This is a genomic window from Ensifer sp. 22521 (assembly GCF_052044795.1).
In the GTDB taxonomy this organism is placed as follows: Bacteria; Pseudomonadota; Alphaproteobacteria; order Rhizobiales; family Rhizobiaceae; genus Ensifer.
In genome coordinates this window covers 1-55,778 of the sequence record NZ_JBQENM010000035.1, presented here as the reverse complement: position 1 = coordinate 55,778, position 55,778 = coordinate 1, and the positions used below count along the sequence as shown (strand labels likewise).

Annotated in this window: 54 protein-coding genes; 36 read left to right on the top strand and 18 right to left on the bottom strand. The window is 62.6% G+C overall.

Features of this window, described 5'->3' with window-relative positions; genetic code table 11:
- Positions 1-71 precede the first annotated feature (71 nt).
- From ACTJKE_RS32690 to ACTJKE_RS32660, 7 genes are all read right to left on the bottom strand, one after another.
- A complete protein-coding gene (locus ACTJKE_RS32690) occupies positions 72-458 on the bottom strand; it encodes a c-type cytochrome (RefSeq protein ID WP_058320726.1) in 387 nt (128 codons plus the stop codon).
- Between the two features lie 204 nt (positions 459-662).
- Positions 663-1,730: an ABC transporter ATP-binding protein gene (locus ACTJKE_RS32685; RefSeq protein ID WP_440693557.1), complete on the bottom strand. Its 1,068-nt coding sequence runs from the start codon at positions 1,728-1,730 to the stop codon at positions 663-665.
- An 11-nt stretch (positions 1,731-1,741) separates the two neighbouring features.
- Positions 1,742-2,575 carry a carbohydrate ABC transporter permease gene (locus ACTJKE_RS32680; RefSeq protein ID WP_058320728.1) on the bottom strand — a complete coding sequence of 278 codons (834 nt, stop codon included), beginning with the start codon at positions 2,573-2,575 and terminating at the stop codon, positions 1,742-1,744.
- Positions 2,576-2,580: 5 nt separating this feature from the next.
- Positions 2,581-3,516, bottom strand: a complete 936-nt coding sequence (locus tag ACTJKE_RS32675) for a carbohydrate ABC transporter permease (protein ID WP_058326489.1) — start codon at positions 3,514-3,516, stop codon at positions 2,581-2,583.
- A 149-nt stretch (positions 3,517-3,665) separates the two neighbouring features.
- The gene (locus ACTJKE_RS32670) at positions 3,666-4,928 is read right to left on the bottom strand and encodes an ABC transporter substrate-binding protein (RefSeq protein ID WP_057248983.1); all 1,263 of its coding nucleotides are present in this window, start codon (positions 4,926-4,928) and stop codon (positions 3,666-3,668) included.
- Positions 4,929-5,011: 83 nt separating this feature from the next.
- Complete coding sequence (locus ACTJKE_RS32665; protein WP_440693555.1) at positions 5,012-6,184, bottom strand: PLP-dependent transferase; 1,173 nt, start codon at positions 6,182-6,184, stop codon at positions 5,012-5,014.
- Positions 6,181-6,897 (bottom strand): FadR/GntR family transcriptional regulator, encoded by a 717-nt coding sequence (locus tag ACTJKE_RS32660; protein ID WP_440693553.1) that lies wholly within the window; start codon positions 6,895-6,897, stop codon positions 6,181-6,183. The genes ACTJKE_RS32665 and ACTJKE_RS32660 overlap by 4 nt, the downstream gene beginning before the upstream one ends.
- Positions 6,898-7,036: 139 nt before the next feature.
- On the opposite strand from ACTJKE_RS32660, the gene ACTJKE_RS32655 reads away from it, so the two are divergent.
- Positions 7,037-7,300: a hypothetical protein gene (locus ACTJKE_RS32655; RefSeq protein ID WP_440693551.1), complete on the top strand. Its 264-nt coding sequence runs from the start codon at positions 7,037-7,039 to the stop codon at positions 7,298-7,300.
- A gap of 75 nt (positions 7,301-7,375) precedes the next feature.
- Here the strand turns inward: ACTJKE_RS32655 and ACTJKE_RS32650 are convergent, their stop codons facing one another.
- Both ACTJKE_RS32650 and ACTJKE_RS32645 read right to left on the bottom strand, forming a co-directional pair.
- Positions 7,376-8,479: a M24 family metallopeptidase gene (locus tag ACTJKE_RS32650; protein WP_093235628.1), complete on the bottom strand. Its 1,104-nt coding sequence runs from the start codon at positions 8,477-8,479 to the stop codon at positions 7,376-7,378.
- Positions 8,480-8,805: 326 nt separating this feature from the next.
- A complete protein-coding gene (locus tag ACTJKE_RS32645; RefSeq protein WP_058326486.1) occupies positions 8,806-9,498 on the bottom strand; it encodes a GntR family transcriptional regulator in 693 nt (230 codons plus the stop codon).
- A 119-nt stretch (positions 9,499-9,617) separates the two neighbouring features.
- On the opposite strand from ACTJKE_RS32645, the gene ACTJKE_RS32640 reads away from it, so the two are divergent.
- The 3 genes from ACTJKE_RS32640 to ACTJKE_RS32630 all read left to right on the top strand — a co-directional run bounded on the left by ACTJKE_RS32640 (position 9,618) and on the right by ACTJKE_RS32630 (position 13,605).
- A complete protein-coding gene (locus ACTJKE_RS32640; protein ID WP_057248989.1) occupies positions 9,618-10,985 on the top strand; it encodes a glutamine synthetase family protein in 1,368 nt (455 codons plus the stop codon).
- Positions 10,982-12,295: an NAD(P)/FAD-dependent oxidoreductase gene (locus ACTJKE_RS32635; RefSeq protein WP_057248990.1), complete on the top strand. Its 1,314-nt coding sequence runs from the start codon at positions 10,982-10,984 to the stop codon at positions 12,293-12,295. Before ACTJKE_RS32640 ends, ACTJKE_RS32635 begins: the two co-directional genes overlap by 4 nt.
- A 395-nt stretch (positions 12,296-12,690) precedes the next feature.
- The gene (locus ACTJKE_RS32630) at positions 12,691-13,605 is read left to right on the top strand and encodes a transglutaminase-like domain-containing protein (protein WP_440693549.1); all 915 of its coding nucleotides are present in this window, start codon (positions 12,691-12,693) and stop codon (positions 13,603-13,605) included.
- Positions 13,606-13,903: 298 nt separating this feature from the next.
- Here ACTJKE_RS32630 and ACTJKE_RS32625 read toward each other — a convergent pair whose 3' ends face one another.
- Entirely contained in the window at positions 13,904-14,296 is a 393-nt protein-coding gene (locus ACTJKE_RS32625) for a YybH family protein (protein ID WP_440693547.1), read from the bottom strand.
- Between the two features lie 54 nt (positions 14,297-14,350).
- Positions 14,351-14,968, bottom strand: a complete 618-nt coding sequence (locus tag ACTJKE_RS32620; protein WP_440693545.1) for a TetR/AcrR family transcriptional regulator — start codon at positions 14,966-14,968, stop codon at positions 14,351-14,353.
- 116 nt (positions 14,969-15,084) lie between these two features.
- On the opposite strand from ACTJKE_RS32620, the gene ACTJKE_RS32615 reads away from it, so the two are divergent.
- The 7 genes from ACTJKE_RS32615 to ACTJKE_RS32585 all read left to right on the top strand — a co-directional run bounded on the left by ACTJKE_RS32615 (position 15,085) and on the right by ACTJKE_RS32585 (position 22,303).
- Positions 15,085-16,182, top strand: coding sequence for an ABC transporter substrate-binding protein (locus ACTJKE_RS32615; protein WP_440693543.1), 1,098 nt, complete (start codon positions 15,085-15,087; stop codon positions 16,180-16,182).
- A gap of 104 nt (positions 16,183-16,286) precedes the next feature.
- Complete coding sequence (locus tag ACTJKE_RS32610) at positions 16,287-17,171, top strand: ABC transporter permease (protein ID WP_112994659.1); 885 nt, start codon at positions 16,287-16,289, stop codon at positions 17,169-17,171.
- 2 nt (positions 17,172-17,173) lie between these two features.
- Positions 17,174-17,965, top strand: coding sequence for an ABC transporter permease (locus ACTJKE_RS32605; RefSeq protein WP_093235635.1), 792 nt, complete (start codon positions 17,174-17,176; stop codon positions 17,963-17,965).
- Complete coding sequence (locus ACTJKE_RS32600; protein ID WP_112994658.1) at positions 17,962-19,062, top strand: ABC transporter ATP-binding protein; 1,101 nt, start codon at positions 17,962-17,964, stop codon at positions 19,060-19,062. Before ACTJKE_RS32605 ends, ACTJKE_RS32600 begins: the two co-directional genes overlap by 4 nt.
- A 4-nt stretch (positions 19,063-19,066) precedes the next feature.
- Complete coding sequence (locus ACTJKE_RS32595; protein WP_057248997.1) at positions 19,067-19,801, top strand: MBL fold metallo-hydrolase; 735 nt, start codon at positions 19,067-19,069, stop codon at positions 19,799-19,801.
- Positions 19,802-19,817: 16 nt separating this feature from the next.
- Entirely contained in the window at positions 19,818-21,251 is a 1,434-nt protein-coding gene (locus ACTJKE_RS32590; RefSeq protein WP_440693539.1) for an aldehyde dehydrogenase family protein, read from the top strand.
- Positions 21,252-21,397: 146 nt separating this feature from the next.
- Positions 21,398-22,303 (top strand): DMT family transporter, encoded by a 906-nt coding sequence (locus tag ACTJKE_RS32585; RefSeq protein ID WP_440693570.1) that lies wholly within the window; start codon positions 21,398-21,400, stop codon positions 22,301-22,303.
- Between the two features lie 24 nt (positions 22,304-22,327).
- On the opposite strand, the gene ACTJKE_RS32580 is transcribed toward ACTJKE_RS32585, so the two are convergent.
- Complete coding sequence (locus tag ACTJKE_RS32580; RefSeq protein WP_057249000.1) at positions 22,328-23,506, bottom strand: aminotransferase; 1,179 nt, start codon at positions 23,504-23,506, stop codon at positions 22,328-22,330.
- A gap of 80 nt (positions 23,507-23,586) precedes the next feature.
- Positions 23,587-24,633, bottom strand: a complete 1,047-nt coding sequence (locus ACTJKE_RS32575; RefSeq protein ID WP_057249123.1) for a LysR substrate-binding domain-containing protein — start codon at positions 24,631-24,633, stop codon at positions 23,587-23,589.
- A 222-nt stretch (positions 24,634-24,855) separates the two neighbouring features.
- Here ACTJKE_RS32575 and speB point away from each other — a divergent pair, with 222 nt between their 5' ends.
- The 11 genes from speB to ACTJKE_RS32520 all read left to right on the top strand — a co-directional run bounded on the left by speB (position 24,856) and on the right by ACTJKE_RS32520 (position 34,864).
- Positions 24,856-25,917 (top strand): agmatinase, encoded by a 1,062-nt coding sequence (gene speB / locus ACTJKE_RS32570; RefSeq protein ID WP_440693537.1) that lies wholly within the window; start codon positions 24,856-24,858, stop codon positions 25,915-25,917.
- Between the two features lie 84 nt (positions 25,918-26,001).
- The gene (locus ACTJKE_RS32565; protein WP_065374415.1) at positions 26,002-26,796 is read left to right on the top strand and encodes a transporter substrate-binding domain-containing protein; all 795 of its coding nucleotides are present in this window, start codon (positions 26,002-26,004) and stop codon (positions 26,794-26,796) included.
- A 61-nt stretch (positions 26,797-26,857) separates the two neighbouring features.
- Positions 26,858-27,526 carry an amino acid ABC transporter permease gene (locus ACTJKE_RS32560; protein WP_057249003.1) on the top strand — a complete coding sequence of 223 codons (669 nt, stop codon included), beginning with the start codon at positions 26,858-26,860 and terminating at the stop codon, positions 27,524-27,526.
- Positions 27,523-28,170, top strand: coding sequence for an amino acid ABC transporter permease (locus ACTJKE_RS32555; protein WP_057249004.1), 648 nt, complete (start codon positions 27,523-27,525; stop codon positions 28,168-28,170). Before ACTJKE_RS32560 ends, ACTJKE_RS32555 begins: the two co-directional genes overlap by 4 nt.
- Before the next feature lie 111 nt (positions 28,171-28,281).
- Positions 28,282-29,361, top strand: a complete 1,080-nt coding sequence (locus tag ACTJKE_RS32550) for an ABC transporter substrate-binding protein (protein ID WP_057249005.1) — start codon at positions 28,282-28,284, stop codon at positions 29,359-29,361.
- Positions 29,362-29,482: 121 nt separating this feature from the next.
- Positions 29,483-30,520 carry an ABC transporter ATP-binding protein gene (locus ACTJKE_RS32545; RefSeq protein ID WP_440693534.1) on the top strand — a complete coding sequence of 346 codons (1,038 nt, stop codon included), beginning with the start codon at positions 29,483-29,485 and terminating at the stop codon, positions 30,518-30,520.
- On the top strand, positions 30,517-31,371 hold the full coding sequence (locus ACTJKE_RS32540; RefSeq protein ID WP_058320742.1) for an ABC transporter permease: 855 nt from the start codon (positions 30,517-30,519) through the stop codon (positions 31,369-31,371). Before ACTJKE_RS32545 ends, ACTJKE_RS32540 begins: the two co-directional genes overlap by 4 nt.
- Positions 31,368-32,168 (top strand): ABC transporter permease, encoded by an 801-nt coding sequence (locus tag ACTJKE_RS32535; RefSeq protein ID WP_057249008.1) that lies wholly within the window; start codon positions 31,368-31,370, stop codon positions 32,166-32,168. The genes ACTJKE_RS32540 and ACTJKE_RS32535 overlap by 4 nt, the downstream gene beginning before the upstream one ends.
- A complete protein-coding gene (locus ACTJKE_RS32530; protein WP_440693532.1) occupies positions 32,165-32,944 on the top strand; it encodes a carbon-nitrogen hydrolase family protein in 780 nt (259 codons plus the stop codon). The genes ACTJKE_RS32535 and ACTJKE_RS32530 overlap by 4 nt, the downstream gene beginning before the upstream one ends.
- Before the next feature lie 180 nt (positions 32,945-33,124).
- Complete coding sequence (locus tag ACTJKE_RS32525; protein WP_440693530.1) at positions 33,125-34,078, top strand: ring-cleaving dioxygenase; 954 nt, start codon at positions 33,125-33,127, stop codon at positions 34,076-34,078.
- Between the two features lie 222 nt (positions 34,079-34,300).
- On the top strand, positions 34,301-34,864 hold the full coding sequence (locus ACTJKE_RS32520) for an NADPH-dependent FMN reductase (RefSeq protein ID WP_057249011.1): 564 nt from the start codon (positions 34,301-34,303) through the stop codon (positions 34,862-34,864).
- 144 nt (positions 34,865-35,008) lie between these two features.
- Here ACTJKE_RS32520 and ACTJKE_RS32515 read toward each other — a convergent pair whose 3' ends face one another.
- Positions 35,009-36,565 (bottom strand): VOC family protein, encoded by a 1,557-nt coding sequence (locus tag ACTJKE_RS32515; protein WP_113132158.1) that lies wholly within the window; start codon positions 36,563-36,565, stop codon positions 35,009-35,011.
- A gap of 92 nt (positions 36,566-36,657) precedes the next feature.
- A complete protein-coding gene (locus ACTJKE_RS32510; RefSeq protein WP_440693527.1) occupies positions 36,658-37,515 on the bottom strand; it encodes an SDR family NAD(P)-dependent oxidoreductase in 858 nt (285 codons plus the stop codon).
- Between the two features lie 189 nt (positions 37,516-37,704).
- Between ACTJKE_RS32510 and ACTJKE_RS32505 the strand changes: the two genes are divergently transcribed.
- The gene (locus ACTJKE_RS32505) at positions 37,705-38,460 is read left to right on the top strand and encodes a Crp/Fnr family transcriptional regulator (RefSeq protein ID WP_057249124.1); all 756 of its coding nucleotides are present in this window, start codon (positions 37,705-37,707) and stop codon (positions 38,458-38,460) included.
- Positions 38,461-38,538: 78 nt separating this feature from the next.
- On the opposite strand, the gene ACTJKE_RS32500 is transcribed toward ACTJKE_RS32505, so the two are convergent.
- Positions 38,539-39,051: a Dps family protein gene (locus ACTJKE_RS32500; RefSeq protein WP_058320748.1), complete on the bottom strand. Its 513-nt coding sequence runs from the start codon at positions 39,049-39,051 to the stop codon at positions 38,539-38,541.
- 223 nt (positions 39,052-39,274) lie between these two features.
- Between ACTJKE_RS32500 and ACTJKE_RS32495 the strand changes: the two genes are divergently transcribed.
- The gene (locus ACTJKE_RS32495; protein WP_440693525.1) at positions 39,275-39,649 is read left to right on the top strand and encodes a response regulator; all 375 of its coding nucleotides are present in this window, start codon (positions 39,275-39,277) and stop codon (positions 39,647-39,649) included.
- Between the two features lie 19 nt (positions 39,650-39,668).
- Here the strand turns inward: ACTJKE_RS32495 and cysQ are convergent, their stop codons facing one another.
- Complete coding sequence (cysQ, locus tag ACTJKE_RS32490) at positions 39,669-40,445, bottom strand: 3'(2'),5'-bisphosphate nucleotidase CysQ (protein WP_440693523.1); 777 nt, start codon at positions 40,443-40,445, stop codon at positions 39,669-39,671.
- Positions 40,446-40,676: 231 nt separating this feature from the next.
- On the opposite strand from cysQ, the gene ACTJKE_RS32485 reads away from it, so the two are divergent.
- The 11 genes from ACTJKE_RS32485 to ACTJKE_RS32435 all read left to right on the top strand — a co-directional run bounded on the left by ACTJKE_RS32485 (position 40,677) and on the right by ACTJKE_RS32435 (position 54,270).
- Positions 40,677-41,927 (top strand): sarcosine oxidase subunit beta family protein, encoded by a 1,251-nt coding sequence (locus ACTJKE_RS32485; protein WP_057249017.1) that lies wholly within the window; start codon positions 40,677-40,679, stop codon positions 41,925-41,927.
- Positions 41,928-41,999: 72 nt separating this feature from the next.
- Complete coding sequence (locus tag ACTJKE_RS32480) at positions 42,000-42,278, top strand: sarcosine oxidase subunit delta (RefSeq protein WP_440693520.1); 279 nt, start codon at positions 42,000-42,002, stop codon at positions 42,276-42,278.
- Positions 42,275-45,232, top strand: a complete 2,958-nt coding sequence (locus ACTJKE_RS32475; RefSeq protein ID WP_440693518.1) for a sarcosine oxidase subunit alpha family protein — start codon at positions 42,275-42,277, stop codon at positions 45,230-45,232. Before ACTJKE_RS32480 ends, ACTJKE_RS32475 begins: the two co-directional genes overlap by 4 nt.
- 10 nt (positions 45,233-45,242) lie before the next feature.
- Positions 45,243-45,797, top strand: coding sequence for a sarcosine oxidase subunit gamma (locus ACTJKE_RS32470; RefSeq protein WP_440693516.1), 555 nt, complete (start codon positions 45,243-45,245; stop codon positions 45,795-45,797).
- Positions 45,798-46,042: 245 nt separating this feature from the next.
- Complete coding sequence (locus tag ACTJKE_RS32465) at positions 46,043-48,469, top strand: FAD-dependent oxidoreductase (RefSeq protein WP_112994641.1); 2,427 nt, start codon at positions 46,043-46,045, stop codon at positions 48,467-48,469.
- A gap of 289 nt (positions 48,470-48,758) precedes the next feature.
- Complete coding sequence (locus tag ACTJKE_RS32460) at positions 48,759-49,661, top strand: branched-chain amino acid ABC transporter permease (protein ID WP_053248038.1); 903 nt, start codon at positions 48,759-48,761, stop codon at positions 49,659-49,661.
- A 4-nt stretch (positions 49,662-49,665) separates the two neighbouring features.
- The gene (livM, locus tag ACTJKE_RS32455) at positions 49,666-51,051 is read left to right on the top strand and encodes a high-affinity branched-chain amino acid ABC transporter permease LivM (protein ID WP_057249022.1); all 1,386 of its coding nucleotides are present in this window, start codon (positions 49,666-49,668) and stop codon (positions 51,049-51,051) included.
- Complete coding sequence (locus ACTJKE_RS32450) at positions 51,051-51,944, top strand: ABC transporter ATP-binding protein (RefSeq protein ID WP_057249023.1); 894 nt, start codon at positions 51,051-51,053, stop codon at positions 51,942-51,944. Before livM ends, ACTJKE_RS32450 begins: the two co-directional genes overlap by 1 nt.
- The gene (locus ACTJKE_RS32445) at positions 51,941-52,666 is read left to right on the top strand and encodes an ABC transporter ATP-binding protein (protein ID WP_057249024.1); all 726 of its coding nucleotides are present in this window, start codon (positions 51,941-51,943) and stop codon (positions 52,664-52,666) included. Before ACTJKE_RS32450 ends, ACTJKE_RS32445 begins: the two co-directional genes overlap by 4 nt.
- Before the next feature lie 24 nt (positions 52,667-52,690).
- Positions 52,691-53,035: a DUF6867 family protein gene (locus tag ACTJKE_RS32440; protein WP_057249025.1), complete on the top strand. Its 345-nt coding sequence runs from the start codon at positions 52,691-52,693 to the stop codon at positions 53,033-53,035.
- 116 nt (positions 53,036-53,151) lie between these two features.
- Entirely contained in the window at positions 53,152-54,270 is a 1,119-nt protein-coding gene (locus ACTJKE_RS32435) for a branched-chain amino acid ABC transporter substrate-binding protein (protein WP_058320754.1), read from the top strand.
- Positions 54,271-54,425: 155 nt separating this feature from the next.
- Here the strand turns inward: ACTJKE_RS32435 and ACTJKE_RS32430 are convergent, their stop codons facing one another.
- On the bottom strand, positions 54,426-54,878 hold the full coding sequence (locus ACTJKE_RS32430) for a MarR family winged helix-turn-helix transcriptional regulator (RefSeq protein WP_110879262.1): 453 nt from the start codon (positions 54,876-54,878) through the stop codon (positions 54,426-54,428).
- A 196-nt stretch (positions 54,879-55,074) separates the two neighbouring features.
- On the opposite strand from ACTJKE_RS32430, the gene ACTJKE_RS32425 reads away from it, so the two are divergent.
- A partial coding sequence (locus tag ACTJKE_RS32425; protein ID WP_440693514.1) for an alpha/beta fold hydrolase occupies positions 55,075-55,778 on the top strand: 704 nt, incomplete at its 3' end.

The following is a 55,778-nucleotide window of genomic DNA, read 5'->3' as shown; positions in this document are numbered from 1 at the left end:
ATTGCACGAACGTTGAATAGTCGCAATTCGCCGTCTCCGTGCGGACGGCGCTTGCCTTTAGTCTTTTCAGCCTACTGCGAATACTGCTTGAGGTAGGCAATGAGGTTGGAGATATCCGTGTCGTCCTTCAGCCCGGCAAAGGCCATTTTCGTGCCTTTCACCTTGGTCTTTGGATTGTGCAGATAGTCGCGCAGATGCGCCTCGTCCCAGACGAGCCCACCCTTGCCGGCATCGATCATCGCCGGCGAGTAGCTGAAGTCGGCGTGGGTGCCGGCCGTTCGCCCGAACAGATGGTTGAGTGATGGTCCAACCTTGTTGGTATCGCTGTCGGCAACATGACAGACAGCGCATTTCTTGAAGACGGTGGCTCCGGCTGCGGCATCGCCCTCTTGCGCGAGGGTTGCGAACGGACAGAGCATCGTTGTCGAAAAGGCAAGGGCAACAACAAGAATTCGCATGACACTTCCTCAAAATCGCCGGGCGCAGGCAAGGAAGGCTATCGTCAATCTGTCGTTTTGGCGGTGCTTGCTTCTCTTAAGTTGGCGCCACGGCGGTTGATACTTGCGACAGGACGACCGTACGCCTCGCCTTGTGGAAGTCAACCGGCGCAGCCGGCAGGTCGCCGGTTGCGCCTAAATTTTCACCAGGGACAGTGCGCGCGATCAGACCCGATTGCCGGCGGCGTCGAAGAAATGCAGCCTGTCGACCGGCAGTCGTACGGCAAGCGAACCCGAAGCGGTGAGGAACCGGCGGTCGTTGGTGAAGGCCTTGAAGCCGGCGCGGCCGAAGGAGAGATGCAGGATGATGCCGAAGCCGGTCGGCTCGACCAGGTCGACATTGGCGCTCAGCACATCCGGTCCTTCGACGCCGATCTCCACATGTTCCGGGCGAATGCCGAGGGTGGCGCGGGCGCCGTCGGCGAGCGCCGGATGCGGTTGTGCCGGGATGACAACGCCGCCTTCCGTCTCGAATCGCGGGGCGGTGCCGTTCAGGTAGGTGCCCTCGAAGAAGTTCATGCCGGGCGAGCCGATGAAGCCGGCGACGAAGAGGTTTGCGGGACGGTCGTAGAGATCGAGCGGGCTGCCGACCTGCTGGACGAAGCCGCCGTTCATGGCGACGATGCGGTCGGCAAGCGTCATCGCCTCGATCTGGTCGTGGGTCACGTAGATCGAGGTGGCGCCGAGGTCCTTGTGCAGCTTCTTGATTTCGGCCCGCATCTGCTCGCGCAGGCGGGCATCGAGGTTCGACAGCGGCTCGTCGAAGAGAAACGCCTTGGGCTCGCGCACGATGGCCCGGCCCATGGCGACGCGCTGGCGCTGGCCGCCGGAGAGTGCACGCGGCCGCCGTTCGAGCAGCGGGTCGAGGCCGAGCTTGGCGGCGGCCCTTGAAACGATGCTCGCGATCTTCTCCTTGGCCGTCTTCCGGAGCCTGAGGCTATAGCTCATGTTCTTGGCGACGGACATATGCGGATAGAGCGCATAGGACTGGAACACCATGGCGATGTCGCGGTCCTTCGGCGCCAGCTCGTTGACGCGTTTTCCCGCGATGCGGATCTCGCCCGAGGTGACGCTTTCAAGCCCGGCGATCATGCGCAGAAGCGTAGACTTGCCGCAGCCGGATGGGCCGACGAGCACCACGAATTCGCCGTCGCCGATCTTGAGATCGACATCGTGCAGGACCGGGTGGATGCCGTAGGATTTCTGGATGTTGGCGATATCGATGGAAGCCATGAGAGCAATCCTCAGCCTTTGACCGCGCCGGCCGTGAGGCCCTGGACGAGATAACGTTGAATGAGCAGGAAGAAGAGGCAGGCGGGGATGAGCGCGAGCACGCCGGCGGCCATCATCTGCCCGAAGTCGACGGAGAACTTCGACACGAAGGACAGCAATCCAACGGGGAAGGTCGCCTGGTCGTTGCCGGAGATCAGCATCAGCGAGAACAGAAGTTCGCTCCAAGCGGCGGTGAAGACGAAGCCAAGCGTTGCGGCAATGCCGGGCAGCGTCAGCGGCAGGATGATCTGGCGGAAGGCGACGAATTGGGTGGCGCCGTCGATCATCGCCGCCTCTTCCAGGTCCTTCGGAATGCCGTCGAAGAAGGACTGCATCAGGAAGGTGGCAAACGGCACGTTGAAGGCGGTGTAGACGATGACGAGCCCGGTCAGGCTGTTGGTGAGGCCAAGCGGCGACAGGATCTTGAAGATCGGCGCCACCAGCATGACGAGCGGGAACATCTGCGTCAAAAGCATCAGCGCCACCAGCCAGTACTTACCGCGGAAGTTGAAGCGCGACAGCGCATAGCCCGAGAGCGAGGCGAGGATGGTGACGATAACGGCGGTGGAGCCGGCGACGATCAGGCTGTTCTTGAAGAACACCGGAAAGGCGCTGTGGCGCAGCACGAAATCGAAATGTTCGAGGCTGGCGCGCGACGGCCACATTCGAATGCCTTCCGAGTAGAGCAGGTCGTTGGGCGTGACTGCAACCTTCAGCAGCCAATAGAGCGGGAAGAGCGCGAAGGCGATGTAGGCAAGGATTGCCGATCGGTGCGCGATCATGAGGAAAAGCGGTTTGGCGCGCATCGGTCTCAATCCTTGCTCAACAGCCATTGCCGCAGGATGACGATCAGCATCGAATAGGCGAGCAGCAGTGCCAGAAGCACCAGCGCGATCGCCGAGGCGTAACCGAAATCCAGCCGCTTGAAGGCCTGGGTGAAGATATAGCTGGCGACGATCTGGGTGCGGTCGGCCGGTCCGCCATTTGTCATGACGATGATCAGGTCGGCGAAGTTCGAGATCCAGACGGTGCGCAGGAGGATGGTGATGGCGATGGTCGGCGCCAGGAACGGCAGCGTGATCGAGAGAAATCGCTGCACCGGGCCGGCGCCGTCGATGCTCGCGGCCTCATAGAGGTCGCGCGGGATCGCCTGCAGGGCTGCAAGCAGGGTAATCGCGAAGAAAGGAATGCCCCACCAGACATTGGCGATGATCGGCCCCCACATGGCAAGCTGCGGGTCCGAGAGGATGTTGTTCGGCTCACTCATGATGCCGAGCGCGTAGAACCAGTGCGGCAGGGGACCGACGACCGGATTGAACAGCCAGGCCCAGTTGAGGCCGGCAAGGAAACTCGGCACCGCCCAGGGCAGGAAGACGAGGGCCTGGGCAAGGCCGCGGCCGTAGAAGGGCTTGTCGAGCAGCAATGCCAGGATCAGGCCAAAGACGAACTGAAAGAAGACCGAAGCACCGGTCCACCACAGCGTATTGCGCAGCGCCCGGTAGAAGGCCTGGTCCTCGGCAAGCGCGCGGAAATGATCAAGGCCGATATAGGCACCGGAGAACGGGTTTAAGAGCTGGATGTCGCGGAAGGCGTAGGAAACGCCAAGCACCAGCGGCACCAGCATGACGGTGACGATCAGGATCAGCGCCGGCGCGCTATAGAGATAGGGCGCGGCGCCGTCGGCGATGCGCTTCTTCAGCGGCGTCCTGCTTGCCGGCAGGCCGCTTTGGCGGGCGACATGGTCCATCGATCGAAATTTCCCCTGTGCGGCCGCCGGTTTTTTCGACGTGCCTCGTTTTCGTTCAGTCGGAGCGGGATGCAGGCGGAGACCGCGCCCACGTCATTCCGCTCAAGGTCACGAGGGCCGGCGGCGGCGAACCGCCGCCGGCCGAAGGCTTACTTCTTGCTGGCGAGGAACTTCTGCTGCGCCTTGGTCAGGTAGTCGGCCCACTGGTTGGCGAGCTCTTCCGGCGTGATGTCGCCGAGCAGGGCTTCCTGAGTCGTCTTGATGGCGAGCGAATCCTTGAAGAAGGCGAATTCCTCGAGGTAGGTCGGCATCACCGTCAATACGACGTCCTTGTCGGCAAGCTCGTCGAACCAGCCCTTGAACTGCGCGCTCGCATAGAAGGGATCCTTCTCGGCCGACTTGTGCACCGGCAGCGCGCCCGTGCGCTTGTTCCACTCGATGTTGCCTTCCGGCCCCTCGAGCGTCTCGATCAGCTTCCAGGAGAGATCCTTGTTCTGACTTGCCGACAGCATCGACCAGCCGGCAAAGCCGATGGTGGTAAACGCCTTGCCGCTCGGACCCTTCGGCATGGTGGTGACGCCGAAATCTTCCGACTTCATGCGCTCGGCAATGGCGATCAGCGCATCCGGATCCTGGTCGAGGAAGGCGCAGGTGCCGCTGTAGAAACCGGCGACGATTTCGTTAAAGCCCCAGTTGACGCTGTCCTTCGGCGCCAGCCCCTTCTTGTAGAGGTCGATCACCCAGGTCAGGCCCTTGACCCAGCCTTCGCTGTTCATGGTCGAGGTGCCATCCTCATTGAAGAATTTGTTGCTGCCGGCCATGGTGGCGCCGAACATCACCCAGCCGTTGAGACCACCCGGTCCCCCGCGCAGGCAGTAGCCGGATTTGCCCGGAAGCTTGGATACGGCTTCCGATGCCTTGACGAAATCGTCCATGGTCTTCGGCGGTTCGCTGACGCCGGCTTCCGAGAGCAGCTTCTTGTTGTAGAACATCGCCCGCAGATAGAAGCCGTAGGGCAGCATGTAGGCGGTGTCGTTGACGTCGCGGCCGAGTTCGAGCGCGCGTTCGGTCAGGCCGCCCGTGTGTTCCCACTTGGCGAGGTAGGGCTCCAGGCTTTCGAGCATGCCGTTGTTGGCATAGAGCGACAGCCAGGTGTCGGGCATTTCCATCACGTCAGGCAGTTCGCCGGCCGAAACCATGGTCGCGAACTTCTGGAAGGCCTCGCCCCAGGGCAGCGAGATGATCTCGACCGTGGTGCCGGGGTTGGCGGCTTCGAACTTGGCAACGATCGATTTCAGCGTCTCGGTGCGCTCGGGGCTGGTGATGACCTCGACCAGTTTCAGCTTGGTATCGGCGAGTGCGCTTCCGGCCATCAGGCTGGCGAGAAGCGTGGCAGTGATCAGTTTCTTCATTCTTGTTCCCTCTTTTCTTCGTTGGTTTGGTTCAAAGTGGGGAGAGCGGGATGCCGGCGGAAAACCGCCTGCAGCCGCTCCTGTCAGCCAGTCGAAGCGACGGCGAGCGCCGCTTCAAGATCGCTCCAGAGGGCCTCCGTTCCCTCCAAGCCGACATGGAGCCGTACCGACCGCGGCGAGATGCCGAAGGCGGCCGCGGAATTGGGCTGGGCTTTCTGCGACAGCACGACTTCGCCCGGCACGATGAGGCTTTCATGTCCGCCCCAGGAAACGCCGAGCTTGAAGAGTTCGAGATGATCCGCAAAGCGCCTGACATCGACGCCCTCGCGGAAGATGAAGGAGAACAGGCCTGAGGTCCCGGAAAGACCCGGCGGCAGGGTGTTGCCGAGGCCGGGGTGGCAGACGGTCTCGACCAGTGGATGGGCCTGCAGCCGCCGCGCGACTTCAAGCGCCGAGCGCTCATGCGATTTCATTCGGATCGGCAAAGTGCGCAGGCCACGGATCAGGAGCCAGGCATCGAAGGGCGAGAGCTTGCCGCCGAGATAAGGGTAGGCTTCGGAGCGGATGCGGCCGATCAGCTCCTTCGAGCCGGCAACCACGCCAGCAACCACATCGCTGTGTCCGCCGAGATACTTCGAAGCGGAATGGATGACGAGGTCGACGCCGAGCGAGATCGGCTGCTGGAAGATCGGGCTTGCCCAGCTGTTGTCGATCGCGGTGATGATGCCCTGGTCCTTGGCAAGGCGGGCGAGGGAGGCCACGTCGTGGGTGTCCATCACCCAGCTTGTCGGGCTTTCCATGTAGAAGAGCTTGGCGCCGGGCAGGGCTTTGGCAACCGCTTCCTCGTCGCGACCGTCGACATAGGTCACTTCGATCTTCATGCGCTTCAGATGCGTGCCGAACAGGCGGAAGGCGTCGGGATAGACATGATTGACGGCGACGATGCGGTCGCCCGGCTCGACGAAGGACAGCACGGTCGAGGAGATCGCCGACATGCCGCTGGCAAAACCGATCGCGTCTTCGCCGCCTTCGAGCTTCGCCAGCATCTCCTCGAACATGCGCACGGTCGGGTTGAGACCGCGGGTATAGATCGGCCGCACGCGCTCGCCCCGGTAGGACGCGACCATGTCGTCATAATCCTTGAAGGTGAAAAGCGAGGTCTGAACGATCGGCGGCACGACGGCATCGAAGGCGTGGCCTTCGTCATGCGCGACGATCAGCGAGGCGTGGTCGAACGGATCGAGGCCGTTGGTCATTTGGACATTTCCTTGATGTCTTCCTCGACGATCGCGAGGATTTTCAGCGTTTCTTCGCGCGCGGTATCAGGGTCTTGAGCGGCGATCGCGTTGAACAGGGTGCGGTGGAACGGGAAGGAGCGGCGGGCGAAATCCGTGCGGTCGAAAGGATGGTCCCAGAAGCGCTCGAAGGCCTCGCGCATCTGTTCGAGCAACTGCCGGAACAAGGGATTATGCGTGGCGTCATAGATCGCGAGGTGAAAGGCGAGGTCTTCCGGCCCTGATGTGCCCTTGGCGATGTGCACGCGCTCCATCTCGTCGAGCTTGATTTCGATAACCTTCAGGTCTTCGTCGGTGCGCCGGCGGGCCGCGACCATGTTCGCCTCGACCTCGATGCCGCGGCGCACTTCGAGCGTCATCAACAACACATCGCGCAGATGCGCCGTGTCGAGGGTGAGCGGCATATGGACGGTGGCGCCAGAGATCGTGCGCAGGAGATAGGTGCCACTGCCCTTTCGCGCCTCGACGACACCGAGCGCCTGGAAGTGGCGGATGACCTCGCGGATGGTGGAACGGCCGACGGCAAGCGCCGTCATCAATTCGCGCTCGGCTGGCAGACGGTCGCCGGGTTTAAGCCCCGATTGTTCGATGTAGTCAGCCAACGCGGCAATGACCTGCTGGGCCCGGTCCGCCGGGGGCAGGGGCATCAGCGCCGCTCTTGCCGGTTCACTCATTCGGCTTGCTCCATGAGGCCAAAATTGGTCTGACATCTGAGCACTATGGATAAGGCGCGAGAGGTCGTCAAGCAGGAACTGATGGAACGCGAAGGTGGTTGACCTCGCACGCTTCCGGCGTAGACAGGAGGCAAGGAGCTTGAAGATGTTGAAATCGGGATCTCTGTTTGCCACCGCCATGGTGGGCGCGCTCTTCGCCGTGACGAGCGTCGCGGGCGATGCGGAAGCGCAGATGCGCACCAGAAAGGGCGAGTATTACGAAGGCGTCCAGCGCAAGCCCTATGGCTATTACTGGATCTGGCCGCCGGTCGAACAGCGGCAGCCAGCCTACAGGCAACGTCCCGGCCAGGATGGTCCAGCCGGCAACACGACGACGAAACCCCGCAAGCGGCCGACCCAATAGGCATTGCTGTGCTGGCAAGCGAACCGGACAAAGAGAAGCGGCGCNGCGCCGCAACTTTGATCAGATCTTGTTTGATCAGGCCTTGGCGACGTGAACGTCGCGGGGAAGGGAAGAGAGAACCTCCGGCCCGTCCTCGCGCAGGATGACGATGTCTTCCAGCCGGATGCCGAAGCGGCCGGGCAGATAAATGCCGGGCTCGATCGAGAAGACCATGCCTTCTTCCAGCACGGTTTCCGACGTGGCGGTGATGTAGGGCGGCTCATGGCCGTCGATGCCCATGCCGTGGCCGGTGCGGTGAACGAAGTATTCGCCGTAGCCGGCATCGCTGATCACCTTGCGGGCGGCCGCGTCGACATCCTTGGCGAGCACGCCGGGACGGGCGGCCTTCAACGCTGCCTGCACGGCCCTTTCCACGATGGTGTGGATCTGGCCGTATCCCTCAGGCGCGCGGCCGACGATTGCCATGCGGGTGATGTCGCTCGGGAAACCCTGCTTGCGGCCGCCGATATCGATGACCACGGCATCGCCTTCCTCGATCACCCGCTCGCTCGCCGAGTGGTGCGGGAAGGCGCCATTGCCGCCGGCGCCGACGATCCAGAAGGCCGGGGCCGCACCTTCCGAGGAGAAGTGTCCGCGGATCTCGGCGGCCAGTTCCTTCTCGGTCATGCCCGGGCGGATCTTGGAAAACGCCGCCTGCATGGCGCGGTCGGCGATGCCGGCGTTCATCTTCAAAAGCGCGTATTCGCTCTTGTCCTTGCGCATGCGCAGGGCGCCGAGCGTTGCCGGGGTGAATTCGCGCGCGGTATCCTCCGGCAGCGCATCGATCAGCAGCAGGGCGAAATCGGCGCGCATGGTCTCGTCGAGCACGACGCAGCCAGGTGCAGCCGCGCCGACATCGGCGAGGGCAGACGTCAGAGCATCGGTTGGGCCCACGTCATCAGCCCAGTTGTGGAAGGCGATGTCGGTGTGTTCGCGCGTGCCCTCGGCGTTGAGCGCCGGCATCAGGAAGGCTTCCTTTTCCGGGCCGATCAGAAGCAGGCAGGGGCGCTCGTCCGGATGCGGATGGTAGCCGATCAGCCAATCCATGTGCGATCCGGGCGCGAGCGCGACGAGGCCGACTTTGCTTTCGGCCATCTTGCGGCGGAGCGCAGCAAAACGGCTCTTGGTGAGTTCGTTCATGGTGTTTCCAGTTCTGGCTTGAGGATGCGCTCGCCATTCACACGGCTGTAGCGCTCATCGACGGGCGGATGGGGTGGCCGGGCGGACCGGCGTGATGTGGCGGTTTTGGGGAATGCTATAGGCCGGCGCAGGTGTTGCCCCAGGCTGAAAATCTTTGGCTCTTCAAGCGGACTCCTCCCCCTCGAATGCGCGGGCATTGGGCCGGAAGGCTCGCGCCTCCCGTCGCTATGCATCTGTATTTTCACGACTTTGGTGCCGTGCCTGAGCGTTGTCAATACGGAATTTTAGTCACACTAAAATTTATGAGGCCGTGGCCTGCCGTCGGCTCAGGCCGCCAGCCGCAGAAGGCGCGCGACCGCCTGCTGGTCGAAGCCGCCGATCCCCTCCCGGATGTCGGCAGCGATCGCATCTGCAACGGCCTCCTCGTCACGCCGCCTAAGGGCATCGATGGCCTCGCGGTGCCGATCCACGACATAGAGTTCGGTGACGTGCTCCATGGCGATGCCGAGGATGGGCCCGAGTTGCAGCCACACGCTTTCGATCAGCGGCATGGCGACCGGATCCGGATTGGCCGTGTAGATCATCCGATGGAACGCCTGGTTGGCGATCAGCGCTGCCACCTTGTTCCCCTTGCGGATCTCCGTCTCGATACTGTCATCGATTGCCGTGATTTTCTCGATCTGGCGCTCGGAGAGATGGGCGACAGCCCGGCGGGCGGCATGGCTTTCGAGCGCGATACGGAGCAAAATCAGCTCCTCGAAACGCGCGGGCGTGATGTGCGGCACGACGATACGGCGGTTCTCAAGGAATTGCAGTGCGCCGATCGACGTCAGCTGACGTAGCGCCTCGCGTACCGGCGTCGGGCTGCTTTCGAGCGCTTCGGCAAGGCCGCGGATGGTGACGGATGTGCCGGGGCGGAAGGCGCCGACCATGATCGCCTGGCGCAGCCGGTTGAAGGCATAGTCATGCGTGGTCATGCCGTCGGGTCGGGCAAGTGGCGGCAAAACAAGGGGTTTCACGATCGCATATCCTTCTGCCTGGCGTCCTTCATGCGCCTGATACCATTGCCGATGCTTGACTCCAATTCCTGAATTATGTCAACTATCACAAAATGTGATCACAAAAAGAGATTTGCGATATGTCGCTCGACGCGGAAGACCCCAGCGCATTCAAGGCATGGCTCGAGCAGAACGGGCCGATCGAAAGCATCCAGGCGGTGGTCTGCGACCTCAACGGCATCATGCGGGGCAAGCGCGTGCCGGTGGAGCAGGCGGCGAAGGTGCTCGGCGGCGGCATCCGCATGCCGCTCTCGATCGTCGGGGTCGATGTCTGGGGCGAGGATATCATCAACAGCGAGCAGGTGTTCGCCAGCGGCGACCGCGACGGTATCTGCGGTGTCACCGGCCGCGGCGCGCTGCCGGTCAACTGGACCTCCCGGCCGAGCGCCTTGGTGCCGCTCTGGCTGCAGCTTGAGGACGGCAAGCCGTTTCTTGCCGATCCGCGCCAGGCGCTGGCGGCGGTCGTGCGCGAATATCAGGAACTCGGTCTTCGCCCCGTCGTTGCGACCGAACTGGAGTTCTACCTGATCGATCCGGAGCCCGACAGCGCGGTGCCGCCGATCTCGCCCTATACCGGCAAGCGCCTCGATTCCGATGCGATCCTGTCGATCGACGAGCTCGACGATTTCGGCGAGTTCTTCTCGGACGTCTACAAGGAATGTGCCCGGCAGAACGTGCCGGCGGATGCGGCGATCGCCGAGAACGGCATCGGCCAGTTCGAGATCAATCTACTCCACACCGACGACCCGCTGAAGGCGGCCGACGACGCCATCTTCTTCAAGCGCATCGTCAAGGGTGTCGCGCGCAAGCATGGCCTCGCCGCCACCTTCATGGCCAAGCCCTACGGCACACGGTCGGGCAACGGCATGCATATCCATTTCAGCCTGCTCGACGAGGAGGGCAACAACGTCTTCAACGACGGCAGCGACGAAGGTTCGCCAATGCTGAAGAACGCCGTTGCCGGCCTCTTGCGCGGCATGGCCGAGACGACGCTGCTGTTTGCGCCGCATTTCAACTCCTACCGGCGGCTCAGGCCGGACACGCACGCGCCGACGGCCGTCTGCTGGGGCTATGAGAACCGCACCTCGGCAATCCGCATTCCAGGCGGCAATCCGGCCGCGCGCCGCATCGAGCATCGCGTCGCCGGAGCCGACGCCAATCCCTATCTCGTCATCGCCGCGATCCTCGGCGCTGCCCTCGTTGGCATCCGCAACAAGTGGAAGCCACCGGCGCCTGTTTCGGGTCGGGCCTATGCAGCGGAGAAACTGCCCAAAATTCCCTCGGAATGGGGGCAAGCGGTCGATAGCTTCGAGGCAGGACCGATTGCCGCCGAAATTTTCGATCCCGTGCTGCGCTCGATGCTGATCGCCTGCAAACGCCAGGAGATTGCAGGCTTTGCCGAGCAGGTCACGGATTACGAATTCAGCGCCTATCTGGAAATTGTCTGATGGTCACGAAACAGAACTCCTATGCCGGCGACGGCAGCTACCCGACCAGCTACTACGCCGCATCCCGCAACATCATCCGCACGCCGGTCCGACTTCAGGGCCGCGTCGAGACCGACGTGTGCGTTGTCGGTGCCGGTTACTCCGGCCTGTCGACGGCGATCCACCTTGCGGAAAAAGGCTACAAGGTCGTCGTCGTCGAGGGCGCCCAGGTCGGTTGGGGTGCTTCCGGCCGCAACGGCGGCCAGGTGGTCAACGGCCTCAACGCCAGCCTATCGACAATCCAGCGCCGCTACGGCGACGACGCCGCGCGCTTCATCGGCGGGCTGGTGCAGGAAGGCGGCAAGATCATCCGTCGTCTCGTCAGCCAGTATCAGATCGACTGCGACCTGAAGCCGGGCAATATCTACGCTGCCTATACGCCGGCGCATATGAAGGAACTCGAAGCCAAGCAGGCGCTCTGGCGCAAATACGGCATGGACGATCACCAGCTTCTCGATCGTGACGCGCTTCGCAAGCTCGTCACGTCGGATGCCTATTGCGGCGGCATGCTCGATACGACCGGCGGTCACATGCATCCGCTCAATCTCGTGCTCGGCGAGGCGCGCGCCCTCGAAAGCATCGGCGGCACGATCTACGAACAGTCGCCCGTGACACGCGTCGACCACGAGGCGGCGCGGCCGACCGTCTATACCGAAGGCGGCGAGGTTTCGGCGCGTATTGTCGTGCTTTGCGGCAATGCCTATCTCGGCGACGCGGTGCCGAAGCTCGTTTCGCGCGTCATGCCTGTTTCCACGCAGATGATCACGACGGCGCCGCTCGGCGAAGAGCTCGCCCATTCGCTGATCCCGAGCGACATGTGCGTCGAGGACGTGCGCTATATTCTCGACTACTTCCGGCTTTCCGCCGACAAGCGGATGATCTTCGGCGGCGGCACCGTCTATGGTGGCACCGATCCGGCCGATGTGGTCGCCAAGCTGAAGCCCAATCTTGAAAAGGTGTTCCCTGAGCTCAAGGGCGTGAAGATCGACTATGCGTGGAGCGGCAATTTCGCGCTCTCCTTCACGCGCGTGCCGCAGATGGGCCGGATCGGCAGCAACACCTATTTCGCCCACGGCTACAGCGGCCATGGGGTCACCGGATCGCATCTCTTCGGCCGCACGCTCGCCGAGGCGATCGATGGCGACACCACGCGCTACGACGTCTTCGAAAAGCTGCCCTGGTATCCCTTCCCGGGCGGGCGCATGTTCCGGGCGCAATATTCGACGATCGGTTCCTGGTGGTACCAGTTCAAGGACGCGGTCGGATTGTAGGGCAAAAGGCCGATGCTCTGTGATGGGGTGGCTTGCCATAAAGCCGGGCACGCCCCTTGCGCGCGAGTCGAATGGCAGATTTCCCGCGGAGTGTAATTCCGCCTTGCCGGCTGATGCGCTAGTATTAATCCCTTACTGCACGGTTCCTCAAATCGTCGCCGATTTGAGGATGCAGAAAATCAAAGTGCTACAGCGACCTTTGCGCGTCCGATAAGACGCGCGGCGCTGTAGCGCATCGGTTCGCCCGTTCGAAGGGCCCGTTGCATCTTTGGCATGCGGCCAATCCGTGGGAGCGGTGCTCGCGTGCAAACGGATACCAAGGAGGGCCCGCATTTCTGCGGGCAAGGCAGGCGGGGAGCATATGACTCCCGATTGATTTCCTGGGAGGCCTCGAGATGTTCGTGCGCTTTGGCTATGAAATCGGCATTCGTTGCCCGCAACCGACCCCGATGATGACCTATCTTTCCGTCGTGCCGGAACGGCGCGCAACTCTTCGGCGCGAACATGGGCCGGTTTCCATGCCAATCGTGAAGATGGAAGAGATCACCGATCCGCATGGCAATACATGTTTCCGGATGACCGTGCCCGAAGGCGACTTCAAGCTTTCCTATGACGCGGTGATCGAGGATGACGGCAGGCTCGACGCCTCCGATCCGCTGGCGGATGCTGTGCCGGTCGAAAACCTGCCGGCCGCTTGGCTACCCTATCTCGCGGCCAGCCGTTACTGCGAAACCGATCGGCTCGGTGCGCTCGCGTGGCGACTGTTCGGAGATGTGCCTGCCGGTTGGCAGCGCGTGCAGGCGATTTGCGACTATGTGCATGAGCGCCTGGTCTTCAGCTACGGCTATGCCCAGGCAATGCGCACCGCGCTCGAAGCCCATGAGGATCGCGTCGGCGTCAGCCGCGACTATGCGCATCTGGCGATCACCTTTTGCCGCTGCATGAACATGCCGGCGCGCTATGTGAACGGCTACATGGCCGACATCCCGAAGAGCGATCATCCGGCGCCGATGGATTTCAACGCGTGGTTCGAAGTCTTTCTTGGAGATCGCTGGCATACGTTCGACGCCAAGAACAATCAGCGACGGGCAGGGCGGATTGCGGTCGCCCGTGGCCGTGACGCGGCCGACATTCCGCTGATCCAGACTTTCGGCAAGCACGAACTGACGGCCTTCATCGTCTGGACCTGTGTCGAGACCGACAGTGCGCTCACGCGTTCGCATCACGGCTCCGATGTTTCGTTGCTGACCCCGTGGTTCAGCGAAACCTGGTCGAAACACCTCCTGGACCGCGACCGCAATCGCCATTAACGACGGCGGTTTCGCCGAACCGATTTTTTACGACATGCGCATTTAGCGGAAAATAATATCTATAAACTCAATCGATAATATAGGAGAACAAGAGAGAAGGCGGACTAAATCCCGCGAGTGAATGACGGAGAGACGCGATGAACGCTTCGAGGCCGATGGTCCAATCCCGATACGCGCCTTATGCATCAGCACCCCAGCGCCGGTCGTTCGTCCATCTGGTCCCGCACGCAATTGCGATCGTGGCCGCATTCTCCTTCGTCAGCGCCGTCGTCGTGGGCGCTTTCTGATCTTTCTTGATTCAGCTTTGGCGAGACAGATGTTCGTGCACGGCGATCCAATCGCCTGACGATGCCCGCCGGAACACGATCGTTTCCCGTTCGTCCGCCGTCGCCGGTTCGCCATTGAATTCCAGTTCCGTCTCGACGCGGTGCGTGAAGACCGCGACATCACCCACCGCCTGCACATGTCGTTCGCTCGAACGGCAGGCGCGCACCCGAAAACCATCCCGTTCCTCCCAGAGGGCCCATTCCGCCTCATAAGCCGCACGGCTCAGAAGCGGCCGGTCCAGCGTGTGGAAGATGAAGGTGGCATCCGGCGCGAAGGCCGAAAAATAGAAAGCGCGGTCGTGCCGCGCGAAGGCGGCAACCAGCCGGTCGGCGGCGGAAAGCACCGACTGTTCGAGATCCTGCATCGTGTTTCCTCTTTTTCCGGGCGCAGATTTGCTCCGGTCGTGTTTTTGTGATGGTCAGCGGGCCGAGATCAGTGTCGCGAGCGGACGGTTCTGGCGGGAAACGCGGGCTTTCAGGTCGTCGAGCGTCATTGGTTCGCGCTTGGCGAACTCGGTGAACATTATATTGAGATTGTTGAAGAACATCTCGCCGACCGCCTCGGCGTCGATATCGAGCGCGACGACACCCTTGGCCTTCAGCTTGAGGATCAGGGTCGAGATCTGATCGCAGAGCCGGCGGTCGAGTTCCGTATAGCGCTTGCTGAACGGGCTATCGGGCTGCTGGATGGCAATTGCCATGGCGGTGCGCCACATCTCCTTGCTGAGATAGAAGAGCGAGTGGTCGTAGTATTCGCCGATCAGCGCGTCCAGGGCACCCATGACGGAGGCGGGCGGGTTGTCGACGATCGAGCGGCCGGCAGTGAGCACTTCCTCGACTTCCATCGACACGGTGGCAAGCAGGATGTCGCCCTTGTTTTCATAGTAATTGTAAAAGGTCCCGACCGAGATCTCGGCGCGCTCGGCGATGTCCTCGATGCGCGCGCTGTCATAGCCGACCTCGCGAAAGAGCGCGGCGGCGGCGTCGAGAATACGCCGGTTCCGATCGGCCTTTTGCCGTGCGCGCAGTCCCGTCATCTGGTGTTTCCCCGAATTATGAATTGGTTCAAAATTGAGATTGACTTAAAAAATGAATTCATTCAATCTTTTTTTGAAGACGCCGAAACGAGCGTCAAAACCATGAGGGCAACAGCATGATGCAGTCAGTTCGTGACGGTGCGCGCCTGCGCCGTTTTTTCTCCTCCACCGCCGCAATCGCGATCACCACGCTGTCGGCGGTTGCAGCCCCTGCACCCGTCTTCGCCCAAGAAGAGCTCAATGCGCTCGTCTGGTGCGACCACACCGATCCGGCGCTGCTCGAGCCGTTCGAGAAGGCCAATGACGTCAAGGTCAACGTCAAGGTCTATGAGGGCACCGGGGCAGGGCTCTCGATCCTCGACCAATCGCAGCCGGGCGATTGGGACGTGCTCGTCATCGACGGCGTCGATGTGCACCGCGCCATCGATCTCGATCTTCTTGCCGAAATGCCGGCCGATGCGCTGCCGACCGCCGACATCTTCCCGGAAGTCCGCATGGAGGCGAACAACACCAAGGACGGCAAGACCTACGCCGTCACCGAAAAGTTCGGCTACAACACGATTTCCTACGACAAGACCAAGGTCGACCCGAAGGACATGCAGGACCTGTCGGTGATCTGGTCGGACAAGTACAAGGGCCGCATCGCGCTCTATGACTACTACCTGCCGATGATCGGTCTCGTCGGTCTCGGTCTCGGCAAGAAGACCTCCGAGCTGACCGAAGCGGACATGCCGGCGATCAAGGAAAAGCTTGCGGCGATGCGCGCCGTGTCGAAACAGGTGAGCGACGTCGTGTCCTCGCAGACGGCGCTTGCGACCGGTGAAGTCGACATTCTCGTCGGCGGCGGCGAGTGGATCACCGCGGTTCTCTCGGCCGACAAGCCGAGCCTCGACTGGACCATTCCGGAGCAGGGTGCGGTGCGCTGGGCGCAATCGATCGGCGTCATGAAGGATTCGACCAAGCAGGATCTGGCGCTGAAATTCGTGCAGTACATCTTGAGTCCGGAAGGCCAGGCGCGGCTTGCGACCTCGTCCTGCTACTGGGCGATGCCGGCCAACGCCAAGGCGGGTGAATTCCTGAACGACCAGCAGAAGACGGCGCTGCGCTTCAGCGAGCAGGCCGAATACCTGAAGAAGACGCAGCTCTATCCGATCCCGTCGGCCGAACTCGACCAGCAGTTCCAGGACGCCTGGACGGAGATGCTGCAGCAGTAACGACAAGGGCGGATGCGATCGGCATCGCGTTCGCCTGATCAACGCCGCCTTGGCGGCGAACGAGGGCAAACCATGCCCCGCAACCCTTGAGCCCCGGGATAGCCATGGCAGACGCCGGAACCCTGACATCAGCGACAGCGCTCGAAGACGCCGACCGGCGCAAGGCCTGGGGCTTCGTTGCCCCGGCGCTGCTCTGGACCGCCGCCTTCTTCGTCGTGCCCTTCGCCTTCATGGCGGCGATGAGCCTCTGGAAGCGGGAAGGGCGGGAGCTCGTCCGCGTCTGGAACTTCGACAACTACGCGCGCTTCTTCTCCGAGAACGCGCTGTTCCAGGGGCTGGTCAATTCGCTGGAAATCACCGTCATCGTGACGGTGATCTCGGTGCTGCTTGCCTATCCGCTCGCCTGGATCATCGCCGAGCGGGTGCCGAAGCGGCTGCAGCGCATGGCGCTGATCCTGGCGATCCTGCCGTTCTGGACCTCCTACGTGGTCCGCTCCTATTCCTGGCTGCTGGTTCTGTCGAAGAACGGCGTGATCAATCAGATGTTCATGAACATCGGGCTGATTTCCGAGCCGCTGGAGCTTGCCAGCACCCGCACGGCGACGGTCATCGGCTTCGTACATTTCTTCGTCATGCTTTTGACGCTGACGATCTATTCCAACCTGATCCAGCTGTCGCCCAACTACCGCCGCGCGGCCGCCGACCTTGGCGCCAATGCCTTCCAGACCTTCTGGCACGTGGTGCTGCCCTTGACCCTGCCCGGCATCATGACCGGCGCGTTTCTCACCTTCGTGCTCTGCATCGGCGACTATGTCACGCCGCAGATCCTCGGCGGCAACAACGAGCTGGTGCTGCCGCAGATCATCATGCTGCAGCTTGGGCGCAGGGCGGATTTCCCGATGGCCGCGGCGCTGTCGATCGTGCTGATGCTCGCCGTCACCGTCGCCTACGTTGCCTGCGCCCGCTGGCTGAAGATCGAGAGGGCCTGACGATGTTGCGCAAGATCTCCGCAAGCGTTCTGTCCTGGACCTATCTCGTCCTCGTCTACGCCTTCATCTTCCTGCCGGTTGCCGTGCTGGTGCTCTTTTCGTTCCAGGACGGCCGGCTGCCGGTGCCGCCCTTCAACGGCTTTTCGCTGCAGTGGTACGAGGCGGTTTTCGCCGACCGCAAGCTGATGGCAGCGCTCGGCAACTCAATGGTCGTGGCGCTTGCCTCCTCGGTCATCTCGGTGCTGCTCGGCTTCCTCGCGGCCTATGCGCTGGCGCGCTACAAGCTGCCGGGCTCGGCCCTGCAGCGCGGCTTGCTGATCGCGCCGATGACGGTCAGCTACCTGATCATCGCGCTTGGGCTGCTGTCAGTGCTCAATGCACTGCACGTTCCCTTGTCGCTGATGACGGTCGGGATCGGCCATGTGGTGATCAACCTGCCGCTCTGCTTTGCCATCATCTACGCCTCGATGGGCGACCATCACATCAACATCGAGCGGGCGGCGCGTGACCTCGGCGCCAACGATTTCAAGGTGATGGCGTTGGTGACGGCGCCGATGCTGATGCCGTCGATCCTCGCCGCCTTCTTCCTCTCCGTCACCTTCAGCTGGGACGAGTTCATCATTGCCTTTCTCTTGTCGCGCTTCGACGTGACGTTGCCTGTCGAGATCTGGAGCATGCTGCGCTCGGGTCTCAACCCCAAGACCAATGCCATCGGTTCGCTGGTGTTCCTGGCCTCTGTCGCCGTGCTCCTCATCCTTGAGCTTTCCCTGTTCGGAAGGACGAAAAAACAATGACCGCTTCCGTCACGATCGAAAACGTCAGCAAGATCTTCGGCGCCTTCACGGCACTGGACAACGTCTCGCTCGATATTCGGGCAGGTGAGTTCATCGTCCTGCTTGGACCGTCGGGCTGCGGCAAGACCACGCTGCTCTCGATCCTCGGCGGGTTCCAGTCGCCAAGCGCTGGCCGTGTGACCATCGCCGGCAAGGACATGACCTATGTGGCGCCGTCTAAGCGCCCGACGACGACGATGTTCCAGGACTATGCGCTGTTTCCGCATATGCGCCTCGTCGACAATGTCGGCTTTGGCCTCAGAATGCGCGGCCTTGCCAAGGCCGAGCGTGACGAAAAGGCACTGGGCTTCCTCGACCTCGTGGGCTTAAAGGCGTCCGCCGGCAAAAGGCCGCATGAACTCTCGGGCGGCCAGCGTCAGCGCGTGGCCCTTGCCCGTGCGCTGGCGGTCGATCCGGACGTGCTTCTGCTCGACGAACCGCTTGGCGCGCTCGATCTCAAACTCCGCCGCCAGATGCAGGACGAACTGAAGGCGATCCAGAAGCGGGTCGGCACGACCTTCGTGCACGTGACCCACGACCAGGAAGAGGCGATGGCGATCGCCGACCGCATCGTCGTGATGAACCAGGGGCGGATCGAGGATTTCGGCCCGCCCTCGGAGGTCTACATGCGGCCGCGTTCGCTGTTTTCCGCGGGCTTCATGGGCGAGGTCAACTTCGTTTCCGGCCGTGTTGCGGCGGCGGATGCGAGCTCCGCCCGGGTTGAGACCGCGCTCGGCAGCCTGGCGCTGCCTGCTCAGAATTTCACGGCATCGTCGCCGAAGGCCGGTGACCGCATCACGCTCACCATCCGGCCGGAGCATTTCCGCGCCGACGACCGGGCGGAAGGACCGACCGTGGCGCTCGGCGAGGCACGGGTCGCCGGCAGCGCCTTTTTCGGCACCCATTATCGCTGCCATCTGCAGCCCTGTGCCACGGATACCAGGGCGCTGGTGGCGCATCTGCCGCAATCGGCAAGCGTGCGCGAAGGCGAGATCGTGCCACTTGCAGTGCGCGCTGCCGACGTCGTAGCCTTGCCCGCCACAGGCGGACATGCGTAGCACCATGCAGAGAATTGCCCCCAAGGACTGGTATCGCGTGCGGCGGCTCGACGACGGCGTCACCGCCATCGACGAGCCCTACATCCAGGAGTTCTATCGCTGCAACATCTGGCACGTGCGCGGCCGCGACCGCGACATGCTTGTTGATAGCGGCATGGGCGTGGTGTCGCTGAGGGAATGGGTGCCGCTCGTCACCGAGCGTCCGCTGACCGCCGTCGCCAGCCACACCCACTTCGACCATATCGGCTGCCATCACGAGTTCGACTGCCGCTGCGTGCACGCGGCGGAAGCGCAGCTTCTCGCCCATCCGACGCGCAAGAACACGCTCGCCGACCCTTACGTCGCCGACGAGATCTTTGACGCGCTGCCGCCCGAACCCTATGCCTCCACCACCTACGCGGTGAAGGCGGCGCCGGCGACGCGGCTTTTGGAAGACGGCGATCATATCGATCTCGGCGACCGGGTCTTCGACGTGATCCATACGCCTGGCCATTCGCCCGGCGGTATCGCGCTCTTCGAGGCGAAGACCGGCATCATGTTCTCCGGCGACATCGTCTACGATGGGCCGCTGATCGAGGACACCTATCATTCCAATGCCGACGACTACCTGGCGTCGATGGAACGGCTGCTGAAGGTACCCGCGCGTATCGTTCACGGCGGACATTTTCCGAGCTTTTCCGGCGAGCGTTACAGAGCGCTTATCCGCGACTGGCTTGCTGAAAAACAAAAGACAAACTGACGGGAAGGAGGAGCGAATGCTCGACAAACGCAAGTTCTACATCAATGGCGCCTGGGTGGATCCCATCGTCGCCAACGACCTCGAGGTCCTGAACCCGGCGACGGAAAAGCCTGTTGCGGTGATCTCGATGGGCACGGCCGAAGACATTGACCGGGCCGTGGCCGCCGCCAAGAAGGCCTTTGTCACCTATAGCCAGACAAGCGTCGAAGAACGGCTGGCGCTGCTCGAAAAACTGCTCGCCGTCTACACGCGCCGTTATGACGAGATGGTCGACACCATCACCATGGAACTCGGCGCGCCGAAGACCATGACCCGCGAGCAGCAGGCCGATGTCGGCGTCGGCCACCTGCAGGGTTTCATCGACGCGCTGAAGCGGCTGAAGAGCCGCGACCGGCTGCCGAACGGCGACGTGATCCTGCGCGAGCCGATCGGCGTCTGCGGCCTGATCACGCCCTGGAACTGGCCGATCAACCAGATCGCGCTGAAGGTGGTGCCGGCGCTTGCGACCGGTTCGACCTGCGTCTTGAAGCCCAGCGAATTCACGCCGCTCAACGCCATGCTTTATGCCGAGATGATCGATGAGGCAGGCTTCCCCGCCGGCGTCTTCAACCTCGTCAACGGCGACGGTATCAATGCCGGTGCTGCCCTTTCCAAGCACCGCGACATCGACATGATGTCGTTCACCGGCTCGACCCGCGCGGGCATCGCCGTCAGCAAGGATGCGGCCGAGACCGTCAAACGCGTGACGCTGGAACTTGGCGGCAAGTCGCCGAACATCGTCTTTGCCGATGCCGATCTCGAAGATCGCGTGACCGGCAGTGTGCTCGAATGCTTCAACAATTCCGGCCAGTCCTGCGATGCGCCGACCCGCATGCTGGTGGAACGCAGCGTCTATGACCAGGTGGTCGAGATCGCCAAGCGCGTCGGCCGGGAGGCAAAGGTAGGTGACCCGACGCAGGAAGGCAGCCATATCGGCCCGCTCGTCAGCCATGTCCAGTTCGGCCGGGTGCAGGCGCTAATCGAGGCGGGCATTGCCGAGGGCGCGCGTCTGCTCGTCGGCGGTGCCGGCAAGCCGGAGGGCTTCGAGACCGGCTACTTCGTCAAGCCGACGATCTTTGCAGACGTCAACAACGACATGCGCATTGCCCGCGAAGAAGTCTTCGGGCCGGTGCTCGCCATCATCCCCTTCGACACCGAGGAGGAAGCGATCGCCGTTGCCAACGACACCAACTACGGTCTTGCGGCCTATGTGCAGACGGGTGACCCGAAGCGGGCCGAGCGCGTCGCTGCCCGCCTTCGCGCCGGCATGGTGCATATCAATGGCGGGCCGCACCGCTATGGCAGCCCGTTCGGCGGCTACAAGCAGTCGGGCAACGGTCGTGAGGGCGGCATCTTCGGTCTTGAGGACTTCCTCGAAGTGAAGACCGTGCACGTTCCGGACGCTGCCTGAGCCGCGACGCAGAGCGCCAAGCATTGAAAATCGGCCGTCGCATCCTGCGGCGGCCGTTTTTCTTTCAGGCTTCGGTGGAGAAGGGCTGTCGCCGGCCGCGCGCATCTGATAGCTGCGAGCACTCGGGCCTCCCGCCTCAGCCCCTCATCTCCCTCCGGACGTCTCCCGTGACCCAAGCATCCCCTTCAGCCCACAACCGTCTTGCCATGGCCGCGCTCCTGATCGGCGGTGCCGCGATCGGTGGCTCGCCGATCTTCGTGCGGTTGTCGGAAGTGGGGCCGATGGCGACCGCTTTCTGGCGGGTGGCGCTGGCGCTGATCCCGCTGCTCGCGTGGTCGTGGTTTCGCGGGGAGAGTGCCAATGACCGGCGCCCGCAAAAGCTCTCGGAATATGCGCTGCTCATTCTGCCCGGCGTGTTTCTCGCGATCGATCTTGCGGCCTGGCACTATGCGCTGACCAAGACGTCGGTCGCCAATGCCACGCTGCTTGCCAACCTCGCGCCCGTCTTCGTGACGCTCGCAAGCTGGCTTCTGTTTCGGGCGCGTATTAGCACCGTCTTCGTCATTGGCCTCGTGACGGCCGTTGCCGGGGTGGTGACCCTCAAGGGTGGCCCGATGGCGCTGGGCGAGGGCAACCTCGTCGGCGACGGCGTCGCCGTCGTCGCGGCGATGTTCTATGCCGGCTATATCCTGGCGATCGGCCGGCTGCGCAGCCTCTTTGGCACCGTGCGCATCATGATCTGGAGCACCGCTTCGGCGGCGATCTGCATGCTGCCGATGGCGGTTGTCTTCGAACAGTCGCTGTTCCCGGTGACGGCCTTCGGCTGGGCGATGCTCTTCGGACTCGCCTTCGTCAGCCATGCCGGCGGGCAGGTGGCGATCACCTATGCGCTCGCGTATCTGCCGCCTGCTTTTTCGTCGCTAACCCTGCTCTTGCAGCCGGTGGTGGCGGCGATCCTCGCCTGGATACTGCTTGCCGAGCCGGTCGGCCTGATGCAGGCGATCGGCGGGGCGATCGTATTGATCGGCATCCTCATTGCGCGGCGCGGATAACGCCGCGCGCTTTCTGCTGACTTCTTAGAGGCCCGGCGGTGTGAAATTTGCCAGCCGCTCTTCGAGCTTGCGGATCGTCTCGGCGTCCGCATTGGCAAAGGCGAAGCGCAGGTAGTTCTCTTGGCCTTCGCCGAAATAATCGCCCGGTAGGCAGACGACGCCGGCGAGCTTTGCGAGCTTCTCGGCAATGAACTGTGAGTCGATATCGGGGAAGGGGTGGCGGACGTAGGCGAAATAGGCGCCGACCGCCTGCAGCTTCCATTTCGGCAACCGGCTCATGACATCGCGCAGCGCATCGGCGCGCGCGGCAATCTCGGCGCGGTTGGCCTGGCGCCAGTCGGCAAGCGCGGGGATGGCCTTGGCGACGGCGGCCTGGGCCGAGCGCGGCGCGCAGATCTGCAGGTTGTCCATGATCTTCGTCACCTGCTCGATGACAGCAGGGCCGGCGGTGATGGCACCGAGGCGATGGCCGGGTATGCAGAAGGACTTGGAGAAGCTGTAGAGGCCGATGAAGCTCTCCTGCCAGCCTTCGCTCGAAAGCAGGCCGTGCGGCGCGACGGACGCGTCGGGCAGGAAGTCGCGATAGGTCTCGTCGAGGATCAGCCAGACACCCTTGGCGCGGCAGGCCTCGTGGATGCGGGCGAGCAGCTCCGGCGGATAGACGGCGCCGGTCGGGTTGTTGGGCGAGACCAGCGCAAGTGCCCGGATGCCGGGGCGAAGCACTGCAGAAATCGCGTCGACCTCGGGCAGGAAGCCGGCACCGGCGTCGCAGGGTACGAGCTCGACATTGATGCCGAGCATCGAAAGCGTGGTTTCCTGGTTGAAGTAGTAGGGGTTGGTCATCAGGATCGTATCGCCCGCGCCGGCAATCGCCATCGCCGTGCAGATGAAGGCCTGGTTGCAGCCCGAGGTGATGTGAATGTTGTCGGCCGTCACCGCCGCGCCATAGAGCCCGGCGACATGAGCCGCATAGGCTTCGCGCAGCACTGCTTCGCCCTCGATCGCGCCATAGCCGGTATAGGCGGTGGAGGCGGCGGTCTCGCCGAGCCATGCCAGCATATCCGGATGCGCAGGATAGCCGGGCACGGCCTGCGACAGGTCGATCAGCGGGCCACGGGAGCCGTCGTAGGACTTCGCCCAGGCCAGCACCGAGGGCACGGGCGGCGGCGAGAGCTTTTCGACGAGCGGGTTGAAATGCGGCATGGCGGGTGTTCCTGCGTTAGATCACGATGGTTTGAAGCAGGATGCGGGCGGAAAACCGCGTACATTTTCCTCATCCTGCCTCAGGCCTTGGCTTTACGTTTCTGCGGGCGATCGGCGCGGCGGGCGCGGCTCGGCGCCGAGACCGGCTGAAAGCTGTCCTTGCCCGATTTACGATCTGTTGGCTCCAATTTCGAGGCCCGGCTGCGAATAATCGTGCGGGCCGAAGTCTGCAGTTCCGGCATAGGGTCGCTTTCGAGCGTCGAAAACATCCAGTCGATGAAGATGCGCACGATCGGGGCGGCCAGCACCTCGTTGCGGCAGGCGACGAAGAAGGCATCGTTGGCAGGCACGGTCAGGTCGAAGGGGGCGATCAATTCGCCGCGCGCGATCAGGCTACCGGCGGTGATGGTATCGCCGAGTGCTACGCCCTGATTGTGCAGCGCGGCTTCGGTCGAGAGCCGCGCGTCGCTCATGAAATGTTGCCGCCCGCGCTGCAGGTCGCTGGCGTCGGCTGCGGCGAGCCAGGTGTTCCATTCGCGTCCATCGTCGCCATGCAGCATGACGTGGTCGCGCAGGTCGCGCACGGAGCGCAGCGGCCGCATGTTGAGCAGTGTCGGGCTCACCACCGGAAAAAGCTCCAGCCGGCTCCAGAGCTTCGCCCAGGCGCCCGACCAGTTGCCATCGCCATAGATCAGGCAGACGTCGACATCGGGCGAATGCAGATAGGCCTCGTCATTGGAAGCGATCAGCGTCAGGCGCACGTCCGGATATTGTTCGGTGAAGAGATGCAGTCGCGGGATCAGCCAGAAGGAGAGAAGTGCGGGAACGCAGGTGATGCGCAGTTCGCCGCTCGTCGTCGGACGCGTCATCGCCGCCGTCGCCGCGGCGATCTCGGCAAAGGCATGGGTGACGGCCGGCAGGAGCAGCGCGCCCTGCGGCGTCAGCTTCAGCCGCTTGCCGCCCCGTTCGAAGAGGGCCGCCTTGACCGAGAGTTCAAGCGCGCGGATCTGGTGGCTGATCGCACCGTGGGTGACGTTCAGCTCACGCGCTGCAGCCGATACGGAGCCCCGTCGCGCCGTCGCTTCGAAGGCGCGCAAAGGGTTCAAGGGCGGCAGGCGGCTGGACAAATCGAGCGGTTCCGGTAATTGCTGTTATGTGAATTTTTCTCACACGAAACGCTATAACAATGTCAATTGATTTTCTAGGGGAATTGCCGCCTAATAATCGTCAACAAAGGCAAAAAGCCTGGGGAACATGATCGCGCCGGACGAGCCGGCCCCATCCGCAGACAAAATTCTGTGGCGCCTCGCGCGCATGCCTCGGGCTATGGATGACGGAGGATTGAACCGATGGCCTGGGACGACAACAAGCTTGCCGAACTGAAGGCGAAATACGGCGAAAGCCATGGCGGCGAGCTGTTCGACCCCACCTTCCGCAAGGTTGCCGACAAGATCTTCAACAAGAGCGGAACGCGGCTTGCGCCTTACTCCGGCATCCCGACCTTCCTGACCGCGCCGCATATGCCGGTCGATGCGGAGAACCCGGATTTCGGCAATCTTCAGGTGGCGATTGTCGGCATTCCCATGGATCTCGGGGTCACCAACCGTCCGGGCTCGCGGTTCGGACCGCGGGCGCTGCGTACGATCGAGCGCATCGGCCCCTATAACCACGTGCTTGGCTGCACCCCGGTGCAGGAACTGCGTGTCGCCGATATCGGTGACGTACCGTTCCAGAGCCGCTACCGGCTGGAGCTCAGCCATGAGGATATCGAAAAGCGCATCAACCAGATCGTTGATGCCGGCGTTCTTCCGCTCTCGGTCGGCGGCGACCATTCGATCACCCATCCGATCCTGAAGGCGGTCGGCAAGAAGCGTCCGGTCGGCATGATCCACATCGACGCCCACTGCGACACCGGCGGCGCCTACGATCTCACCAAGTTCCACCACGGCGGTCCGTTCCGCAACGCCGTGCTTGACGGCGTGCTCGATCCGACCCGCGTCGTGCAGATCGGCATTCGCGGCTCGGCCGAATATCTCTGGGAGTTTTCCTACGAGTCCGGCATGACCGTCATCCACGCCGAAGAAGTGACCGGCCTCGGCATTCCCGCAATCATCGAGAAGGCGAAGAAGATCGTCGGCGACGGCCCGACCTATCTCTCCTTCGACATCGACAGCCTCGATCCGAGCTTTGCGCCGGGCACCGGCACGCCGGAAGTGGGCGGTCTCACGACCCGCGAGGTACTGGAACTGATCCGCGGCCTCAAGGGCATCAACCTCGTCGGCGGCGACGTCGTCGAGGTGGCGCCGCAGTATGACTCGACGACCAACACGGCCCACGCCGGCGCGCAGGTGCTCTTCGAGATCCTGAGCCTGATGGTCTATAGCCCGGCCATTACCGGCAAGTCCGTCTGAGACAAGCGTTTGTCGGCTGCTGGACCGGAAATGGCGGCCGATCACCACTGCACAATCACAAAGCTTCCGGGTAGGGGAATAACCATGACGATCCATTCGAAACTGAAGACAGCATTCGCTGCCGCCCTGATGCTCGGTGCAGCCGCCGGCATCGCCAAGGCTGATGCACTTGCCGATATCAAGTCCGCCGGCCAGATCAATGTCGGCATCTTCTCCGACTTCCCGCCCTTCTCCTCGGCCAGCGCCGACATGAGCATCAAGGGCTATGACGTCGACGTGGCGCAGCAGATCGCCGACGACCTCGGCGTCAAGCTCAACCTCGTCAGCGTCACCGGCCAGAACCGCATTCCCTATCTCAACGACAAGCGCGTCGACATCCTGATGAGCGTCGGCTTCTCCAAGGAACGCGCCGAGGTGATCGACTTCGCCGCCGCCTACGCACCTTACTACATCGCCGTCATCGGTCCGGCCGAGCTCAAGGTCGCCGGTAAGGAAGACCTTGCCGAGAAGACCATTGCCGTCAACCGCGGCACGCTCGAGGACACCTCGCTCACCGAGGCGGCTCCCGCCAACGCCGACATTCAGCGCTTCGACAACTACAATGCCGTGATCCAGGCCTTCATCTCCGGCCAGGCCCAGCTGATGGTCGTCGGCAATGACGTCGGCGCCCAGGTGCTGGCGCGCCAGGAGGCGCTGAAGCCGGAGCAGAAGTTCCAGCTTCTGACTTCGCCGTCGCATATCGGCCTCAACAAGAACGAAGACGGCCTGAAGAAGGCGGTCAACGACGTGGTCGCCAAGATGCTTGCCGATGGCAAGCTGAACGCGAGTTCCGAGTCCTGGCTGAAGACGCCGCTCAACCCCGACAACCTCAAGGACTAATTAGAGCCTGATGGCCGCGAGGAGCCCTGCTTCTCGCGGACCTGTTCGAAAGGTTGCGACGATGGGCTACGGCCTCAGCTTCGGTTGGCTCAAGGACGCCGCGGGCGCAATCGCCCATGGCGCGGCTATGACCGTGTTTCTGATCGCCTGCACGACGGTGCTCGGCATCCTGATCAGCATTCTCTTCGCGGCCGCCCGCCGCAGCCGCTATGCCGTGCTGCGCAAGGCCGTGGCCGTCTATGTCGAAGTCGTCAGGAACACGCCGTTTCTGGTGCAGTTGTTCTTCATCTATTTCGGCCTGCCGAGCCTCGGTATCCGCCTCGACCCGATCGTCGCGGCGATCGTGGCGATGACGCTCAACATGGCCGCCTATACGACCGAGATCGTCGGGGCCGGGCTCGATGCGGTGCCGAAGGGGCAGAGCGAGGCGGCATTTGCGCTCGGGCTGAAACCGCGACAGGTCTTCATCAAGATCATCCTGCCGCAGGCGCTGAAGGTGATCTTCCCGGCGCTCACCAGCCAGGTCATCATCATGATGCTGGAATCGGCGGTCGTCTCGCAGATCGCGGTGCGGGAACTGGCGCACGAAGCGGATCTCCTGCAGGCGCGTACCTTCCGCTCGTTCGAGACCTATTTCGTCGTCACGCTGATTTACCTCGCCCTCTCGATGGCCGTCCGGCGGCTCTTCGTTGCCGGCGGCCGGCGTGTGCTGGGAGCCGGCGTGTCATGATCGAATTCACCTTCTGGGACATCCTGCGCAACCTGATCTTCGCCACCCGCTGGACCGCTCTTCTGTCGGCCGTCGCCTTCGCCGGCGGTGCCGCGGTCGGGCTCGCGATCCTCGCGGCGCGCATCTCGGAACGTCCGTGGCTGCGCCGCTTCGGTTCCGGTTACATCGCGCTCTTCCAGGGCACGCCGCTCTTGATGCAGCTCTTCCTGATGTTCTTCGGACTGCCGATGCTGGGCTTCCGCATCGAACCCTGGACGGCAGCCGCACTCGGGCTCACTTTCTATGCCAGCGCCTATCTCGCCGAGATCTGGCGTGGCGGCGTGGAAGCGCTGCCGCGCGGGCAATGGGATGCCGGTGCAAGCCTCGGGCTGCATCGGCTTCAGGAGTTGCGCCTCGTGATCCTGCCGCAGGCCTTCGCCATTACCCGGCCGGCCGCCGTCGGCTTCCTCGTGCAGTTGATCAAGAGCACCGCGCTCACCTCGATCATCGGCTTCGAGGAGCTTCTCAGAACCGCCAATGCGATCAATAATGCAACCTTCGAACCTTTCACGGTTTATGGGCTGGTTGCGGTGATCTTCTTCGTGCTGTGTTATCCGCTGACGCAATATGCGCGCATGCTCGAGCGGAGGGCGCCGGCGCACTAGGCCACGGATTTTGGGGCGCCTCCTGATCGCGCCCCGGACTGAAAACATGTAAGGAATCAAATACAACAGGGAACGAGGCGGGCAACGCCGAAACAAAAAAGGAGAACGAGAATGATCACCACTCCCATCAAGCGCCGCACGCTGCTTGGCGCCGGTTTTGCCGGCGCTTCCATGCTGGCGATGCCGTCGATCCTGCGGGCGCAGGACAAGTCGCTGAAGGTCGGCGTCTATGGCGGCTACTTCAAGGATTCGTTCGACAAGAACATCTTCCCGGAATTCACCAAGGCGACCGGCATTGCGGTCGAATCGATCGCCGAGCCGACCGGTGAAGCCTGGCTGGTCCAGCTCGAACAGGCCGCCCGCGCCGGCCAGGCGCCGGCCGACGTCTCGATGATGTCGCAGGTGGCAATGCTGAAAGGCCAGTCGACCGATCTCTGGACGCCGATCGATACGGCGAAGATCAAGAACGCGTCGGACCTGCTCGATCGCTTCGTCAATAAATACCCGGATGGCCGCATTGCCGGCATCGGCGCCGTCTCGTGGTACATCACGCTGGTGACCAACACCGACGTCTACAAGGAAGCGCCGACTTCCTGGTCCGCCTTCTGGGATCCGGCGAATGCCGACAAGCTCGGCCTTCTAGCACTCGTTTCCAACTCGTTCTTGCTCGAAGTGACGGCCAAGACCTTCATGGGCGGCACCAACGCGCTCGACACGGAAGAGGGCCTGCTCAAGGCGTTCGAGAAGCTCGCAGAAGTGAAGCCGAACGTCCGCCTGTGGTACCGCGATGAGGCGCAGTTCGAGCAGTCGCTGAAGTCGGGCGAAATCCCGATGGGCCAGTACTATCACGACGTGACCGGCCTTGCCGCCGCCGACGGCCATCCTGTTCGTTCGACCTTCCCGAAGGAAGGCGGCATTCAGGATTCCGGTTGCTGGGCGCTGTCGCGTGCCTCGCAGAAGTCGGAAGAGGCCCATATCTTCATCGACTATATGTGCCAGCCCTCGATCCAGGCGACGCTGTCGCGTAAGGTCGGGACGTCGCCGACCGTCAAGCGCGAAGTCACGGATCTGACCGACAAGGAATTCGCAGCGGTTTCGTCCGACATCGAGCCGATCGTTCCGCGCTACGATCTCTACCAGACGAAGTCGGATTGGCTGAATCAGAAGTGGACCGAGCTGATCGTCGGCTGATCCTGCCTGCTCCCCGGTCATCGGGGAGAACCACCGACCTAACGACGGGGAGAGGCCTTGCGGCCGCTCCCCGCCCGAAACCCTCCCATGAGGTGGAGGGGACCATCCTCGCGGAGAAACAATGTCCGGACTTGCCCTTCAAAACGTCGTCAAGGAATTCGGAACCTTCAGGGCCGTCAACAATGTCGACCTGACGGTGCCGCACGGCACCTTCGTCTGCATGCTCGGACCTTCCGGCTGCGGCAAGACCACACTCCTCAGGATGATCGCCGGTCTCGACCTGCCGACCGGTGGGGCGATCCGGCTCGACGGCGAGGACATTACCCGGGTTCCGACGCACAAGCGCAATCTCGGCATGGTGTTCCAGTCGCTGGCGCTATTCCCGCATCTGACCGTCGGCGAAAACATCGCCTATCCCTTGCGCATCCGCGGTGCGGCAAAGGAAGACCAGAAGAAGCGCGTCGACGAGCTTCTCTCGATGATCCATCTCTCTGGTTATGCCGACCGTCCCGTCGCCAAGCTTTCCGGCGGCCAGCGCCAGCGCGTGGCGATCGCGCGCGCACTGTCGATCTCGCCGAAACTGTTCCTGCTCGACGAGCCGCTGTCGGCGCTCGACGCCAAGCTGCGCGAGGCGATGCAGGTGGAACTTCGCCAGCTTCAGCAGAAGCTCGGCATCACCACCATCGTCGTCACCCACGACCAGCGCGAAGCGATGACCATGGCCGATACCGTCGTCGTCATGAGCGGTGGCGAAATCCGCCAGGCCGCGTCGCCGATCGAGATTTATCGCCGACCAGCCGACAGCTTCGTCGCCGACTTCATCGGCCAGACGAACCTGCTCGATGTTACGGGCGACAGCTCTGGCCGCGCCGTCGTTCTCGGCCAGGCGGTCCCCGGCCTTGAATTGCCGGCCGGTGCCGCCAAGGGCACCCTGTCGGTGCGCCCGGAAGACGTGCACCTGACTGCCCCTGGCGCCGGCGCGCTCACCGGCAAGGTCACCTTCGTGCGTGATCTCGGCGGCACGATCGAAACCTTCGTCGACATCGCCGGACATCAGATCGTCGTCGTCTCCACGCCGCGCGCCCGGCCCGACGTTTCGGTCGGCCAGGAGGTCGGCATCGCGCTTACTCCCGATGTCTGCGTGGTGCTGAAGAAATGAGACGCGAACCGCCCCAGACCCTCGGCGACTACGCGCCGCTCCTCTTTCCTGCAGCGATGCTGACGATCTTCTTCGTCGTGCCCTTCGGCACGATGATCGCCGTCAGCTTCTTCCAGCGCCAGCAGGGCGGCTTCTACACGCCGGCCTTCGTCTTCGACAATTACGCCCGCTTCCTCTCCGTCTTCTTCGGCGGGGTGCTCGGCTTCTCGCTGATGCTCGCCATCATCGTGGCGATCTGTTGCGTCGTGCTCGCCTTGCCCTTCACTTACATGCTGACGCGCATGGCGCGGAAGGTGCAGGTCGTCTGGCTGGTGGCGCTTCTGTCGATCCTGTCGCTGTCGGAAGTCATCATCGGCTTTGCCTGGTCGACGCTGTTTTCGCGCACCGCCGGCATCACCAATATCCTGGTCGCGCTCGGCATAATGGCCGAGGCCAAGGCGTTGACGCCGAGTTTTGGTGCGGTGCTGACCGGCATGGTCTACCAGGCCTTCCCCTATACGGTGCTGGTGCTTTTCCCGGCGCTTGTGCGTCTCGATCCGACCCTGACGGAAGCGGCGCGCACGCTCGGCGCCTCGCCGCTCAAAGCCTTCTTCACCGTGGTCGTGCCGGCGCTTCGCAACACCATCACAGCCACCTTGATCATGGTCTTCATCTTCGCGCTCGGCTCCTACCTGTTGCCGCAGCTTCTCGGCCGGCCGCAGCACTGGACGTTGTCGGTGCTGATCACCGACCAGGCGATCTACCAGTCGAACATGCCGTTCGCCGCCGCCATGGCCGTTTTCCTCGTGCTCGTGACGCTCGGGCTCGTGGCACTCACCGTGATTGCCGGACGCAAGGGAGAAGCGGCATGACCTCGATCTTCCGCAAGGCCTATTTCTTCCTGATTGGCCTGTTCCTGTCGTTGCCGCTGATCGTCGTTGCCGGCGTCTCGGTCAATCAGAAGCAGACGCTCGCCTTTCCACCCCAGGGCTTTTCGCTCTCCTGGTATGGCGAGATCTTCCTCAATCCGGAATGGCGAAATGCGCTCTTTGCCTCGGTGACGCTGGCCGTGCTTTCGGCAGCGCTTGCGGTTGCGATCGCGCTCCCGCTCTCCTGGTTTCTGTGGCGGCGTATCGCACCCTGGGCGAACATCTTCCAGCTTCTCGGCGTCGCCCCCTTCACGCTGCCGCCGGTCATTACCGCGCTCGGCATGCTCACCTTCTGGGCAACCGTCGGCTTCTACGGCCAGCCCTGGACCGCGGTGGTCAGCCACGCGATCTTCTTCGTGACGCTGCCGCTGGTGACCCTTTCGCTCGGCTTCACCTCAATCGACCGCTCGCTGGTCGAGGCCGCTTCGACCATGGGGGCCGATGAGCGCACGATCTTCCGCACCGTCGTGCTGCCGCTGATCCTGCCCTATATCGTCTCGGGCTACGCTTTCGCCTTCGTGCTGTCGCTGAACGAATACATCGTTGCCTATATGACGGTCGGTTTCACGGTCGAAACGCTGCCGATCAAGATCTTCAACGCGCTGCGCTACGGTTACACGCCGACCATGGCTTCGGTGACGGTTCTCTTCGTCACGACGGCTGCGGTGATCTTCGGTCTCGTCGCCCGCTTCGGTGACCTGCCGAAGCTGCTCGGCGCCATGTCGTCGGATGGAAAATGATGAAGCTCGCCGCCTTCCAGATGCAATCGGTGGCGGGTGACGTCGCCGCCAATCTCGACCGCATCGCGCGCGCCGCCAAGGAGGCTGCGGCCGAAGGCGCGACGCTTTTGCTGACGCCGGAACTCGGGGTCACCGGCTACGGCGTCGGCGAGGCGCTAACGGCACTCGCCGAGGCGCCCGATGGTGCAATCGTTCAGCGCCTCAAGGCGATTTCGTCCAAAACCGGCCTTGCGATCATCGCCGGCTTTGCCGAGCGCGACGGCAACGACGTCTACAACAGCGCCGTCTATGTCGACGGCGAGGCGACACCGGTCGTCTACCGCAAGTCCCATCTCTATGGCGACTACGAGCGCGCAATCTTCAGCGCGCCGGAGCCGTCGACCCGGCTCTTCGTCCACCGCGGCGTCACCTGCGGCATGCTGATCTGCTACGACGTTGAGTTTCCGGAGAACATCCGGCGACTGGCGCTGGCCGGTGCCGAAGCGGTTCTGGTGCCGACGGCGCTGCCGGCCGGCTGGTCCGGCGACTTCATCGCCGAGCACATGATCCAGACGCGCGCCTTCGAGAACCAGGTCTTCGTCGCCTACATCAATCATCACGGCTCGGACCCGCTGTTTTCCTTTGCCGGCCTGTCGCGCATTGCGGCACCCGACGGACAGGTGCTTGCCAAGGCGGGCCCGGGGCAGGAAACCATGCTGCTGGTCGAGATCGACCCGCGGGCCTATGCAATCTCCCGCCTTGAAAACACCTATCTCGGCGATCTCAATCGGCGTTGAGGGTGTGCGGGTTGCGCCCGATCTCGCTGGTGGCAACCATGAACTAGGTGCTTTTTCAGCGACGATGCGGGGGTGATTGTTCACCGTGAGGGAACGTTCCGTTCTTTATTGATCCACTGTCGGAAACGATCCGACATCCCATATGGTGCTCAACAGAAATGCCACGCATTGGAGGCAATCATGAGCTTGCAACTGACTGGGATCCATCACCTGACGGCGATCACCGCGAACGCGCCGGAGAACCTGCGCTTCTATACCGAGACGCTTGGTCTGCGACTGGTCAAGAAGACCGTCAATCAGGACGACACCACCGCTTACCATCTCTTCTACGCCGATGGCCGCGCCACGCCCGGAACCGATCTGACCTTCTTCGACTGGCCGGTCGGGCCCGAGGGCCGCGGCACGCACAGCATTTCGCGCACGGGTCTGCGGGTTGGTAGCGCCGAGAGCGTGCGCTGGTGGAAGCGTCGTTTCGACGAACTCAAGGTTACGGCCGGCGACGTCATCGAGATCGATGGCCGCATCTCGCTTGATTTCGAGGACGGCGAAGGCCAGCGCTTCCGGCTGATCGACGACGGCGGACTTCAGCCCTCGCATCCTTGGGAAAAGAGCCCGGTTGCGGCCGAGCACCAGATCAAGGGCCTCGGCCCGATCACCATCAGCGTGCCCGACATCACCAACACGCAGCTTGTCCTGACCCACGTGATGAACATGACCGAGGCCCGGACCTATCCGTCACCGGATGGTGAAGGCGAAGTCCATGTCTTCACCATGGGCGAGGGCGGCCCCGCGGCGGAACTGCATGTCGCGGTCCAGCCGGGTCTGCCGATTGCCCGGCAGGGTGCCGGTGCGGTGCATCACGTCGCCTTCCGGGCGCCCGACAATGCGGCGCTGACGGAATGGACCGAACGTCTCAATGGCTTCCGCCTGCCGTCGAGCGGCGAGGTCGAACGCTTCTATTTCCGCTCGCTCTATTTCCGCGAGCCGAATGGCGTTCTCTTCGAGATCGCGACCGATGGTCCCGGTTTCGCCGTCGACGAGCCGATGGAAACGCTTGGCGAGAGCCTGTCGCTGCCGCCGTTCCTGGAGCCGAAGCGCGCCCAGATCGAGGCACGGCTGAAGCCGCTGGTCTAACAGTCTGGTCCGAACGACAAGCCGGGGGTTCGTCCCCGGCTTTTTTGTCTCTATCCCTCTGGTCCCGTTGGACATCGGTCGCGCACGGACCCATCATGACGGCTGTCGCGTTCTGCATCAGAGCGGGGTGAGGAAAACATGTGCAGCTTTCCGCCCTTAACCCGCCCTCACCTTGTCGAGGCGCGCCCGCAAGGACCTGTAGAGTAGGAAGGATCAGATCTCATGACGAAAATCCTCGGCATATCCGGGAGCCTGCGCAAAGCGTCGTTCAACACGGGCCTGATGCGGGCGGCCGCGGAAAATCTGCCGGATGACGTCAAATTCGACACCGCGACACTGCACGGTATTCCGCTCTATGATGGCGATATCGAAAAAGAGAGCGGTATTCCGCCGGCTGTGACGGTTCTGAAGCAGCAGGTGATGGCCGCCGATGGCGTCATCCTGTTCACGCCTGAATACAACAACTCCATTCCGGGCGTGTTCAAGAACGCGATCGACTGGTTGAGCCGGCCATCGGCCGATATCGCCAAGGTGTTTCGCAACCGACCTTTCGCGCTCGCCGGCGCCTCGCCCGGCAATTTCGGCACCATTCTCAGTCAGAACGCGTGGCTGCCCGTCATGCGCACGCTCGGTGCCGAGCTCTGGTCGGGCAAGCGGCTGATGTTGCCCAAAGCGGACACGCTTTTCGACGACGAGGGGACGCTGACGGATGCGGCTGCCCGCGACCGACTGGCAGCCTTCGTCAAGGCGTTCGCGGATTTTGCCAGGGCGGAAAAAGAAGCGTAGGCGGCTGACATCGTCGTAACGCGACGCTCTCGTCATCCTCGGGTTCGACCGAGGATCCACGATGCGGCACCGGCTTGGCAATGGATGCTCGGGTGAAGCCCGACCAGAGGGGGTGCCGGACAGTCGGAGGCGGGGCGGGGGGACTTACAGCCCCTTCTCCTCCAGCCATTGCTGGATTGCAGCAATATCAGGTGCGCCGATCTCGTGCCCCATGTCGAGTTCTGTCGTCGTCAGATCCGCGCCGGTGCGTGACAGCTCCGCCTTCAGGCGAGGCGCGAATTCTCCGTAGCTGTCGTGCTGGCCCGTCAGCAGCAGGATGTTCGTGCCCGAGAGATCAGGAGGCGGCACATCGTCGAGCACGAGCATCGAGCGCATCAGCACGACGTTGCGGATCAGTCCCGGATGCAGGAGCATCAGCGCGACCAGCAGGTTGGCGCCGTTGGAGTAGCCGATGAAGACGGTCTTCTCGAGATCGATGCGGTAGCCGTCCTCGGCTCCCTCGACGAAGGCAGCGAAGGCATCGGCCTCCGCGCGCACGTCCTTCTGGTCGAAGGTCGTCGGTGAATAGCGGCGGAACCAGCGCGGCAAACCTTCTTCGTTCGCCCGGCCACGAATGCCGACGAGTGTCGCTTCGCGGTCGACCTGGTGCGCAAGATGGAGGAGCTGCGTCTCGTTGGCGCCGCTGCCGTGCAGCAGCATGAAGGTGCGGTCGTTCAGGTGCTCCGGATGGTAGAAACGGTGCACGAAGGGCAGATCCCTTTGCGTCAGGCGCGGTTCTCCCGGCAGTGCGAACTGCGGCATGGCGAGCAGCAATTCTTCCCTGGCGGCGCCGAAATGCGCGGGGACGAAGAGTTCGGTGCCGAGGGTTTCCTCGGGTTCGTCGACGGTGAAGCCGGGCACGTCGCTTGCCAGTTCGTAGAGCGAGCCGCCGGGCTCGCGCACGTAGAGCGAATAGAAGTATTTGCGGTCATGCGCGTTGATGGCGCCGGCGCCATCGCGTCGCAGGTCGACCCCCACTTGTTCCACGGCAGCCCGATCCGGCGCGCGGAAAGCAACGTGGTCGATCGTCCCGGTTCCAGGCGCAGACGTCCAGAAGCCAGTCGCGTCGCGCACGTCGATAACGTCGCCGGAGGCGGAGGTGAGGCGACGGATGGTATCGCTGGAGGCCGTTTCACTGTAACCGAAATGGGTCTTCAGGAAGCGAACGGATTCTGCCGGCTTCTCGGTAAGGATCGTGGCGCCGCGCAGGCGTCGGATCGCATCCTCTTCCGGGATATCGCGCGTGCTCCAGGGAGCCGTGGCCGAAACCGCCTCGGTGCCGACGAGCTTGACGATGACGCCGTCCGGATCCTTGAGGCGCAGCACCGGTTCGCCGAACTCCTGCGACGGCCCTGAGGTGGCGATGTTGAATTGCAGCGCCCGAGTCAGCCAGAAGCCGATGCTCTCCGGCCGGATAGCGAAGGCGATTTCGCTCGGCTGGCTGTGGCCCACCCGGCCGCGACCGCCGTCCTCCCACATCAGGAAGGTGACGAGCGATCCGGGCGAGCCCTCGGCGTCACCATAAAAGAGGTGCAGCTGGTTGGCGTCTTCGTATCCGCCCGTCCGCTTGACGAGGCGCAAACCCAGGAACCCCACATAGAAATCGACGTTTGCCTGGACCTTCCGGGCAATCAGGGTGATGTGGTGGATGCCGCTCGTCATTCTTGATTCCTCATTGGTCTCTGCTCACAAAACACGGAGCGCGGCGCCAGCACCAGAAGCGCTGCGGCGAACGCTGTGTTTACGTCCGGGGATCAGTCGCGATCCTTTTCGAGGAACGCCTTGAACGCTTCCCCGTACTTCGGATGCCAGCGAGACAGCGGCGGCCGGTTCTCGACGATGTCGCCGGCAGCCCAGAGAATGCGTCGCTCATCGGTGGCGCGGGCGACGTCGTTGTCGGGGCAGAGGATATAGAAATCGCCGCGGGCGAGACTTTCCATCATGAAGTCGACGGTCTGCTCGGCCGTCCAGGCGCCGGCGGGCTTCTCGGTGCGGCCATGGGCCGTCAGCGACGTATAGACGAAGCCGGGGATCAGGAGGTGGGCGTGAACCTGGCTGCCGGCGGTGTTGCGCAACTCGTGTTCCAGCGCTTCGGTGAAGACCTTCACACCCGCCTTCGAGACATTGTAGGCCGGGTCGCCCGGCGGCGTGGTGATGCCCTGCTTCGAGCCGGTGTTGATGATGACCGCCGCCTTGCCATGGGCGACCATGCCCGGCGCGAAGGTGCGGGCACCATTGATGACACCCCAGAGATTGACGCCGATCGTCGCCTCCCAGGCTGCCAACGCACCGAGTATGGCGCTGCCGGGCTGGATACCGGCATTGTTCATGAGTACGTGCACCTCGCCGAACCGTCGACGCGTCTCGCGTTCGAGCGCTTCCAGATCTTCGAGGCGCGAGACATCAGTCGGGACCGCAACGACGTGCTGCGCACCCGCCGGCGCGACGGCAGCGACCTCGGCGGCCGCTTTGTCCAATCTCTCGCCTGCGAGGTCGGCGAGCACGACGCGCAGGCCGAGCGAGGCGAAATGGCGCGATGCTGCCAATCCAATGCCGGAGGCGGCGCCGGTGACGACGGCAACATTGTTGGGGGCGAAGGCGGGGTGCAGCATGGCGGAAGCTCCAGCGGTGGGATCGAATGCAAGAGATAGGGCGCCAAGGACGGCCTGTCCATTGGCGTCTCGGCAAGAGGCTCCTGAAAACCATGTGTTTTCAAGGCCGTCCCTTGTCCCGGGCAGCTCCGGCGCTACTTGCAGTTTTGCATTGAACGCGTGGCCGAAGGCATTTTCGCGGATGGAACGATGAACGGAACTGCAACTCGAAACGAAAAACGCACACCTTGCGAAAGCTGTCCATTGCGGAAGCTCGACCATTTTCGCGCCTTCACAAATGAAGAACTCGCCTTTGTGTCGCAATTCAAGACCGGTGAACTCGCAGTCGATGGCGGCGCAACCATCCTCGTTGAAGGCGCGCACAGCGCCCACCTCTTCACGGTGCTTTCCGGCTGGGGCTTTCGCTACAAGATGCTCGATGACGGACGCCGCCAGATCCTGAATTATGTGATGCCGGGTGATCTGATCGGCCTGCAGGGCAGCCTGATGGGGGAGATGCAGCATTCGATTGAAGCGCTGTCGCCGGTGACCCTTTGCGTTTTCGAGCGCGGCAAGCTGAACCGCCTGTTCGCCAACTATCCCGAACTCGCCTATGACCTCACCTGGATCGCGGCGCGCGAGGAGCGCATTCTGGATGAGAACCTCCTGAGCATCGGTCGCCGCTCGGCGCTGGAACGGGCCGCCTACCTGCTTGCCTTTCTCTACCAGCGTGCAAAGGCACTCGACCTTTTCAGCAGCAGTCGCGTCGCCATTCCGGTCACGCAGCAGCATGTGGCCGATACGCTGGGTCTTTCGATCGTCCATACCAACAAGACGTTGAAGAAGCTTGCCGAGCGCGACCTGATCCGGTGGGCGGACAAGGGCTGCAATGTCCGCGATATCGATGGATTGCTTGCGATTTCGGGCTGGGAAGGGTTGAATGAACCCAAGCGGCCCTTCATCTGAAATGCCGTTGAAGGGCGCCGTATCCTTTCCTTTCCGATGCGGCGAACGTCGCCGCATCGATGCCGGACCCCGATAGGATCAGGCTGCGACGATCGCGCGCAGCATCCAAAGCGCCTTTTCGTGGAAGTTGAGGCGATCGGTCAGCATGTCCGTGGTGACAAGGTCGTCGTTCTCGTCCGCCTTGGTGCCGGCATCGCGCATGCGGCGCACGGCCGCCTCGTGATCGGCAATCAGGTCGGCCACCATGTCGGCCGCGCTCGCGTGGTTGACGGAGCCGCCGCTCGGGGCAAATGCCGCCGCCTCGGTGAGTTTGGCTGGGGCGAGGTGACCCAGTGCACGTATCCGCTCGGCAATCACGTCAGTCGCCTGAAAGAGCGTGTTGTAGTGCTCTTCCGTCAATTCGTGCAGCGGCTTGAACAATGGGCCGACCACATTCCAATGGTAGATGTGGCTCTTGATCACCAGCTTGTAGGTATCGGCGAGGATGTCGGACAGTGCCGCTGCCATCTGCTGACGGTAGGCCCTGGTCAGGCCGATGTCGAATTCTTCGTCCTTGACCTTCGGTTTAAGCACGGAGGCTGTCTGCTTCATTCTCCTGCTCCCGTTCTATCTTGAGAAAGCCGCGAAACAGCGATCGCTTGCGATCGTGATCCGCGTACCGGTGTTGAACGTCGGTACCGGTCGGTTGTTCCGCGCTTGGCCCCAATCGGCGCTACATGTCTTATTTAAATGCCGGGCCGCCTCGAGGCGCCTATAGCTTGCTCTTATCGGCGCGAATGCCCTGTCGGTACGCGCACAAGGTGGAGTAAGCTGGATGGACGAAGTTCCGCCGCATGTCCGGGCCGTTCTTGTTCTCGAAGACAATTTCCTCATTGCATCGGATGCCGAAGAAATCCTGATGTCGCTCGGTATTGCCGAGGTGACGATCGCGGCGAACGCGGACCAGGCGATGGAGATCCTGTCTCGACAGAGCTTTGACTTTGCAATCCTCGACGTCCGTCTCGATAACCATACGAGCTTCGGCGTTGCCGATGCGATGCTTGCACGCGGCATGCCGTTTGGGTTCACCAGCGGCTACAGCGACATGGAGCTTTTCCCAGGGCATCTGCGGGACGTCCCGCGGATAGACAAGCCGTTCAACGAGAGGACGCTCGGCCAGCTGATCGCCGCTGGAATTCGGCAAGAGTGATGGGTTCCCGGCGGGGTCCTTACGGCTTGCCGCGCGAAACGAACCAGGGGTTGGCGAAGTCGCTGTCGTTCTTCTGGTTGCGCTTGCCGTAGGTGAGCGGCGCACCGTCCATCGTCAGTGTTTCGCCGCCAGCCGCCCGGAGGATGGCATCGCCCGCGGCCGTGTCCCATTCCATCGTGCGGCTGAAGCGCGGATAGACGTCGGCGAGCCCCTCTGCGAGAAGGCAGAACTTGAGGGACGATCCGACCGCTCTGTAGTCGGCTATGCCGTGCTCGGCGAGGTAGGCGATCGTCTCGGCGCTGTTGTGCGAACGGCTGGCTAGACCCACCATGCGATCGCCGCAACTGCGGCAGCCAATGATCGTTTCATGGTCGAGGTGAAAGGTCTGGTCGATGACCGCCTTCACTGCCTTGCCGTGGTTCGCCGCATAGAGGATGCCGAGCGCCGGTGCGTAAACGACGCCGGCCACGGGCGCGCCGTTCTCGATCAACGCGATATTGACGGTAAAGTCGTCGTGCCGGCCGATGAATTCCTTCGTGCCGTCGAGCGGATCGACAAGGAAGAAGGATTTGCCGGTGATGTCAGGCACGAAGCCTGCGGCGACAGCCTCTTCGGCGACCACAGGCACGTCCGGGAAGGCGCGGGCGAGGTCCGCCAGGATGATGCGCTCGGCGCAGGCATCGGCGTCGGTGACCGGCGAAAAGTCCGCCTTGTAGGTGACCGCCGGGCCTGCGTTGTAGATGTCGAGAATGGCCCGACCCGCTGATATCGCCGATTGTTGCAGTATCTCCAGCATTCGCCCTTACTTTCCGTCCATCACCAAGCCCATAGCATATCGGGAACAGGATGGTACCCGTGCTTTTGGCGGTAGGCGCATTCGATGGGAGACGAACATCGATCCATTCCGCTGCGCAGCGAAGTGCACGATGAGCCAGCGAACGGTTTTTTGCACCTGCGACAGGCTTGCGTCTTGGCTTCCGCCTCACGGCTGTGCAAATGTGCCGACGCAACTCACCTGGATGCCTTCATGCGTTATTCCGCCTTCTCGCTCGTCAGGAACGCCCTTTCCGGAAACCTGAATTGGAAGCCGCAATGGCGCCAGCCCCAGCCGAAACCGCATTACGACGTGATCATCGTCGGCGGCGGCGGGCACGGTCTTTCGACCGCCTACTACCTCGCCAAGGAATTCGGCGTGAAGAACGTCGCGGTGCTGGAGAAGGGCTATCTCGGTTCAGGCAATGTCGGGCGCAACACGACGATCGTGCGCTCCAACTACATGTTACCCGGCAACGAACCCTTCTACGAGTTTTCGATGAAGCTCTGGGAAGGGCTGGAGCAGGACCTCAACTACAATGTGATGCTGTCGCAACGCGGCGTCATCATGCTCTATCACAGCGACGCCCAGCGCGACGCCTATATCAGGCGCGGAAACGCGATGTGGATGGAAGGCGTGGCGGCCGAGCTCATCGAGCGTGAACAATTGAAGAAGATGATCCCCTTTCTCAATTACGACCACGCCCGTTATCCGATCCTCGGTGGGCTGTTGCAGCGGCGCGCCGGCACGGCGAGACACGATGCGGTCGCCTGGGGCTATGCCCGCGGTGCCGACCGGCATGGCGTCGACATCATCGAGCATTGCGAAGTGACCGGCATCCGCCGCGAAAACGGCGTCGTCACCGGGGTCGAAACGACCAAGGGCTTCATCGGCTGCGGCAAGCTGGCGCTGGCTGCGGCCGGCAATTCCTCGCGCGTCGGCGAGATGGCGGACCTCAAGCTGCCGCTCGAAAGCCATGTACTTCAGGCCTTCGTGACAGAGGGGCTGAAGCCCTGCATCGACCACGTGATCGTCTATGGCGGCGGCCACTTCTACATCTCGCAGTCGGACAAGGGCGGCCTCGTCTTCGGCGCCGAGATCGACGGCTACTCCTCCTATGCTCAGCGCGGCAATCTTGCGACCGCCGAGCATGTGATGGAGGAGGGGGTGACGATGATCCCCGGCCTGTCACGCGTTCGGGTGCTGCGCGCCTGGGGCGGGGTCATGGACATGAGCATGGACGGTTCGCCGATCATCGACCGCACCTCGATCGACAATCTCTACCTGAACTGCGGCTGGTGCTACGGCGGCTTCAAGGCGACGCCGGCCTCCGGTTATTGCTTCGCTCATCTGATCGCCAGGAACGATACCCATCCGGTGGCGCGCGCCCTCAGGCTTGATCGCTTCGCGCGCGGCTATGCCGTTGACGAGGCCGGCGCCGGCCCACAGCCCAACCTTCACTGACAGCACTTTGCCGGTCCGCCCGGCAGTACGGAATGAACGGGGGCCGAGGTCGGCTTCAGGATACGGAAGACAATGGCAAGCCTGATTACCTGCCCGCATTGCGGGGTTCGACCGAAGGAAGAATTCGCGATCCGCGGCGATGCCTCGCGCGGCCGCCCCGAACCGATGGACTCTGACGAAGCCTGGCACGACTATGTCTATGTGCGCGCCAACCCGCGCGGCCGGACCTTCGAGCACTGGCATCACGTCGCCGGCTGTCGCCGCTTCCTCGTCGTCGAGCGTGATACGGCCACCCACGAGGTCTATTCCGTCGTCGATGCCGCCGCGTTTGCGCGGAGGGTTGAGCGATGACCGGCCATCGTCTGTCCTCCGGCGGTCTGATCGATCGCAGCAAAACGCTGAGCTTCACCTTCGACGGCAGTCCATTGCGCGGCTTTGCGGGCGATACGCTGGCCTCGGCGCTCCTTGCCAACGACCAGATGCTCGTCGGCCGCAGCTTCAAGTACCATCGGCCACGCGGCATCGTCAGCGCCGGGCCCTCTGAGCCGAACGCGCTCGTCACCATCGGCTCCGGTGCCCGCACCGATGCGAACACCAAGGCGACCGTCGCCGAACTCTATGGCGGGCTGACGGCGCGAAGCCAGAACCGTTGGCCGTCGCTCGCCTTCGATATCGGGGCAGTCAACGGCGTGCTGTCGCCCTTCCTCGGCGCCGGCTTCTACTACAAGACCTTCATGTGGCCGAAGCAGTTCTGGGAGCGGGTCTACGAGCCCTTCATTCGCCGTGCTGCGGGCCTCGGCCGGGCGGTGCTCGAGCGCGACCCCGAGACCTACGAGAAATCCTGGGCTTTCTGCGATCTGCTCGTCGTCGGTGCCGGTCCGTCCGGACTGATGGCGGCGCTGACGGCCGGCCGCGCCGGCCTCCGCGTCATCGTTGCAGACGAGGATTTCCGGCTCGGCGGTTCCCTGCTTTCGACCAGCGAAACCATCGACGGCGCCCCGGCATCCGTCTTCGCCGACCGCACGGTCGCGGAACTGCAATCTCTACCCAACGTCACGCTGCTGTCGCGCACCACCGTCTTCGGCTGGTACGACGACAACGTCTTCGGCGCGGTCGAGCGTGTGCAGAAACACGTCGCCGAGCCGTCGTCGAAGCTAGTAAGCGAGCGCGTCTGGCGCATCGTTGCCAAGCGCGCGCAGCTCGCAACCGGTGCCGAGGAACGGCCGCTGGTCTTCGGCGGCAATGATCGCCCCGGCGTGATGATGGCCGGTGCCATGACCACCTTTGCCGAACGCTACGGCGTGGCCGCAGGCAAGACGGTCGCGCTCTTCACCAGCGGCAGCGCCGGCTATCGCACGGCGCGGACGCTTTCTGCGAAAGGCGTGGCGATCGCAGCGATCGTCGATGCCCGAGCGGAATCCGGCGATCAGGCGCCCGATGGTGTCCGGGTCATCCGTTCGGCCTCCATCGTCGATACCAAGGGCAGGCAACGCCTCAAGGGCATCGTCGTCGAGCGCTCCGGCTTCGAGGAACTGATCGCCTGCGATGCACTCGGCATGTCCGGCGGCTGGAGCCCGGTCGTGCATCTTGCCTGCCAGCGTGGGGCAAAACCAATCTGGTCTGAGGAGCTAAAAGCGTTCGCCGCGCCCGACGTTGGCGGTGGTCTGCGCCCCGTCGGTGCTGCCAACGGTATCTATACGCTCGCCGGCTGCCTTTCCGATGGTGCGGAGAAGGCCGCAACGATTGCGGCGGATCTCGGTTTCAACGCCGTTTCGGCCGCCGTTCCTGTCGTCGATGCTGAAGAAGCCTCTTCCTTCACTGCGCTCTGGTATGTCCCGGGTGCCAAGTCGAAGGCCTTCGTCGATTTCCAGAACGACGTGCATGCGAAGGATCTTGGCCTCGCGCTTCGCGAAGGCTTCGGCCATGTGGAGCATGCCAAGCGCTACACCACCAACGGCATGGCGACCGACCAGGGCAAGCTTTCCAACATCAACGCCGTCGGCATTCTCGCGGGCATGCGCGGTGTCAGCCCAGCGGAGGTCGGCACCACGACTTTCCGGCCTTTCTACACACCGGTCTCCCTTGGTGCGCTTGCCGGGACGGCACGCGACGAACACGCAGCGCCGGCACGAAAGTCGCCGCTGCATGGCTGGGCGATGAAAAACGGTGCGACCTTCGTTGAGGCGGGGCTCTGGCATCGCTCGGCCTGGTTCCCGCGCGCCGGTGAGAAGACCTGGCGCGAAAGCGTCGATCGCGAAGTGCTGAACGTGCGAGCCAATGTCGGCCTCTGCGACGTCTCGACGCTCGGCAAGATCGAAGTTTTCGGCCCGGACGCCGCGGAGTTCCTCAACCGGCTCTACTGCAACCCGGTCTTGAAGCTGCCGGTCGGAAAGGCGCGTTACGGTCTGATGCTGCGCGAAGATGGCTTCGTCTTCGACGACGGCACGGTGAGCCGGTTCGACGAGGCGCATTTCTTCATCACCACGACAACGGCGATGGCCGGCCCGGTCATGGCGCACATGGAATATTGTGCGCAGGCGCTCTGGCCGGAGCTTGAGGTGCGTTTTACTTCGTCGACCGACCAATGGGCGCAGATGGCGATTGCCGGCCCGAAGGCACGCGCGGTGTTGCAGCAGATTGTCGACGGCGACATTTCCGACGGCGCATTTCCGTTCCTTTCCGCCCGGAAGATCGTTCTGAAAAGCGGCGTGGCCGCGCGGCTCTTCCGTATTTCCTTTTCCGGGGAACTCGCCTTCGAACTGGCCGTGCCGGCCGGTTATGGCGAAGCGGTGGCGGACCAGATCATGGAGGCCGGCCGGCCCCACGATATCTGCGCCTATGGCGTCGAAGCGCTCAATGTGCTGCGGCTGGAGAAGGGACTGCTGACGCATGCCGAATTCGACGGTCGCGTGACACCCGACGACGCCGGCCTTGGCCGTATGCTGTCGATGCAGAAAGTCGACTTCATCGGCAAGCGGCTGTCGACGCGCTACGGGCTGACGGCCGCCGACCGCATGCAGCTCGTCGGGCTGAAGCCCGTCGATACCGACAAGGACATGCGCGCCGGCGCCCATCTGCTCAAGGAAGGTACGAAGCCCTCGACGCTGAACGATCAGGGCTGGGTAAGCTCGGCCGGGTTCTCGCCGGTCCTGGGGCATGCCATCGCACTTGCCTTCCTGAAGTCCGGGCGTGAGCGGTACGGCGAGAAGGTCATCGTTTTCGACAAGCTGCGCGATCAGGAGATCGTCGCCGAGGTCTGCGATCCGGTCTTCGTCGATCCGCAAAACGCAAAGCTGAAGGCCTGAGGAGGCGGTGATGGTTCGCGACTACAACAACCGCCACGCGCTGGAACAGAAACTGCGCTCTGCACCGAGGCCCGCGGCCGCCGATCACCTGATGATCGGCCATTGGCGTACGATGGCGACGGTTCTTGCCCGTGCCGGGCAGGCGGAGGCAGTGCGGCGGGCGATTGGTTCGGCGCCTGAGCTGTCGCTGCGCTTCTCAGGCCCTGGGGAATGGCTGGTGGTCTCCGAGGTGGAGGCGCCGAGCGGGCTCGTGCGTCGCCTCGAAGAGCTCTGCGACGGGGGCGCCTATGTCGTCGACCAAAGCGACGGGCGCGTCGTCTTCCGCCTCACCGGCCCGAACGTGCGCAGCATCCTTGCCAAAGGTATCGGCCTCGACGTTCATCCCGCGGCCTTCTCGCTTGGGGGGAGTGCCAATGTTCTGTGCGGCCACATCCCGGTCAATCTCGCCCGGACGGACGAGGATACGTTTGAACTGATCGTGCCGCGGAGCTACGCCGAATCGCTCTTCGACGACCTGATGCGGATGGGGCGGGCGTTCGATCTCACCGCCGCTTTTTCAGACTGAACGGCCTCTTTCGAGAGGCTGAAAACAAATGCGGCATGAAATGCCGCAAACGGGTCGCCGATCCGCCAGCAAACGGCGGAAATGGACAAGCGCCCTTCGCAGCCGTGTCTTTATCGGCGCCGCCTTTCTGACTAGGCTGCCATCATTCGCCGCCTGCGCTTCTGTCCGGAAGGCAAGCGGTCTTGATTTTCTTCCTGACAATTTGGCCATGCCTCCGCCGGAGCATGGAAAGACGGAGTGTACGCATGAAAAGCCATGCCAAGGTCGTCGTTATCGGAGGCGGTGTCGTCGGTTGCTCGGTGCTCTATCACCTGACGAAGTTCGGCTGGACCGATGCTGTCCTGCTCGAGCGGTCGGAGCTCACGTCCGGCTCGACCTGGCATGCGGCCGGCGGCATGCATACGATCAACGGCGACCCGAACGTCGCCAAGCTGCAGAAATATACGGTCGAGCTCTACAAGGAGATTGAGGAGTATTCCGGTCAGGACGTCGGCCTGCACATGACGTCGGGCATGATGCTGGCGGCCACCAACGAGCGCTTCGACTGGATGAAGTCGATCCTCGCCAAGGGGCGCTACATGGGGCTCGAGGCCGAGCTGCTGACGCCCAAGGAAGCGCACGACCTGATGCCGCTGCTCGATCCCGACCAGTTCGTCGGCGCGGTCTTCGATCCGGTCGAAGGCCATCTCGATCCCTATGGCACGACGCATGCTTACGCCAAATCGGCGAAGAAGAACGGCGCCGAGATCTATCTGCACACCAAGGTCGAGGACCTGGTGCAGCGGGAGGACGGCTCCTGGCGGGTGATCACCAACCAGGGCGAGATCGTCGCCGAGCACGTCGTCAACGCCGCCGGTCTCTGGGCGCGCGAAGTGGGCCGCATGGTCGGCCTCGAACTGCCCGTTCTCGCCATGGAGCACATGTATCTCATTACCGAGGACATGCCCGAGGTCATCGAATTCAATCAGACGCGCGGCAAGGAACTGATGCACTGCGTCGATTTCGACGGCGAGATCTACTTGCGCCAGGAGCGCAACGGCATGCTGATGGGCACCTATGAGAAGGCCTGCCGCCCATGGTCGCCGATCTCCACGCCCTGGGATTTCGGCCACGAACTGCTTGCCGAAGACATCGATCGCATCTCGCCGGAACTCGAAGTCGGGTTCCGGCATTTCCCCGCCTTCAACAGGGCCGGCATCAAGAAGATCATCAACGGCCCCTTCACCTTCTCGCCGGATGGCAACCCGCTGGTCGGTCCCGTGCGCGGTCTCAGGAACTTCTGGTCGGCCTGTGCCGTCATGGCCGGCTTCAGCCAGGGCGGTGGCGTCGGCCTGGCGCTCGCCAACTGGATGATCCATGGCGACCCCGGCTTCGACGTCTTTGCCATGGACGTTTCCCGCTACGGCGATTTCGCCACGCTCGCCTATACCAATGCCAAGGTGCGCGAAAACTATTCACGCCGCTTCTCGATCCGCTATCCGAACGAGGAACTGCCGGGTGCGCGGCCGCTGCTGACGACGCCGATCTACGACAGGCTGAAGGCGGCTGGCGCGGTCTTCGGCGCGTCCTATGGGCTCGAAACGCCGCTGTGGTTTGCGCCCGAAGGGGTGAAGGACGCCTTCTCCTGGCGGCGCTCGACGGATTTCGAGACGGTTGGCGCGGAAGCGCGCGCCGTGCGTGAGGGCGTCGGCCTGATGGAGACGTCGGGCTTTGCCAAATATGCGATCACGGGCGAGGGCGCTGAAGCCTGGCTCGACCGGCTGCTGGCCTGCCGTATTCCGCAGGTGGGGCGCATGACGCTGGCGCCGATGCTGAAGGACGACGGCAAGCTGATCGGCGACTTCACGCTTGCCAAGCTCGGGGAGGAAGACTTCCTGCTGATCGGCTCCGGCATCGCCGAGGACTATCACATGCGCTGGTTCGAGGCGCATCTGCCTGAGGACGGCTCGGTTTCGCTGAAGGCGCTGAAGCTGGAACTGGTTGGCCTGTCGATCGCCGGACCGAAGGCGCGTGACGTGCTTGCCGGTCTCACCCATCTCGACGTCTCCGACGCCGCCTTTCCATTCCTGGACATCCGCCGGATGGACCTCGGCATGGCGCCCGTGATCGTCGGCCGCGTGAGCTACACCGGCGATCTCGGCTACGAGATCTGGATGAAGCCCGAATACCAGCGTTATCTCTTCGAGCTGCTGATGGAGAAGGGGGCAGCGTCCGGGATCCGGCTGTTCGGCCTCAGGGCGCTGAATGCGCTGCGCGTCGAGAAATCCTTCGGCAGCTGGGCGCGCGAGTACCGTCCGCTCTATGGCCCGGTCGAGGCCGGCCTCGGCCGCTTCATCGCGACCGGCAAGGACGCGGACTTTATCGGCAAGGTGGCTGCAATGAAGGAGAAGGCGGACGGTGGCGCCCTGCGTCTCAGGACCTTCGTCCTCGAGGCCAGGGATGCCGACGTCATCGGCGACGAGCCGATCTATCTCGACGGAGTCGTGCGCGGATGGGTGACATCGGGCGGTTATGCGCACACGAGCGGCGTTTCGGTGGCCATGGGATACGTATCGAAGGAGATCGCCGATCGCAGCGATGGCTGGTCGATCGAACTCCTGGGCGAGATTCTGCCGGCACGTCTCCAGGCGAATCCCTTGTTCGACGCAAACGGGCAGCGGATACGCACCTGAGCGGCGAAGCAGCGCACCGGCCTGGCCATTTGGTGGCTAGGCCTCCAGGCTAATCCCCGGGCATTTACGGCTAAAGTTGATGATTTTGCGGGCGAAAGCTGCGGAAGTTTTGGTTTTTCTGGCTCTAAAAGCGTCAAATCGATTTTATCGGGGAAGTTTTTGCCGAAGTCGCGTTTTTTAGCTTTCCTTTTTGTTTGAAAAAGGTATGGAATCGATCAAACACAGCGCTCAAAATGAGCTCAAAAAACAAGAGACCGGACCTTCAAGGATCTGGTCCAGGGGAAGATTGATGGAGTATTTCGTCCAGCAGCTCGTCAACGGGCTGACTCTTGGGTCTATTTATGGTATGATCGCAATCGGTTATACCATGGTCTACGGCATTATTGGCATGATCAACTTCGCCCACGGCGATATCTTCATGCTCGGCGGCTTTGCTGCTTTGATTGTCTTTCTGCTTCTCACCTCATTTATAGCAGGCGTGCCGGTTGTACTTGCGCTTTTGCTTATGATGGTCGTGGCTATGCTCGCGGCGTCGCTGTGGAACTGGACGATCGAGAAGGTGGCCTACCGGCCACTGCGCGGGTCATTCCGGCTGGCGCCGCTGATCACCGCAATCGGCATGTCGATCGTGTTGTCGAACTTCATCCAGGTGACGCAGGGACCGCGCAACAAGCCGATCCCGCCGCTCGTCTCGTCCGTCTATGAGGTTTTCGGCATCTCCATTTCGCTGAAGCAGATCATCATCATCATCATCACGGCGATCCTGCTTTCCGTCTTCTGGTACATCGTCAACAGGACGCCGCTTGGTCGTGCACAGCGCGCCACCGAGCAGGATCGCAAGATGGCGGCTCTGCTCGGCGTCGACGTCGACCGCACCATCTCGGTGACCTTCATCATGGGTGCGGCACTCGCTGCTGTCGCGGGAACCATGTACCTGATGTATTACGGCGTGGTCGTTTTTACCGACGGCTTCGTTCCCGGGGTCAAGGCATTCACCGCCGCCGTTCTCGGAGGCATTGGCTCGCTGCCGGGCGCTGTTTTGGGCGGACTTCTGATCGGCCTGATTGAGTCCCTGTGGTCGGCCTATTTCACCATCGACTACAAGGACGTTGCGACATTCTCCATTCTCGCAATCGTTCTGATCTTCAAGCCGTCGGGTATTCTCGGACGACCGGAAGTCGAGAAGGTATAATTCAATGGCAAACATTGCTTCTACAACTGCAAGCGCCGGCACTGAGGTGACGGCGCGGGCCCTGCGCGAGTCTGTCTTCGCGGGCCTCATCACGCTCGGACTGTTCGTACTGTTCGTCGGCCTCAAGACCGACCAGAACATCCGCAACGAGCTGATCCTGACACAACGTTGGGGCCTGCTGGCGATCTTCGTGATCATCGCCATGGTTGGCCGCTTCCTCATGGTCGCCTATGTCCAGCCGCGGCTTGCCCAGCGAAAGGCTGCCAAAGCGGCGGCGCCGGAAGTTGCCAAGGAGGAAAGCTTCTTCAGCCGCAATTTCTCGACGATTGCGATACTTGCCTTGATCCTTTATCCGCCGGTCATCGTCGCGCTAACCGGTGTTCAGGGCTCGCTGAAATGGGTGGACAATTTCGGCATCCAGATCCTGATCTATGTGATGCTCGCCTGGGGCCTGAACATCGTCGTCGGCCTCGCCGGCCTGCTGGACCTCGGTTACGTCGCTTTCTACGCAGTCGGTGCCTATTCCTACGCGCTGCTCTCCACCTATCTGGGCCTGTCCTTCTGGGTGTTGTTGCCGGTGGCCGGCCTCCTCGCCGCCTGCTGGGGCGTGGTCCTCGGCTTCCCGGTGCTTCGTCTGCGCGGAGACTATCTGGCGATCGTCACGCTTGCCTTCGGCGAAATCATCCGTCTTGTCCTGATCAACTGGACCGAGGTCACCAAAGGTACGTTCGGCGTGTCCGGCATTGCCAAGGCAACGCTGTTCGGCATCAAGTTCGATGCCTCCAAGGATGGCTTTGCCGCATTGATGGGGCTGCCGATCTCGTCGGTCTACTACAAGATCTTCCTATTCTACCTGATCCTCGGTCTTTGCTTGATCACGGCTTTCGTGACGATCCGCATGCGTCGGATGCCGATCGGGCGCGCCTGGGAAGCGCTGCGCGAAGATGAGATCGCTTGCAAGTCGCTTGGCATCAACACGGTTACCACCAAGCTGACGGCTTTCGCCATGGGCGCCATGTTCGGCGGCATCGCCGGGTCCTTCTTCGCGGTACGCCAGGGCTTCGTGTCGCCCGAATCCTTCGTGTTCCTCGAATCGGCAGTGATCCTCGCGATCGTCGTCCTCGGCGGCATGGGGTCGCTAACCGGCATTGCGATCGCAGCGATCGTCATGATCGGCGGTACCGAAATTCTGCGTGAGCTTGACTTCCTGAAGGCCGTCTTCGGACCGAACTTCACGCCGGAACTCTACCGCATGCTGATCTTTGGCCTGGCCATGGTCGTCGTCATGGTCTGGAAGCCGCGCGGCTTCGTTGGATCGCGTGAACCGACCGCGTTCCTGCGCGAACGCAAGGCCGTCTCCGGCAGCTTTACCAAGGAAGGGCATGGCTGATGGCCCTCGAGACCACGACGATGACAATGACACAAGATCCCATTCTCAAGGTTGAGCACCTGTCGATGCGCTTCGGCGGTCTGATGGCCATCAACGACTTCTCTTTCGAGGCCTATCGCGGCGACATCACCGCGCTGATCGGCCCGAACGGGGCAGGTAAGACGACGGTATTCAACTGCATCACCGGTTTCTACAAGCCGACGATGGGTATGATCACGATGAAGCAGAAGTCCGGAAAGGAGTATCTCCTCGAGCGGCTGCCGGACTTCGAGATCACCAAGCATGCAAAGGTGGCGCGTACGTTCCAGAACATCCGGATGTTCTCCGGCATGACCGTGCTCGAGAACCTGCTGGTCGCGCAGCACAACAAACTGATGCTGGCGTCGGGCTATACTGTGCTCGGGCTCCTTGGATTTCCTGCCTACCGGCAGGCCTCCAGGGAGGCGACTGAACTCGCCAAGCATTGGCTCGAAAAGGCATCGCTGATCGACCGGGCAGACGACCCGGCCGGGGACTTGCCTTACGGCGCGCAGCGGCGGTTGGAGATTGCTCGTGCCATGTGCACGGGACCGGAGTTGCTGTGCCTCGATGAGCCTGCGGCTGGCCTCAATCCGCGCGAATCGCATGCGCTCAATGAACTGTTGCAGGGCATCCGCAGCGACACCGGCACCTCCATCCTGCTGATCGAGCATGACATGTCCGTGGTCATGGAGATATCGGACCATGTCGTCGTGCTCGAATATGGGCAGAAGATCTCCGACGGCACCCCGGATTTCGTGAAGAACGATCCAAGGGTCATCGCGGCCTATCTGGGTGTCGAGGATGAAGAGGTTGAACAGGTGATCGAACAAATCGAGGAAATCGAAGGCGGGCAGGGAGGCACCAAGCAATGACTGCGCCGCTGCTGCAAGTGAAAGCCGTCGAAACCTACTACGGCAACATTCGGGCGCTGAGCGGCGTCGATGTCGAGGTCCATCGCGGAGAAATCGTTTCGCTGATCGGTGCCAACGGCGCGGGCAAGTCGACATTGATGATGACGATCTGCGGCAGCCCGCAGGCGCGCACCGGCACGGTGATGTTCGACGGCCATGACATCACGCGCCTGCCGACCCACGAAATCGCGCGTATGAGGATTGCCCAGTCGCCGGAGGGACGGCGCATCTTCCCGCGCATGACGGTTTTCGAAAACCTGCAGATGGGGGCGAGCCTCGACAACCTGAAGCATTTCGACGAGGACGTGGAAAAGATCTTCAGGCTCTTTCCCCGGCTCAAGGAGCGTAAGGCACAGCGCGGCGGCACGCTGTCAGGCGGCGAGCAGCAGATGCTCTCGATCGGCCGCGCGCTGATGGCCCGGCCGAAACTGTTGCTTCTCGACGAGCCGTCGCTTGGTCTCGCGCCGCTGATCGTCAAGGGTATCTTCGAAGCGATCAAGAAACTCAACAAGGAGGAAGGCCTGACCGTCTTCCTCGTCGAGCAGAACGCCTTCGGCGCGCTCAAGCTTTCGGACCGCGGCTATGTGATGGTCAACGGACGGGTGACGATGAGCGGCAGCGGCAGGGATCTGCTCGCCAATCCGGAAGTGCGCGCGGCCTATCTCGAAGGCGGCCGTCATTGATCGCCCGCATCTGGAGCAAGTGACATGCAGGGAATTCTCTACGAAGAAGCGTCGATCTGGCAGTTTCTTTTCATAAGCTGCGTGCTTGGCGGCTGGACCGCCTGGCGCACGGGCAAGAGCGTGGCCGAAAGTTGGCATAACGTTCCGCGGCTGCTGCTCTACGTGGCGTTGCTCGGGCTGGCGATCCGTTTCATCCATCACGCCCTCTTCGGCGGTACGATGTTCAGCCTGCAATACTATATCGTGGACACGATCGTGCTTTTGTTGTTTGCTACCGTAGCTTTCCGGTACTACCGGACCAAGCAAATGACCAAAATCTACTATTGGCTCTACGAGAAGGCTTCACCTTTCTCCTGGAAGACCAAATAAAGGGAACAGCGCGTGCCGGTCCGCCGCGGCCGGTGCGAAGGAAACACCGGCGCAACTATGGTGGGCATTGCGCAGGTTGATAACGAGACCCGCTCGAATATTTGGGAGTAACAAGAATGAAAAAATCTCTTCTGTCGGCCGTTGCGCTGACGGCGATGGTCGCCTTCAGCGGCACCGCCTGGGCTGATATTCTCGTTGGTGTCGCCGGCCCGCTGACTGGCCCGAACGCCGCCTTCGGTGCGCAGCTCCAGAAAGGTGCCGAACAGGCCGCTGCCGACATCAACGCCGCTGGCGGTATCAACGGGGAACAGATCAAGCTTGTGCTCGGCGACGACGTTTCGGACCCGAAGCAGGGCATCTCGGTCGCCAACAAGTTCGTCGCTGACGGTGTGAAGTTCGTCGTTGGTCACTTCAACTCCGGTGTGTCGATCCCGGCATCGGAAGTCTATGCCGAAAACGGCATCCTGGAGATCACGCCGTCTGCGACCAACCCGCAGTTCACCGAGCGCGGTATGTGGAACACGTTCCGCACCTGCGGCCGTGACGACCAGCAGGGCGCAGTAGCCGGTGCCTACCTTGCCGCCAACTTCAAGGACGCGAAGATCGCCGTCATTCATGACAAGACCCCCTATGGTCAGGGTCTTGCTGATGAAACCAAGAAGTCGATGAACGAAGCCGGCCTCACCGAGGCCCTCTATGAAGGTGTCAACATCGGCGACAAGGACTTCTCGGCTCTGATCGCCAAGATGAAGGAAGCCGGCGTTTCGGTCGTCTACTGGGGCGGTCTGCACACCGAGGCCGGCCTGATCATGCGCCAGATGAAGGACCAGGGCCTGAAGGCAACGATGATGTCGGGTGACGGTATCGTTTCGAACGAACTGGCCTCGATCGCCGGCGACGCCGTCGACGGCACGCTGATGACCTTCGCGCCGGATCCGCGCAAGAACCCCGCTTCCAAGGAACTCGTCGAGAAGTTCCGTGCTGCCGGCTTCGAGCCGGAAGCCTATACGCTCTATTCCTACGCCGCTCTCCAAGTCATCGCAGAAGCTGCGAAGGCTGGCGGCACGACCGATGCGCAGGCTGTTGCCGAAGCGATCAAGGCCAAGGGTCCGTTCAAGACCGCGATCGGCGAGCTCGGCTATGACGAAAAGGGCGACATCACCCGCCCGGACTACGTCATGTACACCTGGAAGAAGGGCGACGACGGCAAGTACACCTACTTCCAGAACGAGTAGTTCTGATTTCGGACCTTGCGTCCGATCTGTTGGGCCCGGCGAGCGATCGCCGGGCTTTTCTTTTTGGCGAGGCCGAGAGCATAACGCTTTCAAGTGGAACTGCTGGAAGCGGAAGGATGCTCATCTAAGCGATGGGGCTTTGGCGCAGCGATTGGCTATTTCAGCAAGGTGTCTCGCAGTGACGAGACTTCGGCGCGCAACCGCTCGAGATCATCGGCGCCAAGTTTTGTCGCCTCCGTGAGGCCGCGCGGCACATCGACCGCCTTCCGGCGCAGTGCCTTGCCCATGTCGGTCAATTGTACCCGGACCTGCCGCTCGTCCGTCTTATCCCGCACGCGGGCGATGTAGGCGGCCGCTTCGAGGCGTTTCAGCATCGGGGTGAGTGTGCTCGATTCCAGGAAGAGCCGTTCGCCGAGGCTGCCGACGGTCTGGTCGTCCTTTTCCCACAGCAACACCATCACGAGATATTGCGGGTAGGTGAGGTCGAGTTCCTCCAGCAGAGGCTTGTAGATGCGCGTTAAGGCGTGGTTTGCGGAATAGACCGCAAAGCAGAGGAAACTATCGAGCGTCAGCATCGCATCGTCATCCTTGAGTTCGGTGCCAGTCATCGTTCTCTCCTGTCATCTCCTTAAAATAAATCGTTCGCGATATAATCGCAAGGTATTGACAGGTGTGCGATCGCAATATAAAGCTTTGTGCACGATCTAATTGATGGCGATTTAAACGGGAATATATCGCGCACGATTTAATCGCTAGTTATTTACCGGCAGCGCGGCATGACCGCAGGGAAGAAGGAGCGTTTCCATGAGCAAGGCAGTCAGCAAGACCGAAACCAGCAGCATCTCCCGCCGTGATGTCCTCTCGGCCGCTTTCGGCGCTGCGGCGACCGCTGCAGCCGTATCGGCCGTCAACAGCTCGGCCAAGGCCGCCGACGTGTCAGCGGCAAGCAACAACCAGTCGAGCGCCCGTTCGCACGGTGGGGGGATTTCGGGCAGCCGCATCACCACCCGCGATGGCGTCGAGATCTATTACAAGGACTGGGGTCCAAAGGATGGCCCGGTCGTCGTGCTCAGCCACGGCTGGCCGCTGTCGTCGGACAGCTGGGAAGCGCAGGCCTTCCACCTCGCCGCCAATGGCTTCCGCGTCATCACCCATGACCGCCGCGGCCATGGGCGCTCGTCGCAGCCCTGGGACGGCAACGACATGGATCACTATGCCGACGACCTTGCCGATCTGATCAATGCGCTCGATCTGAAGGGCATCTTCCTTGCGGGCTTTTCCACCGGCGGCGGCGAGATCAGCCGTTACATCGGCCGCCACGGCACCAGCCGCGTCGCCAAGGCCGGGTTGATCTCGGCGGTGCCGCCGCTGATGGTCAAGACCGACAAGAACCCCGGCGGCCTGCCGAAGGAGGTGTTCGACGGGCTGCAGGCGGCAAGCCTCAAGGATCGCTCGAAGCTCTACCGCGATATCGCCTCGGGTCCGTTCTTCGGCTTCAACCGCCCGGG

What these genes read in the sequence shown, in the direction of transcription:
- ACTJKE_RS32445 (WP_057249024.1), top strand. Translation starts at nt 51,941, where the DNA reads ATGACTGCGCCGCTGCTGCAAGTGAAAGCCGTCGAAACCTACTACGGC.
- ACTJKE_RS32525 (WP_440693530.1), top strand. Translation starts at nt 33,125, where the DNA reads ATGAGCTTGCAACTGACTGGGATCCATCACCTGACGGCGATCACCGCG.
- ACTJKE_RS32665 (WP_440693555.1), bottom strand. Translation starts at nt 6,184, where the DNA reads ATGACCAACGGCCTCGATCCGTTCGACCACGCCTCGCTGATCGTCGCG.
- ACTJKE_RS32500 (WP_058320748.1), bottom strand. Translation starts at nt 39,051, where the DNA reads ATGAAGCAGACAGCCTCCGTGCTTAAACCGAAGGTCAAGGACGAAGAA.
- ACTJKE_RS32595 (WP_057248997.1), top strand. Translation starts at nt 19,067, where the DNA reads ATGCAGAGAATTGCCCCCAAGGACTGGTATCGCGTGCGGCGGCTCGAC.
- ACTJKE_RS32590 (WP_440693539.1), top strand. Translation starts at nt 19,818, where the DNA reads ATGCTCGACAAACGCAAGTTCTACATCAATGGCGCCTGGGTGGATCCC.
- ACTJKE_RS32510 (WP_440693527.1), bottom strand. Translation starts at nt 37,515, where the DNA reads ATGCTGCACCCCGCCTTCGCCCCCAACAATGTTGCCGTCGTCACCGGC.
- ACTJKE_RS32495 (WP_440693525.1), top strand. Translation starts at nt 39,275, where the DNA reads ATGGACGAAGTTCCGCCGCATGTCCGGGCCGTTCTTGTTCTCGAAGAC.
- ACTJKE_RS32660 (WP_440693553.1), bottom strand. Translation starts at nt 6,897, where the DNA reads ATGAGTGAACCGGCAAGAGCGGCGCTGATGCCCCTGCCCCCGGCGGAC.
- ACTJKE_RS32600 (WP_112994658.1), top strand. Translation starts at nt 17,962, where the DNA reads ATGACCGCTTCCGTCACGATCGAAAACGTCAGCAAGATCTTCGGCGCC.
- ACTJKE_RS32460 (WP_053248038.1), top strand. Translation starts at nt 48,759, where the DNA reads ATGGAGTATTTCGTCCAGCAGCTCGTCAACGGGCTGACTCTTGGGTCT.
- ACTJKE_RS32640 (WP_057248989.1), top strand. Translation starts at nt 9,618, where the DNA reads ATGTCGCTCGACGCGGAAGACCCCAGCGCATTCAAGGCATGGCTCGAG.
- ACTJKE_RS32475 (WP_440693518.1), top strand. Translation starts at nt 42,275, where the DNA reads ATGACCGGCCATCGTCTGTCCTCCGGCGGTCTGATCGATCGCAGCAAA.
- ACTJKE_RS32515 (WP_113132158.1), bottom strand. Translation starts at nt 36,565, where the DNA reads ATGACGAGCGGCATCCACCACATCACCCTGATTGCCCGGAAGGTCCAG.
- ACTJKE_RS32555 (WP_057249004.1), top strand. Translation starts at nt 27,523, where the DNA reads ATGATCGAATTCACCTTCTGGGACATCCTGCGCAACCTGATCTTCGCC.
- ACTJKE_RS32580 (WP_057249000.1), bottom strand. Translation starts at nt 23,506, where the DNA reads ATGCCGCATTTCAACCCGCTCGTCGAAAAGCTCTCGCCGCCGCCCGTG.
- ACTJKE_RS32485 (WP_057249017.1), top strand. Translation starts at nt 40,677, where the DNA reads ATGCGTTATTCCGCCTTCTCGCTCGTCAGGAACGCCCTTTCCGGAAAC.
- ACTJKE_RS32550 (WP_057249005.1), top strand. Translation starts at nt 28,282, where the DNA reads ATGATCACCACTCCCATCAAGCGCCGCACGCTGCTTGGCGCCGGTTTT.
- ACTJKE_RS32540 (WP_058320742.1), top strand. Translation starts at nt 30,517, where the DNA reads ATGAGACGCGAACCGCCCCAGACCCTCGGCGACTACGCGCCGCTCCTC.
- ACTJKE_RS32620 (WP_440693545.1), bottom strand. Translation starts at nt 14,968, where the DNA reads ATGACGGGACTGCGCGCACGGCAAAAGGCCGATCGGAACCGGCGTATT.
- ACTJKE_RS32690 (WP_058320726.1), bottom strand. Translation starts at nt 458, where the DNA reads ATGCGAATTCTTGTTGTTGCCCTTGCCTTTTCGACAACGATGCTCTGT.
- ACTJKE_RS32675 (WP_058326489.1), bottom strand. Translation starts at nt 3,516, where the DNA reads ATGGACCATGTCGCCCGCCAAAGCGGCCTGCCGGCAAGCAGGACGCCG.
- ACTJKE_RS32470 (WP_440693516.1), top strand. Translation starts at nt 45,243, where the DNA reads ATGGTTCGCGACTACAACAACCGCCACGCGCTGGAACAGAAACTGCGC.
- ACTJKE_RS32560 (WP_057249003.1), top strand. Translation starts at nt 26,858, where the DNA reads ATGGGCTACGGCCTCAGCTTCGGTTGGCTCAAGGACGCCGCGGGCGCA.
- ACTJKE_RS32670 (WP_057248983.1), bottom strand. Translation starts at nt 4,928, where the DNA reads ATGAAGAAACTGATCACTGCCACGCTTCTCGCCAGCCTGATGGCCGGA.
- ACTJKE_RS32565 (WP_065374415.1), top strand. Translation starts at nt 26,002, where the DNA reads ATGACGATCCATTCGAAACTGAAGACAGCATTCGCTGCCGCCCTGATG.
- ACTJKE_RS32545 (WP_440693534.1), top strand. Translation starts at nt 29,483, where the DNA reads ATGTCCGGACTTGCCCTTCAAAACGTCGTCAAGGAATTCGGAACCTTC.
- ACTJKE_RS32505 (WP_057249124.1), top strand. Translation starts at nt 37,705, where the DNA reads ATGAACGGAACTGCAACTCGAAACGAAAAACGCACACCTTGCGAAAGC.
- cysQ (WP_440693523.1), bottom strand. Translation starts at nt 40,445, where the DNA reads ATGCTGGAGATACTGCAACAATCGGCGATATCAGCGGGTCGGGCCATT.
- ACTJKE_RS32480 (WP_440693520.1), top strand. Translation starts at nt 42,000, where the DNA reads ATGGCAAGCCTGATTACCTGCCCGCATTGCGGGGTTCGACCGAAGGAA.
- ACTJKE_RS32605 (WP_093235635.1), top strand. Translation starts at nt 17,174, where the DNA reads ATGTTGCGCAAGATCTCCGCAAGCGTTCTGTCCTGGACCTATCTCGTC.
- ACTJKE_RS32535 (WP_057249008.1), top strand. Translation starts at nt 31,368, where the DNA reads ATGACCTCGATCTTCCGCAAGGCCTATTTCTTCCTGATTGGCCTGTTC.
- ACTJKE_RS32630 (WP_440693549.1), top strand. Translation starts at nt 12,691, where the DNA reads ATGTTCGTGCGCTTTGGCTATGAAATCGGCATTCGTTGCCCGCAACCG.
- ACTJKE_RS32615 (WP_440693543.1), top strand. Translation starts at nt 15,085, where the DNA reads ATGATGCAGTCAGTTCGTGACGGTGCGCGCCTGCGCCGTTTTTTCTCC.
- ACTJKE_RS32450 (WP_057249023.1), top strand. Translation starts at nt 51,051, where the DNA reads ATGGCCCTCGAGACCACGACGATGACAATGACACAAGATCCCATTCTC.
- ACTJKE_RS32610 (WP_112994659.1), top strand. Translation starts at nt 16,287, where the DNA reads ATGGCAGACGCCGGAACCCTGACATCAGCGACAGCGCTCGAAGACGCC.
- ACTJKE_RS32680 (WP_058320728.1), bottom strand. Translation starts at nt 2,575, where the DNA reads ATGCGCGCCAAACCGCTTTTCCTCATGATCGCGCACCGATCGGCAATC.
- ACTJKE_RS32430 (WP_110879262.1), bottom strand. Translation starts at nt 54,878, where the DNA reads ATGACTGGCACCGAACTCAAGGATGACGATGCGATGCTGACGCTCGAT.
- ACTJKE_RS32625 (WP_440693547.1), bottom strand. Translation starts at nt 14,296, where the DNA reads ATGCAGGATCTCGAACAGTCGGTGCTTTCCGCCGCCGACCGGCTGGTT.
- ACTJKE_RS32530 (WP_440693532.1), top strand. Translation starts at nt 32,165, where the DNA reads ATGATGAAGCTCGCCGCCTTCCAGATGCAATCGGTGGCGGGTGACGTC.
- ACTJKE_RS32650 (WP_093235628.1), bottom strand. Translation starts at nt 8,479, where the DNA reads ATGAACGAACTCACCAAGAGCCGTTTTGCTGCGCTCCGCCGCAAGATG.
- ACTJKE_RS32440 (WP_057249025.1), top strand. Translation starts at nt 52,691, where the DNA reads ATGCAGGGAATTCTCTACGAAGAAGCGTCGATCTGGCAGTTTCTTTTC.
- speB (WP_440693537.1), top strand. Translation starts at nt 24,856, where the DNA reads ATGGCCTGGGACGACAACAAGCTTGCCGAACTGAAGGCGAAATACGGC.
- ACTJKE_RS32520 (WP_057249011.1), top strand. Translation starts at nt 34,301, where the DNA reads ATGACGAAAATCCTCGGCATATCCGGGAGCCTGCGCAAAGCGTCGTTC.
- livM (WP_057249022.1), top strand. Translation starts at nt 49,666, where the DNA reads ATGGCAAACATTGCTTCTACAACTGCAAGCGCCGGCACTGAGGTGACG.
- ACTJKE_RS32465 (WP_112994641.1), top strand. Translation starts at nt 46,043, where the DNA reads ATGAAAAGCCATGCCAAGGTCGTCGTTATCGGAGGCGGTGTCGTCGGT.
- ACTJKE_RS32685 (WP_440693557.1), bottom strand. Translation starts at nt 1,730, where the DNA reads ATGGCTTCCATCGATATCGCCAACATCCAGAAATCCTACGGCATCCAC.
- ACTJKE_RS32435 (WP_058320754.1), top strand. Translation starts at nt 53,152, where the DNA reads ATGAAAAAATCTCTTCTGTCGGCCGTTGCGCTGACGGCGATGGTCGCC.